Source organism: Clostridium sardiniense, assembly GCF_019753795.1.
Taxonomy (GTDB): domain Bacteria; phylum Bacillota; class Clostridia; order Clostridiales; family Clostridiaceae; genus Clostridium; species Clostridium sardiniense.
In genome coordinates this window covers 57,672-114,926 of record NZ_JAIKTU010000011.1, presented here as the reverse complement: position 1 = coordinate 114,926, position 57,255 = coordinate 57,672, and the positions used below count along the sequence as shown (strand labels likewise).

At 28.3% G+C, this 57,255-nt stretch carries 72 protein-coding genes, 2 tRNA genes and 3 pseudogenes (2 of these 77 running past the window's edge); 68 read left to right on the top strand and 9 right to left on the bottom strand.

Going from position 1 to position 57,255, the window contains the following annotated elements; genetic code table 11:
- On the bottom strand, positions 1–59 hold the beginning of the coding sequence (locus K5V21_RS13995; protein WP_221861797.1) for a type 1 glutamine amidotransferase. The gene continues 673 nt to the left of window position 1, outside the view; 59 of the gene's 732 nt are visible here — the first part of the coding sequence; it begins with the start codon at positions 57–59; the stop codon falls past the left edge of the window.
- A 14-nt stretch (positions 60–73) separates the two neighbouring features.
- Entirely contained in the window at positions 74–1,432 is a 1,359-nt protein-coding gene (locus tag K5V21_RS13990; RefSeq protein ID WP_221861796.1) for a Mur ligase family protein, read from the bottom strand.
- Between the two features lie 267 nt (positions 1,433–1,699).
- Between K5V21_RS13990 and K5V21_RS13985 the strand changes: the two genes are divergently transcribed.
- The 5 genes from K5V21_RS13985 (at position 1,700) to K5V21_RS13965 (ending at position 7,794) form a co-directional block, all read left to right on the top strand.
- The gene (locus K5V21_RS13985; RefSeq protein ID WP_221861795.1) at positions 1,700–3,421 is read left to right on the top strand and encodes a tetratricopeptide repeat protein; all 1,722 of its coding nucleotides are present in this window, start codon (positions 1,700–1,702) and stop codon (positions 3,419–3,421) included.
- A 35-nt stretch (positions 3,422–3,456) separates the two neighbouring features.
- Positions 3,457–4,434, top strand: coding sequence for a type I phosphomannose isomerase catalytic subunit (locus K5V21_RS13980; RefSeq protein WP_221861794.1), 978 nt, complete (start codon positions 3,457–3,459; stop codon positions 4,432–4,434).
- A 149-nt stretch (positions 4,435–4,583) separates the two neighbouring features.
- Positions 4,584–5,444, top strand: a complete 861-nt coding sequence (locus K5V21_RS13975) for an undecaprenyl-diphosphate phosphatase (RefSeq protein ID WP_204595168.1) — start codon at positions 4,584–4,586, stop codon at positions 5,442–5,444.
- 322 nt (positions 5,445–5,766) lie between these two features.
- On the top strand, positions 5,767–6,867 hold the full coding sequence (locus K5V21_RS13970; protein ID WP_221861793.1) for a 6-phosphofructokinase: 1,101 nt from the start codon (positions 5,767–5,769) through the stop codon (positions 6,865–6,867).
- A 147-nt stretch (positions 6,868–7,014) separates the two neighbouring features.
- Positions 7,015–7,794, top strand: a complete 780-nt coding sequence (locus tag K5V21_RS13965) for a serine hydrolase (RefSeq protein WP_221861792.1) — start codon at positions 7,015–7,017, stop codon at positions 7,792–7,794.
- Positions 7,795–7,874: 80 nt separating this feature from the next.
- On the opposite strand, the gene K5V21_RS13960 is transcribed toward K5V21_RS13965, so the two are convergent.
- From K5V21_RS13960 to K5V21_RS13950, 3 genes are all read right to left on the bottom strand, one after another.
- Positions 7,875–8,945, bottom strand: a complete 1,071-nt coding sequence (locus K5V21_RS13960; RefSeq protein WP_221861791.1) for a site-specific integrase — start codon at positions 8,943–8,945, stop codon at positions 7,875–7,877.
- Positions 8,946–9,023: 78 nt separating this feature from the next.
- Positions 9,024–9,488: an ImmA/IrrE family metallo-endopeptidase gene (locus K5V21_RS13955; protein ID WP_221861790.1), complete on the bottom strand. Its 465-nt coding sequence runs from the start codon at positions 9,486–9,488 to the stop codon at positions 9,024–9,026.
- A 17-nt stretch (positions 9,489–9,505) separates the two neighbouring features.
- Entirely contained in the window at positions 9,506–10,039 is a 534-nt protein-coding gene (locus K5V21_RS13950) for a transcriptional regulator (RefSeq protein WP_221861789.1), read from the bottom strand.
- Between the two features lie 163 nt (positions 10,040–10,202).
- On the opposite strand from K5V21_RS13950, the gene K5V21_RS13945 reads away from it, so the two are divergent.
- From K5V21_RS13945 to K5V21_RS13710, 48 genes are all read left to right on the top strand, one after another.
- Positions 10,203–10,421: a DUF739 family protein gene (locus K5V21_RS13945; RefSeq protein ID WP_221861788.1), complete on the top strand. Its 219-nt coding sequence runs from the start codon at positions 10,203–10,205 to the stop codon at positions 10,419–10,421.
- A gap of 36 nt (positions 10,422–10,457) precedes the next feature.
- Positions 10,458–11,228, top strand: coding sequence for a phage antirepressor KilAC domain-containing protein (locus K5V21_RS13940; protein WP_221861787.1), 771 nt, complete (start codon positions 10,458–10,460; stop codon positions 11,226–11,228).
- A gap of 16 nt (positions 11,229–11,244) precedes the next feature.
- On the top strand, positions 11,245–11,586 hold the full coding sequence (locus K5V21_RS13935; RefSeq protein WP_221861786.1) for a hypothetical protein: 342 nt from the start codon (positions 11,245–11,247) through the stop codon (positions 11,584–11,586).
- Between the two features lie 20 nt (positions 11,587–11,606).
- Positions 11,607–11,786: a hypothetical protein gene (locus K5V21_RS13930; protein WP_221861785.1), complete on the top strand. Its 180-nt coding sequence runs from the start codon at positions 11,607–11,609 to the stop codon at positions 11,784–11,786.
- Positions 11,787–11,798: 12 nt separating this feature from the next.
- Positions 11,799–12,158, top strand: coding sequence for a DNA replication initiation control protein YabA (locus K5V21_RS13925; RefSeq protein ID WP_221861784.1), 360 nt, complete (start codon positions 11,799–11,801; stop codon positions 12,156–12,158).
- Positions 12,159–12,160: 2 nt separating this feature from the next.
- Positions 12,161–12,391 carry a hypothetical protein gene (locus K5V21_RS13920; RefSeq protein WP_221861783.1) on the top strand — a complete coding sequence of 77 codons (231 nt, stop codon included), beginning with the start codon at positions 12,161–12,163 and terminating at the stop codon, positions 12,389–12,391.
- A 4-nt stretch (positions 12,392–12,395) separates the two neighbouring features.
- Complete coding sequence (locus K5V21_RS13915) at positions 12,396–12,710, top strand: hypothetical protein (RefSeq protein ID WP_221861782.1); 315 nt, start codon at positions 12,396–12,398, stop codon at positions 12,708–12,710.
- A gap of 12 nt (positions 12,711–12,722) precedes the next feature.
- On the top strand, positions 12,723–13,664 hold the full coding sequence (locus K5V21_RS13910; protein WP_221861781.1) for a hypothetical protein: 942 nt from the start codon (positions 12,723–12,725) through the stop codon (positions 13,662–13,664).
- Between the two features lie 12 nt (positions 13,665–13,676).
- Positions 13,677–14,345: an ERF family protein gene (locus tag K5V21_RS13905; RefSeq protein ID WP_221861780.1), complete on the top strand. Its 669-nt coding sequence runs from the start codon at positions 13,677–13,679 to the stop codon at positions 14,343–14,345.
- A gap of 13 nt (positions 14,346–14,358) precedes the next feature.
- A complete protein-coding gene (locus tag K5V21_RS13900; RefSeq protein WP_221861779.1) occupies positions 14,359–15,243 on the top strand; it encodes a DUF1351 domain-containing protein in 885 nt (294 codons plus the stop codon).
- A 15-nt stretch (positions 15,244–15,258) separates the two neighbouring features.
- Complete coding sequence (locus K5V21_RS13895) at positions 15,259–16,131, top strand: hypothetical protein (protein ID WP_221861778.1); 873 nt, start codon at positions 15,259–15,261, stop codon at positions 16,129–16,131.
- The gene (locus tag K5V21_RS13890) at positions 16,131–16,523 is read left to right on the top strand and encodes a hypothetical protein (protein WP_221861777.1); all 393 of its coding nucleotides are present in this window, start codon (positions 16,131–16,133) and stop codon (positions 16,521–16,523) included. Before K5V21_RS13895 ends, K5V21_RS13890 begins: the two co-directional genes overlap by 1 nt.
- Entirely contained in the window at positions 16,523–16,798 is a 276-nt protein-coding gene (locus K5V21_RS13885) for a hypothetical protein (RefSeq protein WP_221861776.1), read from the top strand. Before K5V21_RS13890 ends, K5V21_RS13885 begins: the two co-directional genes overlap by 1 nt.
- A 1-nt stretch (position 16,799) precedes the next feature.
- Entirely contained in the window at positions 16,800–17,102 is a 303-nt protein-coding gene (locus K5V21_RS13880; RefSeq protein WP_221861775.1) for a hypothetical protein, read from the top strand.
- A 68-nt stretch (positions 17,103–17,170) separates the two neighbouring features.
- Complete coding sequence (locus K5V21_RS13875; RefSeq protein WP_221861774.1) at positions 17,171–17,434, top strand: hypothetical protein; 264 nt, start codon at positions 17,171–17,173, stop codon at positions 17,432–17,434.
- Between the two features lie 81 nt (positions 17,435–17,515).
- Entirely contained in the window at positions 17,516–17,761 is a 246-nt protein-coding gene (locus K5V21_RS13870) for a hypothetical protein (RefSeq protein ID WP_221861773.1), read from the top strand.
- Positions 17,758–18,243 carry a Holliday junction resolvase RecU gene (locus tag K5V21_RS13865; RefSeq protein WP_221861772.1) on the top strand — a complete coding sequence of 162 codons (486 nt, stop codon included), beginning with the start codon at positions 17,758–17,760 and terminating at the stop codon, positions 18,241–18,243. Before K5V21_RS13870 ends, K5V21_RS13865 begins: the two co-directional genes overlap by 4 nt.
- 62 nt (positions 18,244–18,305) lie before the next feature.
- Positions 18,306–18,479 (top strand): hypothetical protein, encoded by a 174-nt coding sequence (locus K5V21_RS13860; protein ID WP_221861771.1) that lies wholly within the window; start codon positions 18,306–18,308, stop codon positions 18,477–18,479.
- Between the two features lie 118 nt (positions 18,480–18,597).
- Complete coding sequence (locus K5V21_RS13855; RefSeq protein ID WP_221861770.1) at positions 18,598–19,125, top strand: coiled-coil domain-containing protein; 528 nt, start codon at positions 18,598–18,600, stop codon at positions 19,123–19,125.
- A 244-nt stretch (positions 19,126–19,369) separates the two neighbouring features.
- Positions 19,370–19,454, top strand: a tRNA-OTHER gene (locus K5V21_RS13850).
- A gap of 152 nt (positions 19,455–19,606) precedes the next feature.
- The gene (gene dcm, locus K5V21_RS13845; protein ID WP_221861769.1) at positions 19,607–20,617 is read left to right on the top strand and encodes a DNA (cytosine-5-)-methyltransferase; all 1,011 of its coding nucleotides are present in this window, start codon (positions 19,607–19,609) and stop codon (positions 20,615–20,617) included.
- A 96-nt stretch (positions 20,618–20,713) separates the two neighbouring features.
- Positions 20,714–20,944: a hypothetical protein gene (locus tag K5V21_RS13840; RefSeq protein ID WP_221861768.1), complete on the top strand. Its 231-nt coding sequence runs from the start codon at positions 20,714–20,716 to the stop codon at positions 20,942–20,944.
- Positions 20,945–21,091: 147 nt separating this feature from the next.
- Complete coding sequence (locus tag K5V21_RS13835; protein ID WP_221861767.1) at positions 21,092–21,385, top strand: hypothetical protein; 294 nt, start codon at positions 21,092–21,094, stop codon at positions 21,383–21,385.
- Entirely contained in the window at positions 21,378–21,809 is a 432-nt protein-coding gene (locus K5V21_RS13830) for a terminase small subunit (RefSeq protein ID WP_221861766.1), read from the top strand. Before K5V21_RS13835 ends, K5V21_RS13830 begins: the two co-directional genes overlap by 8 nt.
- Positions 21,802–23,169, top strand: coding sequence for a terminase large subunit domain-containing protein (locus tag K5V21_RS13825; RefSeq protein ID WP_221861765.1), 1,368 nt, complete (start codon positions 21,802–21,804; stop codon positions 23,167–23,169). Before K5V21_RS13830 ends, K5V21_RS13825 begins: the two co-directional genes overlap by 8 nt.
- Positions 23,170–23,171: 2 nt before the next feature.
- Positions 23,172–23,690 (top strand): NUMOD4 domain-containing protein, encoded by a 519-nt coding sequence (locus K5V21_RS13820; protein ID WP_221861764.1) that lies wholly within the window; start codon positions 23,172–23,174, stop codon positions 23,688–23,690.
- On the top strand, positions 23,687–25,207 hold the full coding sequence (locus tag K5V21_RS13815; RefSeq protein WP_245000731.1) for a capsid protein: 1,521 nt from the start codon (positions 23,687–23,689) through the stop codon (positions 25,205–25,207). The genes K5V21_RS13820 and K5V21_RS13815 overlap by 4 nt, the downstream gene beginning before the upstream one ends.
- Complete coding sequence (locus K5V21_RS13810; protein ID WP_245000730.1) at positions 25,191–26,840, top strand: phage minor capsid protein; 1,650 nt, start codon at positions 25,191–25,193, stop codon at positions 26,838–26,840. Before K5V21_RS13815 ends, K5V21_RS13810 begins: the two co-directional genes overlap by 17 nt.
- Positions 26,841–26,843: 3 nt before the next feature.
- A complete protein-coding gene (locus tag K5V21_RS13805; RefSeq protein ID WP_221861763.1) occupies positions 26,844–27,035 on the top strand; it encodes a hypothetical protein in 192 nt (63 codons plus the stop codon).
- Positions 27,036–27,164: 129 nt separating this feature from the next.
- Positions 27,165–27,548: a hypothetical protein gene (locus K5V21_RS13800; protein ID WP_221861762.1), complete on the top strand. Its 384-nt coding sequence runs from the start codon at positions 27,165–27,167 to the stop codon at positions 27,546–27,548.
- A 131-nt stretch (positions 27,549–27,679) separates the two neighbouring features.
- The gene (locus K5V21_RS13795; RefSeq protein WP_221861761.1) at positions 27,680–28,294 is read left to right on the top strand and encodes a hypothetical protein; all 615 of its coding nucleotides are present in this window, start codon (positions 27,680–27,682) and stop codon (positions 28,292–28,294) included.
- A 23-nt stretch (positions 28,295–28,317) separates the two neighbouring features.
- Positions 28,318–29,223, top strand: a complete 906-nt coding sequence (locus K5V21_RS13790; RefSeq protein ID WP_221861760.1) for a capsid protein — start codon at positions 28,318–28,320, stop codon at positions 29,221–29,223.
- A gap of 14 nt (positions 29,224–29,237) precedes the next feature.
- Positions 29,238–29,507 (top strand): hypothetical protein, encoded by a 270-nt coding sequence (locus K5V21_RS13785; protein WP_221861759.1) that lies wholly within the window; start codon positions 29,238–29,240, stop codon positions 29,505–29,507.
- A 38-nt stretch (positions 29,508–29,545) separates the two neighbouring features.
- Entirely contained in the window at positions 29,546–29,908 is a 363-nt protein-coding gene (locus K5V21_RS13780) for a head-tail connector protein (RefSeq protein ID WP_221861758.1), read from the top strand.
- A 2-nt stretch (positions 29,909–29,910) separates the two neighbouring features.
- Complete coding sequence (locus tag K5V21_RS13775) at positions 29,911–30,237, top strand: hypothetical protein (RefSeq protein ID WP_221861757.1); 327 nt, start codon at positions 29,911–29,913, stop codon at positions 30,235–30,237.
- Entirely contained in the window at positions 30,237–30,620 is a 384-nt protein-coding gene (locus tag K5V21_RS13770; protein WP_221861756.1) for a minor capsid protein, read from the top strand. The genes K5V21_RS13775 and K5V21_RS13770 overlap by 1 nt, the downstream gene beginning before the upstream one ends.
- Entirely contained in the window at positions 30,620–31,006 is a 387-nt protein-coding gene (locus K5V21_RS13765; protein ID WP_221861755.1) for a minor capsid protein, read from the top strand. The genes K5V21_RS13770 and K5V21_RS13765 overlap by 1 nt, the downstream gene beginning before the upstream one ends.
- Before the next feature lie 8 nt (positions 31,007–31,014).
- A complete protein-coding gene (locus tag K5V21_RS13760) occupies positions 31,015–31,482 on the top strand; it encodes a phage tail tube protein (RefSeq protein ID WP_221861754.1) in 468 nt (155 codons plus the stop codon).
- A 12-nt stretch (positions 31,483–31,494) separates the two neighbouring features.
- Positions 31,495–31,869, top strand: coding sequence for a hypothetical protein (locus tag K5V21_RS13755; RefSeq protein WP_221861833.1), 375 nt, complete (start codon positions 31,495–31,497; stop codon positions 31,867–31,869).
- A gap of 13 nt (positions 31,870–31,882) precedes the next feature.
- Positions 31,883–32,191, top strand: coding sequence for a Gp15 family bacteriophage protein (locus K5V21_RS13750; protein WP_245000729.1), 309 nt, complete (start codon positions 31,883–31,885; stop codon positions 32,189–32,191).
- Between the two features lie 40 nt (positions 32,192–32,231).
- Positions 32,232–35,798: a hypothetical protein gene (locus K5V21_RS13745; protein WP_221861753.1), complete on the top strand. Its 3,567-nt coding sequence runs from the start codon at positions 32,232–32,234 to the stop codon at positions 35,796–35,798.
- 17 nt (positions 35,799–35,815) lie between these two features.
- Positions 35,816–36,160: a DUF6711 family protein gene (locus K5V21_RS13740; RefSeq protein ID WP_221861752.1), complete on the top strand. Its 345-nt coding sequence runs from the start codon at positions 35,816–35,818 to the stop codon at positions 36,158–36,160.
- A 16-nt stretch (positions 36,161–36,176) separates the two neighbouring features.
- A complete protein-coding gene (locus K5V21_RS13735) occupies positions 36,177–36,440 on the top strand; it encodes a hypothetical protein (RefSeq protein WP_221861751.1) in 264 nt (87 codons plus the stop codon).
- Between the two features lie 65 nt (positions 36,441–36,505).
- Positions 36,506–36,886: a hypothetical protein gene (locus K5V21_RS13730; protein ID WP_221861750.1), complete on the top strand. Its 381-nt coding sequence runs from the start codon at positions 36,506–36,508 to the stop codon at positions 36,884–36,886.
- Positions 36,887–36,922: 36 nt separating this feature from the next.
- The gene (locus K5V21_RS13725; RefSeq protein ID WP_221861749.1) at positions 36,923–41,884 is read left to right on the top strand and encodes a hypothetical protein; all 4,962 of its coding nucleotides are present in this window, start codon (positions 36,923–36,925) and stop codon (positions 41,882–41,884) included.
- Positions 41,885–41,933: 49 nt separating this feature from the next.
- A complete protein-coding gene (locus tag K5V21_RS13720) occupies positions 41,934–42,149 on the top strand; it encodes a BhlA/UviB family holin-like peptide (RefSeq protein ID WP_221861748.1) in 216 nt (71 codons plus the stop codon).
- Between the two features lie 15 nt (positions 42,150–42,164).
- Positions 42,165–42,656 carry a cobalt ABC transporter permease gene (locus K5V21_RS13715; protein ID WP_221861747.1) on the top strand — a complete coding sequence of 164 codons (492 nt, stop codon included), beginning with the start codon at positions 42,165–42,167 and terminating at the stop codon, positions 42,654–42,656.
- 78 nt (positions 42,657–42,734) lie between these two features.
- Positions 42,735–43,694 carry a GH25 family lysozyme gene (locus tag K5V21_RS13710; protein WP_221861746.1) on the top strand — a complete coding sequence of 320 codons (960 nt, stop codon included), beginning with the start codon at positions 42,735–42,737 and terminating at the stop codon, positions 43,692–43,694.
- A 120-nt stretch (positions 43,695–43,814) separates the two neighbouring features.
- Here K5V21_RS13710 and K5V21_RS13705 read toward each other — a convergent pair whose 3' ends face one another.
- Positions 43,815–44,048: a hypothetical protein gene (locus K5V21_RS13705; RefSeq protein ID WP_221861745.1), complete on the bottom strand. Its 234-nt coding sequence runs from the start codon at positions 44,046–44,048 to the stop codon at positions 43,815–43,817.
- A gap of 1 nt (position 44,049) precedes the next feature.
- Positions 44,050–44,511 (bottom strand): hypothetical protein, encoded by a 462-nt coding sequence (locus K5V21_RS13700; protein WP_221861744.1) that lies wholly within the window; start codon positions 44,509–44,511, stop codon positions 44,050–44,052.
- A gap of 312 nt (positions 44,512–44,823) precedes the next feature.
- On the opposite strand from K5V21_RS13700, the gene K5V21_RS19770 reads away from it, so the two are divergent.
- The 3 genes from K5V21_RS19770 (at position 44,824) to K5V21_RS13685 (ending at position 46,526) form a co-directional block, all read left to right on the top strand.
- Positions 44,824–45,231, top strand: coding sequence for a DUF5658 family protein (locus K5V21_RS19770; protein ID WP_221861827.1), 408 nt, complete (start codon positions 44,824–44,826; stop codon positions 45,229–45,231).
- A 101-nt stretch (positions 45,232–45,332) separates the two neighbouring features.
- On the top strand, positions 45,333–46,040 hold the full coding sequence (locus tag K5V21_RS13690) for a hypothetical protein (RefSeq protein WP_221861743.1): 708 nt from the start codon (positions 45,333–45,335) through the stop codon (positions 46,038–46,040).
- A gap of 156 nt (positions 46,041–46,196) precedes the next feature.
- On the top strand, positions 46,197–46,526 hold the full coding sequence (locus K5V21_RS13685; protein ID WP_221861742.1) for a histidine kinase: 330 nt from the start codon (positions 46,197–46,199) through the stop codon (positions 46,524–46,526).
- Positions 46,527–47,168: 642 nt separating this feature from the next.
- Here the strand turns inward: K5V21_RS13685 and K5V21_RS13680 are convergent.
- The gene (locus K5V21_RS13680; protein WP_221861741.1) at positions 47,169–47,351 is read right to left on the bottom strand and encodes a tyrosine-type recombinase/integrase; all 183 of its coding nucleotides are present in this window, start codon (positions 47,349–47,351) and stop codon (positions 47,169–47,171) included.
- Positions 47,352–47,789: 438 nt separating this feature from the next.
- Between K5V21_RS13680 and fmt the strand changes: the two are divergent.
- The 9 genes and pseudogenes from fmt to K5V21_RS13640 all read left to right on the top strand — a co-directional run bounded on the left by fmt (position 47,790) and on the right by K5V21_RS13640 (position 53,624).
- A pseudogene (fmt, locus tag K5V21_RS13675) lies at positions 47,790–48,744 on the top strand (methionyl-tRNA formyltransferase).
- A gap of 89 nt (positions 48,745–48,833) precedes the next feature.
- A complete protein-coding gene (locus K5V21_RS13670) occupies positions 48,834–49,337 on the top strand; it encodes a GNAT family N-acetyltransferase (RefSeq protein ID WP_221861740.1) in 504 nt (167 codons plus the stop codon).
- A 10-nt stretch (positions 49,338–49,347) separates the two neighbouring features.
- Positions 49,348–49,551: a hypothetical protein gene (locus K5V21_RS13665; RefSeq protein WP_221861739.1), complete on the top strand. Its 204-nt coding sequence runs from the start codon at positions 49,348–49,350 to the stop codon at positions 49,549–49,551.
- Positions 49,552–49,898: 347 nt separating this feature from the next.
- Positions 49,899–49,973: transfer RNA gene (locus K5V21_RS13660), tRNA-Tyr, on the top strand.
- Between the two features lie 379 nt (positions 49,974–50,352).
- Positions 50,353–50,660 (top strand): annotated as a pseudogene (locus tag K5V21_RS13655) (manganese catalase family protein); the annotation flags it as partial.
- 6 nt (positions 50,661–50,666) lie between these two features.
- The gene (locus K5V21_RS19550) at positions 50,667–50,741 is read left to right on the top strand and encodes a terminase small subunit (RefSeq protein WP_307495301.1); all 75 of its coding nucleotides are present in this window, start codon (positions 50,667–50,669) and stop codon (positions 50,739–50,741) included.
- Between the two features lie 192 nt (positions 50,742–50,933).
- Positions 50,934–51,782: an ERF family protein gene (locus tag K5V21_RS13650; protein WP_221861738.1), complete on the top strand. Its 849-nt coding sequence runs from the start codon at positions 50,934–50,936 to the stop codon at positions 51,780–51,782.
- A gap of 12 nt (positions 51,783–51,794) precedes the next feature.
- A complete protein-coding gene (locus tag K5V21_RS13645) occupies positions 51,795–52,691 on the top strand; it encodes a DUF1351 domain-containing protein (protein ID WP_221861737.1) in 897 nt (298 codons plus the stop codon).
- Between the two features lie 261 nt (positions 52,692–52,952).
- Positions 52,953–53,624, top strand: a pseudogene (locus K5V21_RS13640) (manganese catalase family protein).
- Between the two features lie 416 nt (positions 53,625–54,040).
- Here the strand turns inward: K5V21_RS13640 and K5V21_RS13635 are convergent.
- Positions 54,041–54,802 carry a polysaccharide deacetylase family protein gene (locus K5V21_RS13635; protein WP_307495259.1) on the bottom strand — a complete coding sequence of 254 codons (762 nt, stop codon included), beginning with the start codon at positions 54,800–54,802 and terminating at the stop codon, positions 54,041–54,043.
- A gap of 558 nt (positions 54,803–55,360) precedes the next feature.
- Between K5V21_RS13635 and K5V21_RS13630 the strand changes: the two genes are divergently transcribed.
- The 3 genes from K5V21_RS13630 to pyrB all read left to right on the top strand — a co-directional run.
- A complete protein-coding gene (locus K5V21_RS13630) occupies positions 55,361–56,404 on the top strand; it encodes a TDT family transporter (RefSeq protein WP_221861735.1) in 1,044 nt (347 codons plus the stop codon).
- A gap of 244 nt (positions 56,405–56,648) precedes the next feature.
- Complete coding sequence (locus tag K5V21_RS13625; protein ID WP_221861734.1) at positions 56,649–56,843, top strand: hypothetical protein; 195 nt, start codon at positions 56,649–56,651, stop codon at positions 56,841–56,843.
- Positions 56,844–57,064: 221 nt separating this feature from the next.
- Positions 57,065–57,255: the beginning of an aspartate carbamoyltransferase gene (gene pyrB, locus K5V21_RS13620; protein WP_204595181.1), read on the top strand. 733 nt of this gene lie beyond the right edge of the window; only the first 191 of its 924 coding nucleotides appear in the window; it begins with the start codon at positions 57,065–57,067; its stop codon lies beyond the right edge, outside the window.

The window sequence follows — 57,255 nt, the reverse complement described above, 5'->3', positions numbered from 1 at the left end:
CCTACATCACCATAAACATTTAGTAGGTCAGGATAAAGATGACAAATATTTAATTCCATAATATTACCTTCCTTTACCAAAGTTTTTCTATATAGCCTTTTGAGTGAAGGTGTTTTCTATAATTAATCATTGCAGTATAAGTTGCAAGTATATAGATATTTTTATCTTCACATTCTTTAAGTTTATTAGTTAATGCTTCATAATCATCTTCTATTATAAACTTATTAGAATCAAGACCAGCCGTTTTAAGTCTAACTGCCATATCATACATTCTCATACCAGAAATGTATATATCATTTATTGGAAGATTCGGAAGTCTTTCAAATCCAACATCCCAAATCCAAGACACATCTCGTCCATCTGCATAGTTATCGTTTAGCATAAATAAAGCTGAGAATGGCTCTTTATTTAAACATAAAGTATCAATTGCTTGATTATAACCTGCTGGATTTTTTACAAGTATTATTTTAACATTTTTATCATCAATTTTAATAACTTCTTGTCTACCAAAACTTGAATCTTGTTTTCCTAAAGATTTTGCAATTACTTCATCTGATACACCAAGTTCTTTTGTTATTGAATAAGCACAAAGTCCGTTATATATATTATAAGCTCCAGATTGACTTATTGTAATTGGAGTTCCATTAATAACAACTCTTGAGTATTCAGGTGTAACTTCAATTATTTCATCAACTGCATATTTTAAAGGAGCTCTTTTGTATCCACAGCTAGGACAATAAAAATCTCCTAAATGATTATATGTAATGAAATTATAACTGTATGGAGATTTACAGAATTTACAGAACTTAGAATCTGCATTTACATCAAGCTTTGTATCTTCTTGAACTGGAACATTAAATCCATAAAACTCTGTAGGATTTTTAATTTCTAGATTACCAAGTAATGATTCATCTCCATTTAAAATAAGCTTTGTTTTAGGAGCTTTAACTACTCCTTCAAGTATCTTTGTAAGTGTTGTATATACTTCGCCATATCTGTCGAGTTGGTCTCTAAATAGATTAGTTACAGTTAAAAGTTCTGGACTTATGTATTCAGTGATGAATTTAACATTAGCTTCATCAACTTCTATAACTGCATATTTAGAAGTGTTTTTATCTCCAAATTTAAAGTTATCAATGAAACATGACACAATACCAGGGAAAAGGTTTGCCCCTGTATTATTTGTTATTACTTTAAATCCATTTTCTTTAAGTATGTTTGTAATCATACTTGTAGTTGTTGTTTTACCATTTGTACCAGTGATAAGAATAACTTTATATCCCTTAGAAACAGTCTTTAAAATATTTCTATCTAATTTTAAAGCAATTCTTCCTGGGAAAGTACTACCACCTTTTAAAAAGTTTTTTGATATGAAAAGCACTATTTTACTAGAAATAATACTTATAAATGATTTTATATTAATAGTATTCACCACCCTATAGTTAATAAGTATCGACAGTTATCACATAAATAATAACTAGTATAACATAAAATTATATTACATAGAAATACTTTTAAATACAATAAAATTAATATTAATATAAGGAAATAGTCATAGAAAAATACAAAAATAAACTGGCTTTGCAAATAGAGTTATATGTAGTTTTATGTAGATTCTTTTATTGGTTTTTGATAAAATGTAAAATATATGAATAAACAATTAAAAAGAAATTAACATTCTAAACTCTTGGGGGTATTTATGAAAGCGTTTAACGATAATTTAAAAGAAAATAAAATTCGGAGTAATAGAAAACAAAATATACAGAGTATCCTAACTCTTATTGGAAGTTTAGTATTTGCATTGCTGATGGCTTTAGGATGTAAGGGGTTTTTTGGGGCTGAAGAAGAACTTATATTAGATAAAGAGGATGGAATATATTATTCAGGAAAGTACGATGAAGCATTAAAAGAGTACGAAAAAAAGCAGAAGAGGGAAAAGTGGCCTATTTGGATAATAAAGGAAGCAGAAATATATTCATTAAAAGAAGAGCGTGCACAGTCTAATTCTTTATTAGATAAAGCATATAGAGATAGAAATAAACTAGAAAAGGACAAGGGGATTGATAAATATAAGGAAGAGGACAAGGTTCTTGGAAATTATATCACCTTTACCTATCTTATGAATGGAGATGCTGAAAAGGCAAGACAGTATGGAGAAGATTTTTTAATGAAAGAACAAAATAATAATCCGTTAAGAGAAACTATGACTGTTGTGTATTTAGCTCAAAATAATAAAGACAAAGCAAAAGAAATGGTAAATGGATATAAAGCAGATGATTCCTTTGAATTAGCTAAAAAAGCTGATTTAAATATGATAGTTAATAATTATGAAGAAGGATATAAAAACTTACAAGAATCCTATAATCTTAATAAAAATGATATTAAGATTTTAGATGTTATAGAAAACAATGTATATGGAAATAGAGAGGGCGCAATTGAGTATTTAGAAGAGTTATATAAAGAAAATTCATCTAATACTATAACTAAATTAGCATTAGCAAAAACCTATTCTATAGAAGAAAAAAATTTAAATAAGAGTTTGGAAATTTTAGATACTTTAAGTGATGAAGAGAAAGATTCTTTACTTTATAACTGCATTCAATTAGAAATAAATAAAAAACAAGTTAAAGATTGCACTGAAATAATAGATAAAATAATAACTAAATATGAAGATACTTATGGAGCAAATTATATAGCCGGTATGTATTATCTAGAAAATAAAGATTATAAAAAGGCTAGTGATTATGCAATAAAAAGTTCTTTTATAAATAAAGAATATAGTAATATATATGGTTTATTACTTTCTAATTTGATGCAAAATGAGGGAGATGAAAATATCACAAAGGCTTACTTAAGAAGAGGGCTATATTATTCTCCGTCAAACTGTTTAATAATAGAAAATGTGGCTAATTTTTATGAAAAGGTTGAGCAAAAAATAGATTTAGCGTATGATTATTATAGGTTAGTTTCATATGTAGACGTAGGGAGAATAGAAAATTATTATCATATAGCTAGTATAGACATAATAAAAAATGAGTTAGATAAAGCAATAGATAGCTTAGAAACGGCTGTTAAAATAAATAAATCTAATGATAAATACTTTGCAACACTTGGATATCTTTACTTTAAAGAAGGGGATATTGATAAAGGGATTGAAAATACTAGAAAAGCATATGAGATAAATGAAAGAAATATAGAAGCTTTGAATAATGCTGCAATTTACTATGCTGTATATGAGGACAACATAGAAAGAGCTTATAAAAATATAGCTACAGCTAATGAATTAGTATCAGAATCTGATGATTTTATCAAGAAAGAAATTATAGATAAAAACTATAATAAGTTTAAAATAGGGTATGAGCAATTTGAAGATGACAGATATAGAAAGATAGATTCATCTCAAGTTGAATTAATATATTAAAAAGCACCAATATAGAAAGAAGGAGATTAATTACTATGTATCCAATTAGATTTGAAAACTTATACTATGACAAAATATGGGGAGGCAGAGATCTAGAAAACTTCAGAGATAATATGCCAGATGGATTAATAGGAGAAACTTGGGATATTGCATGTCATAGAAATGGTACTGGAGTTGTTGAAAATGGAGAATTTAAGGGAATGAAGTTTGATGAGCTTATAGAAGAACTAGGTCATAAACTAGTAGGTGATAAGATCGCAACAAATAACTTCCCATTATTAATAAAACTTATAAATGCAAACGATAAGTTATCAGTTCAAGTTCATCCAGGAGATGAATATGCAAGAGTGGCTGATAATGATCTTGGAAAGACTGAAGCTTGGTATGTTGTTGATGCAAAAGAAGGAGCTTCACTTATAGTTGGAACAAAGAATTGTGATAAGAAGACTTTTGAAGAAGCTATTAAAAAAGGAGATTTAACTCCATATTTAAATCAGATACCTGTAAAAAGAGGGGATATGTTCTATGTAAAAAGTGGATTAGTTCATGCGATCTGTGAAGGTGTTGTAATTGCAGAAATACAACAAAATAGTGATACTACTTATAGAGTATATGATTATGGAAGAGGAAGAGAAATACATGTAGAAAAAGCACTAGATGTTATTGATTTCTCATTAAAGGGAGAAAATATAAAGGGAATTACAATTCATGAAGATGGATATGATAAAACAGTTCTTTGCATTGGAGAGTATTTTGCAATAGAAAAATATGAAATAAAAGAAAGTGCAAAAGAAGAAAGTGATAGAGATAGATTCTATCTATTTACTTGTGTTGAAGGAAATGGAGAAATAGTTTGGGATAAGGGATCATTAGAAGTTAAGATGGGAGACAGTATACTTATTCCAGCATACCTTGGAGCGTATGAGCTTAAGGGAGAATTTACACTTCTTAAGAGTTTTGTACCAGATGTTGAAGAAGAAAAGAAAAAGATATTAGCTCCAGTTTTAAAATAGTATATAAATAATATATAAGGAGACTTTATTTTACTAAAGTCTCCTTATTTTCTTAAATTTTACTTAATTAATTGGATAATGTAGACAAGGTGTCACAATATACTTATAATTAAAAAGTCAATAATATTTTTGAAAGTGAGTGAGAATTAGTGGGAATAGATTTACTATTAATACTTAAAGCAATAATTATTGCTATAGTAGAAGGTCTTACAGAATTTGTTCCGGTATCATCGACAGGGCATATGATACTAGTAGGAAATCTAATTGATTTTACTGGTGAATTTGCAAATATGTTTGAAGTTGTTATACAACTTGGAGCAATTTTAGCGGTCGTTGTATTATTCTGGAAAAAAATTAGTACAAGTGTAGTAGAATTCTTTAAATTTATATTTACAAAGGGAAGAGAAGGAGAAACTGGTTTCAGATTCGGGATTAATGTAATAGTTGGTTCCATACCAGCACTTATAGTTGGTCTAGCTCTTCATGATAAAATTAAGTCCTTATTTACACCAAGGGCTGTTATATATGGATTTATAGTTGGTGGTATTCTATTAATAGTTATAGAGAATACTTATAGAAAAAGAAGACCTAAGGCAAATGATATAGACAAGATTACAGCTAAAGAAGCATTAATAGTTGGTGTGGCTCAATGTTTTGCTATGTGGCCTGGAATGTCAAGAAGTGCTTCTACTATAATGGGTGGTTGGATAGCAGGTCTTTCAACTCCAATTGCAGCAGAATTTTCATTCTTCTTAGCAATACCAGCTATGGTTGGTTCAAGTGGTCTCGATATGTTGAAATTTGACTATTCACAAATGGATTCAACAAAATGGATAGCATTAGCAGTTGGATTTGTGGTAGCATTTATAGTTTCATTAATAGTAATGGATAAGTTTATAAGTTACTTAAAGAAGAAACCAATGAGAGTATTTGCAGTATACAGAATAATAGTAGGTGTAATACTTGCTGTATTAGTATTTGCAGGTTTTATGACTTTACCACCTTTATAGGTTAAAGAGTTTAGCTAATAAATATTAGCTAAACTCTTTTTTATAGACATAATAAATTAAAATAAATAATATATTTATACGAAGTAAGCTTAAAATACAATTTATTAATAATATGGTAAAATATGCTTTATAAAATTGATAACTTATGGTAATATAAAAAAAGAAATAGTTTACTTTTAATGTTAATATTGAAAACAATTGTATCTAGTGTTGTACAAAGGTTAGGAGAGAAAAAGATTAAATTTTTTTGTTTGAAGTTGTCAGAAAATAAAGAAAATTTAATTAAGAATGTCTATAAAATGGGTAGAGGGGGATTTGTGAAATGACAAAAGGAGTTAAAAAAATAGCTTTATTAACTGGAGGAGGAGATTGCCCTGGTTTAAATGCTGTAATTAGAGCAGTAACTAGAACTGCAATTTTAAATTATGGTTATGAAGTTATAGGTTATAAATTTGGTTATCGTGGGCTATATAACAATGATTTCATACCATTAACATTAGAGTCAGTATCTGGAATACTTCATAGAGGAGGTACAATATTATATAGTTCAAATAAGGATAATCTTTTTGATTATAGTATTGAAGAAGATGGAGTAACTGTAAAGAAAGATGTCTCAGATGTAGCAGTTGAGAATCTTAAAAAAGAAGGAGTAGATGTATTAGTAGTTATAGGAGGGGATGGTACATTAACTTCAGCTAGAGATTTTTCGCGAAAAGGTATAAAAGTTATAGGTGTTCCAAAGACTATAGACAATGATTTAGCATCGACTGATGTTACATTTGGATTTAATACTGCAATAGATGTAGCAACAGATGCTTTAGATAGACTTCATACAACAGCAGAATCACATCATAGAATTATGCTTTGTGAAGTTATGGGAAGAGGAGCTGGCTGGATTGCATTAGAATCTGGAATAGCAGGTTCAGCTGATGTAATTTTATTACCAGAGATTCCATATGATATTAATAAGATAGTAGACAAAATTAATGAAAGAAAAGCAGAAGGTAAACTATTCACAATCATAGTAGTTGCTGAAGGTGCAAAAGCAAAGGATGGAGAAGTTGTAGTTTCTAAGATTGTAGCTGATAGTCCAGATCCTATAAGGCTTGGTGGAATTGGAAATAAATTAGCTGATGATTTAGAAAAGATAATAAAAGATCATGAAGTAAGGTGTACTGTTCTTGGGCATATTCAAAGAGGGGGCAATACTTCAACTTTTGATAGAATTTTATCAACAAGATATGGAGTAGCCGCAGTTGAAATGATTAATGAAGGCTTATTTGGTAATATGGTATGCTTAAAAGGGGATGAAATAACTTACGATAGCTTAGAAAATGTAATAGGTCAAAAAACTAAACAAGTTGATCCAAGTTGTGAATTAGTTACAATTGCTAAAAAAATAGGAATCTCATTTGGAGATTAGTTAAAAGATATTTAAAGGATTTAGCATGTTGCTAAATCCTTTAATTCTAATATTGATATAATTATAGATGGTTCAAAAATATATGGTAATATGTTATAATTTTATTAACAATTGGGACAGATTTAAATTTTAAAGCTGGAGGGTATTATGAAAGAGATTAAAAAATATTTAGAATCAAGAATTGGTACTTATAGTTTCTTCTTTGAAGATTTAGAAAGTGGATTTGTTTACGGTTACAATGAAAACGTTCAGATGGTTTCAGCTGGATGTATGAAGTTACCTATAGCAGTTTCTTTAATAAAAGATGTTGAAAGAGGAAGTACATCTTTTATGGATAAAATAAAGATAGAAGGCTCAGATAAAGTTTATGGAACAGGTATAATTCATGAATTTAACTCTAGAGATTATACTGTATTTGAACTTTTAGTTGCTATGCTTATTCAAAGTGATAATACAGCAGCAAACAAAATTATTGATATTGTTGGAATAGATCAAATAAATAAAGATATCAAAGAAATGGGTTTGAAAAATACCGTCCTAAATAGAAAAACAACTGATGAAAGAAAGGGAAAATCAGATATAGAAAATTTAACATCAGCTAGAGATTTATCAAAGATGTGGAAGCATTTATACGAAGGAACTTTTCTAAGTAAGGAAAATAGTACAATGTTAATAGATATTCTAAGGAGACAGCAGATCAAGAATAAATTAGCACTTTATATACCAGATGATTTAAAATATGAAATTTCAAGTAAGACTGGAGATAAAACCGGAGTCGAAAATGATACAGCACTAATTCAGCTTTCAAAAGGAACATTTGCATTTACAGTTCTTTCTATGTCAATTCCAAATAGTGTTTATGGAACTGTAACATTAGCTAAATGTGGTAAGATGATGTGGGATAATGTGATGAATAATTGGAATTAGGCTCTGAAACCTAGTGTTTAAGCCATTCTTAAATTTAAAAAACAGCCAAAAAGGCGATTCGTCAAAAATTCGTCAAAAATTTAAAATAAATTAGATATTAATTCAGCTGCTTTATTATACATTTCGTCTGTTACATGTGAGTACACTCTCATAGTTTGTTCTACATCATGACCAAGTATATGAGCAGCTGTTTTAAAGTCTAATCCATTTGCTATAAGTTTTGTTGCATAAGTATGTCTAAGCTCATGTATACATGTATCAAATTTTTTACGTAATTGTTTATCTAAGTTTGTTCTCATACTATCAGAACTTTTTGCAGTTATTAATCTCTGATCTATATTTAAAGGTCGAGATTTTTTTATTTTCAATAATATCTTTTTAGTACTGGGAGGCAAAGGTACCATTCTATTAGAATTTTTACTCTTTACATCAGTGAATCCGAAACAACCATCCTTTTTCTTTTGCCACTGTTTAGTTATAGATATAGAATTATTTTTAAAATCTATATCATTCCAAGTTAATCCCATAATTTCTCCAACTCTAAGTCCACAAGTTAAAGCTAATGATACAACAATTTGATAATCACTATCTTTTTTTAGATAGTAATCCATTATAGTACTTTCTTCTACAATACCTAAGGCTCTTCGTTTATTAGGTTCTTTATTAATAGGAATATCTAAATTAGACATATCTCTTACTGGAAGGTTATATTGCTTTTTAGCAAAGTTAAGCATGCATTTAAATATGGTTAATCTTCTATTTAATGTTGCATTTGATACCCTAGATATTAATTTATTAACGCATTTCTGAACATCTATTAATTGTAGATCAGTTACTTTTATATCATCTATAGGAAAGTTACGTAAACTTTCTTTATAATTTTTATACGTGTTTAAAGCTCTATGCAAATAAACATGGTTTAAATATTCTTCTTTAAGTTCTCCGATAGTTAAATCCTCGAACCCGTCATATATCTCATATTTAGAAGTCTCTTTTAAAGTATCAATTAATCCATCAGCATATTTTTTTGCAGCTCTTTTAGTTTCAAATCCTTGCTTAGATTTCTGCTTCCATTTACCTAATTTATCTTTATACGAAACTATAACTTGGATTCCTTTATCCTTATTTCTGTATGTTATATTATAATCCATTTATATCAACTCCTTTAGAATGTATGTTCTAATTAATTTAAATAATAAACAGTTGCATAAAGTAACAACTGCTTATTATCAAAAAGCTTTACCTATGTATAATTTAGGTGTGAAATAAATTATATAGTTGTCTATCTGATACATTGTTCCATATTTTTGAGAATAGTAATTTATAGCCTCATCTAAGTATTGTTCTGTTACATTTAAATATTCAGCTATTTCAAATCTACTTCTACAACCATATTCAAAAGCATTTATTATACCTACTATTCCTATATTTTTATCATATCCCCATCTTCTAGCGATGAGCTCTTGTTTTCTATTTTTAATTTTATTTTGATTAGTTATATTCCCATAATTTAATTTATAATGTCCAATTTCTTCAGCTAAGATACAATATTTATCTTTTGTGCTCACTCTATCATTTATAAAAATTATATTATTGATGCACTTCCCACATGGATTATTAGTACCTAAATCCATTTCTATGACTTTTATTCCTTGTGAATGTGCTTCGTTTAATAATCCCTCATAATTTGTCATATACAGATCCTTTTAAATTATTTATTCTTATTTAAGTATTCAGCTATTCTTTCATCCATAATCTTTTTTTCATCGTCTGATAAGTTATCATCATGACAAGCTACAAGATAAGGAATAGAATTCTCTGAATTATTTTGAGCACATAAATTGTTATTTGATAATGCGTATTTAGGGTTATCAAGTAAATCTTTTGTATAAGCAATAACTTTTTTTCTACCTATATCATTTAAATTTCTTAAATCATCTATATGTTGTTGTTCTTCTTTTGATAAATCATAATTAGAAATATTGTTAGTTATTTCTGCTTTTTCCATTGGAACATCGTAACCCATTAACCAAGTTTCATTTAGGTTTAAAGCCATTCCTAGCATAGAGAGTTTTTCTTGTCCTGGTTTGACTTTACCAGATAAATATTGACTTATATCTGATTTGTTTATTTTAACATTATATTTCTTACAAAAAGGTTTTAACATTTCTAGTAAATCGACTTGTCTTAAATTACGTTCCTTCATTACTCTTTTTAATCTAATAGAAGTATTTTCAAGTTCCATATAATCATTCCTTTCATATTTATAGAATAGTGCATTTTGAACAAAAGTTCAATAGATTAAACAAAAAAGTTAAAAAAATTGAACAAAAGTATTGACAGTTAAATATTGGGGTGGTAACATAAAGTTGTTCAAAGGATTGAACTTAGAAATTGGAGGTGAAAACATGGCTTTTAATTATAGTAAATTAAAAGGAAAAATAATAGAGAAGTTTGGAACACAAAATTGTTTTGCAAAGTGTTTAGGAGTTTCGGAGAGGACATTGTCTTTGAAATTAAATAGCAGAAGATTCTTTTCACAACGTGAGATAATTAAAATATCTGAATTATTGGATATAGATTCAGATGAGATACAATTATATTTTTTTGAGAAAAAAGTTCAATGAATTGAACTTTAAAGTGGAATTAGGAGGCTATAAAGAATGAATAATTTAATGATTTTTGAAAATAAACCAGTTGAAGTATTTGAATTAGATGGACAAGTTTTATTTAATCCTAAACATGTAGCTGAATGTCTAGAAATAAAAAATGTGAATGACAATATAAGAGCTATGAATGAAAAACAAGTGATCAAGCTTACTAATTCTAAAATCGGTAAATCCGACTTTAGAAAATTACACAACACAGGAGAAAACTTTTTAACAGAAAGTGGAGTTTACAAATTAATTTTTAAATCTAAAAAGAAAGAAGCTGAAAAGTTTCAAGATTGGGTAACTGATGTAGTATTACCAAGTATAAGAAAGTATGGAACATATATGACTGATAATACTTTAGAAAAAGCATTAACAAGTCCTGATTTCTTGATTAAACTAGCAACTAATTTAAAAGAAGAACAAACAAAGAGAATATTACTTGAAGAAGAAAAGGAACGTAATGCTCCAAAAGTTATTTTTGCAAATGCAGTTAGTACAAGCCATACTTCAATACTTGTTGGAGAATTAGCAAAGCTAATAAAACAAAACGGAGTAGATATAGGGGAAAGACGATTATTTAATTGGCTTAGAGATAATGGATATCTTATAAAGCGAAAAGGAACTGATTATAATATGCCAACGCAAAAGAGTTTAGAACTTAAGGTGATTGAAACTAAAGAAAGAACAATAAATAATCCTGATGGAAGTATTAGAATTACCAAAACTCCAAAAGTTACTGGCAAAGGTCAACAATATTTTATAAATAAGTTTTTAAATTAAAGGAGGACAAGCAGTTATGGGAAAAGACATAGAACCTTTATGGAATAAGAAGGACGTAGCTGAATTTTTAGATGTAAGTGTATCAGCAATAAATAAGTGGCTTGAGAATGGAGCTATAAAATCATGTCCTAAAGCTCCAGGAGGAGTTAGGTTTAATCCTAGCTATATACGATCACTTGGAGAAATGGGATTTAAAAATAATGTATCGTCTCCAGAGATATTTAGATTGAAAAAAAAATATGAGAAAGAAATTAGATTAAGAGAGGAGAAGATAGTGAAATTAGAAAAGATGATTAGAAATTTTCATATAGAAAGTACTAAAGCTATGAACACTTTGTTAGATATAGATGCAATTTAATGAATTAAGGAGGTATGAGGATGTTATCTTATCACGGGAGGTTAATATTAAGTGTTTTAGTTATGGCAGGATTAACTTTTAGTTCAGCATTAGGAATTTATGAGTTTAATCATGCTAAGAGCAGCAAGAGGAGATTAACATATGGATTATTAAGTGTATTTAGCTTAATAAGTATGATTTTAGTATCAAATTTAATTTAGGAGGAATGAAAGATGAATAATATCAAGCTTATCAATATTAAGGATGTAATTGAAGAAAATGCGAAATTAAGAATTGAAAATGACATGTTAAGAAAGCACGTTTATGACTCTAAAAGTTGGCTTTCATTAAGGGAAGGAATAATAATACCTGAGTTATTAAGAGGTGGTATACCTAAACATTTAGCGGGTTATGTAACAACAGCAATAGGGAATATAGTTAAAGAATATTTAGATGTAAGTAGATTGGTTGAAATAAATGCAATAAACTATGAAAAAGCTAAAAATATTACATTAGATATTGTACAAGTTCTAGGAAAGTATGAACATGAAAAATCTATTAATTTAAATAAAAGAAAGAATAGGGGGTTCTAGGAATGTATAAGGTAGAGTTTACGAATATAGGACATAGAAATACTAATTTTACAAAAGAATTAGAAGAAATAACATGGGATAGCATGGTGGATTGTGTAGCAAAATATTGCACAAGTAGTGCTTTTTCAATATGGTTTAGTGAACACGAAAATAATGAAAATGAAGTAAAGGGAAGTGTGTGTGCAGGATTTCATACTATAGGACAATTTAGAATAACTAAAAAGGAGGAATGATCTAATGATAGCAGCAGGAATAAGTTTTATTGGTACAAGCCAAGAACTTAAAGAAAAAATTGATTTGCTAAGAGCAGTAGGACAATATTCAGATGAAGCAGTTATCTTATATTTTGAAACTAATGATGCAGAGTGCGCAATAAGAAAAGTAGAAGAAATGTATAAAGAATACAAAGAAAAAGGTCATTATGCAACCGTCCAAAGTATGCAAAATGACCGTGATGAAATTACTTTTAATGATATTTTACCATCAAGTGTAGATTTAGACAATGGAGAAATTTATGACAAATTAAATGGAGAAACGATAAGAACATTATAGGAGGATATAGGAATGAATAAAAAACATATAAATGCACAATTATGTAAGGTGTTTAATCAATTTTTAGAAAGCATAGAAAATGAGGAAATTAAGGATCTATTAAGAAAAGGAACTATAATAACTGGCGGTTCAATAGTTAGTTTACTACAAGGTGAGACTCCACATGATTATGATTTGTATTTTAAAGATTTTAAGACTTGTTATAAAGTAGCTGAATACTTTGTAAATAAATTTAATGATGATAAGAAAGAGAAGAAAGCAGTATTAAAGATACAGACTTCTAAAGAGTTAATTGAAGGTGTTGAAAAGTGGATAGTCTTTGATGATGCATTAAAAGAAATTGCAGATAATAAAGAACCTAGGATAAAGATATTTATCCAAAGTGAAGGTGTAGCAGGAAATGAAGAGGTTGAAGATGATGAAATGCAAACTAATATAACACCACAAACTGATATGAACGAGTGCGAAGAAACTCCTAAATATAAGCCTAAATTTTTAACATCAAATGCTATTTCACTAACTGAAAAAATTCAATTAGTAATTAGATTCTATGGGGATCCGGGTAAAATACATGATAATTATGATTTTGTTCATTGTACAAATTATTGGACAAGTTGGGATAGAAAAGTGTTGCTTAAATTAGAAGCTGTGGAAGCTATTATAAATAAAGAATTGATATATGTAGGTAGTAAATACCCATTATGTTCAATTGTAAGAACTAGAAAGTTTATTAATAGAGGCTGGACTATAAATGCAGGACAATATTTAAAAATGTGTATGCAACTAAATGAATTAGATTTAAAAAATGTACAAGTGTTAGAGGATCAATTGGTAGGTGTAGATAGTACTTATTTTAAGATGTTAATTAATGCATTAGAGGAAAAACAAAAATCTGATAATGATTTTAAGGTTAGTTCATCCTATGTAGCAACTATAGTAGATAAGATATTTTAGGAGGAGATGGAGATGGTAGTAGAAGCGAAGAAGTTAAATATATTTCAAAAGATACAGAAGGCTAGGGTAGAACTTCAAAAAAGAGATTTAAAGAAGACAGGGCATAATAAACATGCTAATTATAAATATTTTGAACTTGGAGATTTCTTACCTGAAATTAATGATATATGTTGTGAATTAGGATTATATACAGAATTTGAATATAAGGAAAAGGAAGCAAAACTTTACGTTATAGATACAGATAATTTGGATATCAAGAGAGAATGGAGTACACCAATAGAAGTAGCACAATTAAGAGGATGTAGTGCTATTCAAAATATAGGTGGTACACAAAGTTATGCAAGAAGATATTTATATATGATGGCTTTTGAGATTGCAGAAACTGACACTATAGATGGTGGAGAAGTTGATGAGGAAGCAGCATTTGCTAATCAAAAAATAAGTAAAGCTCATATATTCACAATAAATAAATTAATAGCTGAGACTAATACAGATATTAATAAATTTTTAGCATGGAGTAATGTATCTAAAATTGAGGATATAACAAATGAAATGTTTAATGAATGTATTAAAAGTCTTAATGATAAGAAGAAAAAATTAGAGCAAGAAAAGAGCTTAAAACAACAGCAAGAAGAACACCAAAAGGAACTAGAAAAACAAAAAGAAGATTTTGAGTTTTAGGAGGATTTAGAGAATGAGAGAAATAGAAGTTAAAAAGCAGTTACCGGTTATAAGTATGAACTTTGAAGAGGTGAAAGTATCATTACAAGATACTATGAGCAAATATGAGGGCATAGTTGTAACAGAAGAAGGGTTGAAGGATTGTAAAGCAACTCAAAAGGACTTAGCAGGACTTAGAAATAAAATAGATACTTACAGAAAAGATGTTAAGAAAGAAATGGAGTTACCTATTAAAGAGTTTGAAGGTAAGTGTAAAGAATTAATTAGTCTTATATCAGATGTAGAAAAGCCGATAAAAGAAGGAATAAAAATCTATGATGATAAGCGTAGAGAAGAAAAAAGAAATAAAGCTTTAGAGTATATAAAAGAAAGTATAAAAGCTCACAACTTAACTCAAAAGTATGCAGATAGATTAGATGTAAAAGATAAGTATTTAACTCTTAGTGGAAGCTTAAAGAGTATTAGAGAAGATATAGAAATGAGAGCAGTAATGCTAGAAAAAGAGCAAGAAGATGAAATACAAAGACAAGAAATGCTTAAGGTATCAATTCAAAATGCTATAGATAATGCTAATGAAGGCATAAATACAAAATTAAAATACGAGGACTTTACAAAGTATATAGAGTTTGGATGGCTTTTAGATAGGATATTAAAAGAAGTTAATGATAAGGCAACTATGATAAAAGAAGTTGAAAAACCAAAGGAAGAAGTACAAGCTCCTATAGAAAAAGTAGAAGAAATTAAACAAGTACCAGTAAAAGAAATAAAGAAAGATGAAGAAAAATATTTTGTAGATATTCATGTAGAACACAGTTTTGAAGGTATTCAAATATTAAGTAAATTCTTAAAAGATAATGGATATAAATATGAGGTCCATAATAAAGGAAAAGTTAAGTAAGAAAAGGTGATTAATTTGGATAAGTCTTCAAAGGGATTTATAAAACTAGACAGAGCCATCTTTGAACATTGGATATTTCAAGATGCAGAAAAATTTAGAGCATTTGTGGACCTTATCCAATTAATGAGGTGGAAAGATGAGAAGCTTGTAATAGGTAATAAAGTTGTAGATATTCCTAGAGGAAGTTATTACACTTCTGAGTTAAAGCTTGCTGAAAGATGGGGTTGGAGTAGGAACAAAACAAGGGACTACCTTAAGTTATTAGAAAGTGAAGGCATGATAATTAAAAAAGGTACAGCAAAAGGAACAACTCTAAGCCTTGAAAACTATGACTTTTACCAAGGTGAGGGTACAACAAAAAGTACATTAAAAAAGCAGCAGGATATATATCAAGATGTACAACAAAAAAACCATCAAGAAATACATCAAGAAAACATTGAAGAATACACAGAAAAAGATACAACAAAAAGAACAACTTCAAGCCTTGGAAACAGTAGCTTTTATCAAGATGAGGGTGCAACAAAAGGTATATCAGAAAAACAACAACAGGTACAGCAGGAGGTACAACAGAAGGTACAACAAAAAAACATCAAAAGGTACACAAAAGAAGAAGTTAAAGAAATTAAAGAATATAAAGAAGTTAAAGAAGGAGAAGAAGTTAAAGATAATATACCAGAACTTGAACCTATTTTCTTTCCAACTCAATCATGTCAAAAGATTTATAAGTTGTTAGGAGAAAATGGCTATAGATTCTTTATGAATACAGATATAAAAGAAGATGATAATACTATATCAATAAAAACTAAGAGCAACGTAGACAAAACTATAATAGCTCAATATATACCTAGAATAGATTGGCAGTTGAATAAAATAATAGAGGTGACTTAATGAGAATATGTGAGATAGAAGAGTGTGGATCATCTCATTTAGTGGAATTACACCATATAGTATTTAGAGGACAAGCACCAGCTTTAATTAATTGCAAACATAATTTAATTCCATTATGTTATGAACACCATAGAGGAACTTATGGAGTGCATGGAAGTAAAGGGCATGAGCTTGATATGAAATTAAAGTATGAGTTTCAAGAAAAGTTAAGAATGGTATTTGGAGAAGATATTTATTATACAGTTGATGAAATAAGCAATAGGCTAGATATAAAATATAAAGAAACAAATAGACTTGTAAAGACATTGTTACCTAAGGAAGGTAAATATAAGGGGGAAGACATTATAAGGTCATGTATGGGAGGAAAATTAGTTTTAGGAGGAATAAATTAATGAAGTTAGATTTAGGAGACTACAGAATAGAAAGTGATGAAAAACAATTTATAGTTCAAGCTAAAAGTATTATCAGAGAAAGTAAACTTACAAAAGAGGAGAATGTAGGTAAAGAAGTTTTTAAAATAGTTGCATATCTGCCAACTTTACCAAAGTGTTTAAAATTTATAGCTAATAAGGTGGTTTTAGATAATGATGATATAAATACTATAAAAGATAAGTTAGACAGCTTACACAAAGAAATTTCAAAGCTAAATCAAGCGTTAGAGGTTTAGTATGGATTATAAAGAAGAATATGACCAAGATGTTATTTTATATAACAACATATGGAATAGATACAAGAGTTTAAATGAAAATGATATTTCAGGAGCCTTTAACTTAATGAAGGATAGTTTAATAGTTTCAGAGCGTTGGAGTGTTATAAGAGAAGATTATAAGAAGATATTGAAACGTGGAGAAAGGGCAGCAGAAAAAGAAAGAATAAATGATATGTGTAAGAAATTAGATGATATTCATGCAGATACTAAAGCAATGTGGAAAGATGCAGTTTATAGATTTAAAAATAGGGAGGATTACTAAAATGAAGAAACTAAAGATAGGGGAAGAGTTTGAAGTTAAAGAAGAAGGTTATTTACAAAGTGTAATTGATGAAAAAAATTACTCCATTAAAGGTCGGAGATAAAGGAATAATGACTAAGAGTGGGATTAGATATTTAAGTGGAGAAGCTAAAGATAGTATAGTTTATAATATCGTAGATAGACCATCTTATGATACAGAAAATATTGCTAAAAGGATATTACAAAATCTTAAATATGATGTATTCAGATTTGAAGATTTATTATATGACGAAGAGATAAAGGATGAAGAAGTTATAAATTCTATATTAGAAGAGCTTGAAGAATTTATTTAAATAACTAAATATGAGAGTGAATTGAGTTATAGCTATACTCTTTCATTCTCATATGATAATCAAATGATAGAAGGTGAGCTTATGAAGTTGAAAGAGGGACAGGATGTAAAGTTAGTCCATAGAGATTACCACTATAGAGCTAAAGAGTATTATGGGAAAGTAAATAAAATATATAAAAGATACATTTTACTAGATTTAAATAACTATAAGACTTGTGTTTTATTAGCGGATATAATTGATCCAGTTCAAAATATTCTTAAAATTAAGAAAAAGAAGAAGTGGATAAATGTAACTAAAGAAATGTTAGAAGCAGGTGTAGTAAGTTGAAGAATGAAGGGAAGAGATTCGAGGAAGATTTTAAGAAGTCAGTTCCAGAAAAGTATTTTATATATAGATTCAAAGATGGTACAGCTAACTTTAAAGGAACTAAAAATGAAAATGTAAGATTTCAAGCACATAATATTTGTGATTTTCAAGTAGTTACAGAAAATAAAGTTTTTCTATTAGAGCTTAAGAGCTATAACGGTGTAAGTATTCCTTTAAGCGGAATAAGAAAGACACAACTAGAAGAAATGTTAAAGGCAAGTAACTATAAAAACATAGAACCATATTTTATGTTTAATTTCAGACCTTTACAGAAGGTTTATGCGGTTAAGGTAGAAAATGTACAAGCATTCATAGAAAAGGCAGAGAGGAAGAGTATACCAGTTAGATGGTGTATAGAAAATGGAATAGAGATTGATGGGATTAAAAAGAAGGTTAGATTTAAATATAATCTGGAGAGCTTTTTTAGAAATATATATTCTTAATAGATTTACTTGTAAATGATAATTAAACAATAAAAATAAATCCAGAAATGAGGTATATAGAAATGAGTAAGTTAAATATAAGATTAAATTATAAAAATGCATGTATATTAAAACATGCATTAAGAAATCAAGTAGAATTAACAAAGATATTTTTAGAAGGTCCAGGAGTAGTGGATTTCTCAAAAGAAGATCTAGATAAGATGGAAAAAGAACTAAAAGAAGAAAAAGAGCTTTAGCATCTATGGGAGAAGCAATGATTAATGCTACGGAATGTCATGGGCGTAGTTGGTATAAATCAAATACACAATAGTGAGATAGTCCGCAATATGAGGAAAATGTAAAGGGGAGTTTGAAATGGAAAGAGAAGAAGAGCTTCTTAAAGATACAGAAGAAAAGCTTGAGAATTATTTTAAAAGAGAAAATATATTAAAAACATTAGACAAAAGAATCGAGAGTTTAAAAGAAAGAATAAATAAGATAAACAATGACTTAAGAGAAGTAAATATTAGTATTCCAGAAGAAAGCAGAGCTATTACTTATGAGGAAAGAGTACAAACATCAGGTACAGGAATAAGTTATGCTGAAAGTTCTGTTATGAATATAACATCAAGAATGCAAAAGATATTAGAGAAAAGTAAGTTAGAATTAATTGATCTTGAAGAAAAAAGATTTAATATAGAAACAGATAATGAAGTTATAGAAGATAATATTAAAGAGTTAAAAAATGAATATATAGATATAATAAGGTTAATATATGGAAAAGGAGAGACAGAGGAATTTGTTGCTCAAAAGTTAAACATAGATAGAAGTAATGTAAATAGAAGAAAGATATCAATATTGAGAAATGTAGAACATTGGTTTTATTGGTTTAATAAAAAATAGCGCACGAAAATCGCACAAAGGTTGCACAACATTATTTACAAAAAGCAGTATACTAAGTATATGGACAGGATGAAATTTCTTGTGCGTCCTCCTGATTAATAGATAAGCAGGGGTAAAACCCTGCAACATGGAAAGTCACTAGATAGGAGTGCTTAAAGAAGGTTCGAATCCTTTGCTTTCCTGCATGACCTCTCATAAATTCTCAATACCCAAAATTAAGGTAGGATTAAGTTCCTACCAATATGTCGATGTAGCGTAATGGTAGAGCACTAGGGACGCGTCGTAAAAAAGACTAGAGGGAGTTGGTTCAATTCCAACCATCGGCACCATTAATAAAGACTAATAGTAGGGATTACAACGTGCTATTAGCGTAAGTTTACTAAAGAACCTAGTGTAAAAGCTGGGTTCTTTTTTAATTATTGTTACGGTTAAGGTGTGTAGATAAATTAACTCAAATAATAATTAAAGGAGAAAATAAAAGATGAAAGTTTTAAGTTTATTTAGTGGAATAGGAGCATTTGAGAGGGCGATATCTAATAAAAATATTGAACATGAAATAGTAAATTATTGTGAAAAAGATAAGTATGCAAGTTATGCATATAGCATATTACATAATATTTCAGAAGAAAAGAATCTAGGTGATATCGTAGAAGCTAAAGGGGAATATGCAGACCTTATTACCTATGGATTTCCTTGTGTAGATATTAGTTTAGCAGGAAGTTGCAAAGGGATAATAAAAGGTAAGACTAAAAGTGGTTTACTATTTGAAGCATTAAGAATAATAGAAGAAAGTAAACCAAAGGTTGCTATTGCTGAGAATGTAAAAAATTTAGTCAGTAAGATGTTTATAGATGATTTTAATAACCTAATAGAGGAATTAGATAGATTAGGATATAACTCTTATTGGAAAGTATTAAATGGAATAAATTATAATTCAGCGCATTCAAGAGAAAGAATTTTTATTGTTAGTATAAGAAAAGATGTAGATAAAGGAAATTTTAAATTTAAAGATGGTACTGACAACCTAGTAACTTTACAGAGTATAACTGAAAAATCAATACAAGAAAAATATTATTGTAAAGATAATGAGTATATTAAAGAGTTTACAGATAATATTCATAAAAGAATAAATAACTTTAAGGAGCCTAGTAAATATGGACTTATTAAGGTTGGAGATATAAATAATCCAAAATTAAGGCAGATGAATAAGAGAGTCTTTTCAGAACTTGGGGCAAGTCCAACATTAGTTACTGGATCAGATAGCATTCCTAAAATAGTTCAATGTAGAGTTAGAAGATTAACTCCACTTGAATGTTGGCGCTTAGTTGGGTTTAATGATTCTGATTATTGGAAGGTTAGAAAAGCTTTAGAGAGTAAGTTCTATTACGGTAAAGACATTACAGATACACAAATGTATAAAATGGCTGGTAATAGTATTGTAATACAAGTTGCAGAATATATAATTGATGGTTTAAGAGATGTTATTTACTAGAAAAATACATTATTAAAATATTTTAATAGATTAGAAGGAATATGTATATTTTGGTCGAATAATATAATTACAACATTATGGAAGAGGTGAATTATTATGAGAGAAAGTATGGAAGTTAAATCAAATCCTATACAAAGAAATAAAAGAGATGTTGCAACTGAGTTAACTAAATTATATGTCGCAACATCAAATAGATCGGATTTTGAAATAGAAGAAATACAGCAAGCATATATAAGATTTTATGCAACTGTATCTTCAGTTGAGAATGTAGAAGGTGGATATGGAGTAAAGTCTAAGTTTGCATCCTTAATTCCTGAAATATTATAATTTATTATATGAAATAAAAACATTCATAGAAATATGAATGTTTTTTATTTTTTAGGAAGATCATAGTAATAAAAATATAAAGTATTACCAAATAGTTTAATTAAGAGTTATTTTAGTAGATACTCCATTATTTAAAGGTGGGAGATAATGAATATACAAGGAAAGATAAATAAATTAATAAAAGGATTAAATATTTATGGATATATATACTTAGTAAATAAAGAACAATTTATAAGTAATAAAACAGGAAATATATGTACTGTATATAAGTTATTTCACTTAATAGATGTTGAAGAGTATAACGAAATGTATCCGGAAAACAAAAAAGATCCTAATAAGTATTCTAAAGTTAAAGTAGAAATATTAAGTACTTTTAAACAACAAGAAATACTTTTAAAATTAGTTGAGTTATATAAAGAAGTAGGTGGAGCAGATGGATAATAAGAAGCTTACACCAAAACAAAAAGCTTTTGCAGATTACTATATAGAAACTGGTAATGCAACAGAAGCAGCAAGAAGAGCGGGATATAGTAAGAAAACAGCAGCAGTAATAGGAACAGAGAACCTAATAAAACCTAATATAAAACAATATATAGATGAACGCCTAAAGGAAATAGAAGATAAGAGGATAGCAAAAGGTGAAGAAGTTCTCCAATACCTCACAAAGGTTATGAGGGGAGAAGAAAAAGACCAGTTTGGATTAGATGCATCACTTCAAGATAGGACTAAAGCAGCAGAACTATTAGGTAAAAGATATAGATTATTTGTTGATAAGGTTGAGAGAGATACAAACTTAAATGTTAACTCAACAGATAAATTAGATTCCATACTAGGACAGCTAAGGGAAAGAAATAGAGATGAGTGATGAATATAAATTATCTGATAAGTATTTAGATTTTTTAGAATATAGATCACCAGTAGAAGCACTAGAAGGAACAACAGCAGCAGGAAAAACTACAGTAGGAATACTTAAATTTATGTTGATGGTTGCAGAGTCTAATAAGAAAATGCATGTTATAGCAGCTAAAACAACTGGTGTTGCTGAAAAGAATATAATACAAAAAGAGTATGGAATCACTGATGTATTTGGTGATTTAGTCAGATATAATGGTAATGGAGATAAAGATAACAAAATACCTCATATAAGATACAAAACTAATAATGGAGAAAAAGTAATATACATACTAGGTTATGATAACGTAGATAAATGGAAAATGGCTTTAGGCTCTCAATTTGGATGTGTACTTATAGATGAGGTTAACACAGCAAGTATTGATTTTGTAAGAGAAATATGTACTAGAAATGATTATCTTATGATGACACTTAATCCAGATGATCCTAATTTACCTATATATGATGAATTTATTAATTGTTGTAGACCATTAGAAAAATATAAGAAAGATGTTCCGAAAGAAATATTAGAACAACTAAATAGTGAAGAGAAGAAGAACTGGTGTTACTGGTTCTTTTCTTTTTATGATAATGCAAGTTTATCTGATGAAGATATAGAAAAGAAAAAGACAAGTGCTCCTAAAGGTACAAAGCTTTATAAGAATAAGATATTAGGTTTAAGAGGAAGAGCAACAGGGCTTATATTCTCTAACTTTGAAAGAAAGAACAATGTTATATCTAAAGGTTATGTTGTTAAACAAATAAAAGATAATAAATTAAAATTTGTTCAGTTTACAGCAGGACTTGATACGGCGTATAGCCAAAACAGTCCAGATACTATAGCAATGACATTCTTAGGCATTACAGATAAGAAAGAGTTAGTAATGTTAAATGAAGAGGTATATAACAATAAAGATTTAGAAATACCTTTAGCACCTAGTGATATAGCTCCTAAGTTCTTTAGATTTTTAGAAAAGAATAGAAAAGAATGGGGATTTGCTAGAGATGTATTTATAGATTGTGCAGACCAAGCAACAATAACAGAGCTTAATAAGTTTAAAAGAACTAATGCTTGTATGTATAACTTTATTAACTCTTATAAGAAGGTAACTATATTAGATAGAATACATTTAATGCTAGGTTGGATAAATGTTAATAGCAAAGTATTTTATTATGTTATAGACACTTGTAAAGAACATATAAGAGAGTTGGAGTGCTATTCATGGAAAGAAGATAAGTATGAGCCAGAAGATGCAAATGACCATACAATTAACTCTGTACAATATGCATGGATACCATTTAGAAAGAGGATAGGAGATTATAAGGAGGAATAGAAGTGTGTGAGATTTGGAGAGATATACCTGAGTATGATGGTTACTATCAAGCAAGTACATTAGGAAATATAAGAAGTACTAATTACAGAAGAACAGGAATTGTTAAGAATTTAAAATTAAAAAAAGATAGGGATGGCTATTTGAATGTGAATTTATGTTACAGAGGTAAAAGAAAAACCGAAAAGGTTCACAGACTTATAGCTATTACTTTTTTAAAAAGGAATCAGGGAAAAGATATTGTTAATCATATTGATGAAAATAAATCAAATAATAATATATCTAATCTAGAATGGTGTGATGCAAAATATAATTTGAATTATAAAAACTTAAGAAAAATAAGTGCTAAGAAAAATCAAAAAGCAGTAGTGAAATTAGATAGAAATGGTAATGTACTAAATGAATATTCTAGTATAAAAGAGGCTCGTGAAAAAACTAAGGCTAATAATATATCTGAATGTTGTAATGGAATTTATTTAACAAGTGGTGGATTTATATGGGTATTTAAGGAGGATATTGCATGAGTCTATTAGGAGGATTTAAAAATATGTTAACACAAGCAGCAATTAAATATTTAAATGTTCAACCAGCATTAACGAATCCTATAACTATACAAGAAGCTTATACTTATGAAACTAATTTAATTAGAAATAAGCTTTGGTATAGGGGTGAACCATATGAGTTGGACCAGTTCTTTAAGAATGTATCTAGTGATCCAGTAAATAAAGCTAGGTTTTGGAGCGCTGTTCCAAGTGAAGATTTAAGTATAAGAAAAATACATAGTGGGTTACCTGCAATGATAGCTGATAAGTTAAGTGATATAGTAGTAGCTGATTTAGATAGTATAGAAGTTGCTAAAGAAAGTGATAATGATATTTGGGAAGAGATAAGAAAAGATAATAAGTTTGATGATATGCTAGGTGATATAATTGCTACAGCTTTAGTTAGTGGTGATGGAGCTTTAAAATTAGCTATAGATACTGATGTATCTCATTATCCTATAATAGAGTTTTTTGATGGTGATAAAGTAGAGTATGTAACTAAAAGAGGAAGGCTACAAGAAATAAAATTCTATACATTCTATGTTAAAAATAATAAGCAATATAAATTGGCTGAAACTTATGGTAAAGGATATATTAATTATAATTTGTATGATAGTAATGGTGATGAAGTTCCTTTAAATACACTAGATGAAACTAGAGAGCTTGTGGATGTAACATATAAAGATGATTTTATAATGGCAGTTCCATTAATGTTCTTTAAATCTCCTAAGTTTGATGGAAGAGGTAAAAGTATATTTGATAATAAATCAGATTCATTTGATGCATTAGACGAAGTTATATCTCAATGGATAGATGCTATTCGTGATGGAAGGGTGCAAAAGTATATTCCTGAAGATTTAGTACCCAAAGACCCAAGGACAGGAAATTTAATGAAACCTAATCCTTTTGATAACAGATTCTTAAAGGTAGGTTCTAGTCTTGCAGAAGATGCAAAGCATGAGATAGATATGAAACAAGCTAATATAAACTATGAAGCTTATGTTGAGAGTTATTCTAATGCTATTGATATGTGTCTACAAGGTATAATAAGTCCTAGTACATTAGGAATAGACCTTAAGAAAACAGATAATGCAGAAGCCCAAAGGGAAAAGGAAAAGACTACTCTATATACTAGAGGAAAGATAGTTGATGTATTAACGGAGATTATACCGCAGTTAGTTAATATAATTTTAAAAACTAATGATGTATTAAGTAAAAAGAGTGCTGGAGAATATGAAGTAAGTATTGTCTTTGGGGAATATGCAAGTCCTAGCTTTGATGCAGTAGTAGAAACTGTGGGAAAAGCTAAAAGTTTTGGAGTAATGTCTATAGAGCAATGTGTAGAGGAAATGTATGGAGATACATGGACAGATGAAGAAAAGGAAGAGGAAATTAAAAGAATAAAGGAACAGAATGGCTATCTTGAAGCTGATGAACCAAAGGCAGTAGATGATGATGATTTAAATTCAGAGGTTGATGAAGATGGACAAGAAGAATAATCCATCAAAGTTAAGTGAAGTACTTGAAGGTATAACAAAGAAAAAAATATTAGAGGATCATAAAAATGAAAGAGATAAGTCTTATGACATAAGAAAGATATTTGAGGAAATAGAACTTGCTTTAATATCTTCTATGCATAGGGCTTTTTATTTTCATCAAAAACAGCAGCAAGATGAAGGATTTAATTGGGAACAATGGCAACGTACTAAACTTAGAGAGCTGGAGAAGTATAGAAAAAGAAATAAAAAGATAGTTGAAAGTTATAATAAGCCTATTCAAGAAGCAATAGATAGAGAATTAGAAGATAAGTTTATTAGTGGTCAACAGTACGTAGAAGATTCAGTTGATAAAGTTAAGATGCAATTTCCAGAGGATATAAAAGAAACTCAAACAGTTAAAGGATATATAGCAAATAAGTTAGGGAAAGAGAGTACACCGCCTAAAGAAACTAATTTCTTTGGAGTAAATGAAAAGAAACTTAATGCACTACAAGAAGTTGTAACAAAGGATTTAAATAAGGCTCAATATTCTGTTCTTAGAAAGATGGATGATGTTTATAGACAAACTATATTTAAGACTCATATGTACTTACAGAGTGGGACTAAGACTGTAAATCAAGCTATAGACATGGCCACTAAGGATTTTCTTGATAAAGGTATAAATAGTATAGTTTATAAAGATGGCAAACAAGTTAATATTGCTAGTTATGCAGAAATGTGCTTAAGAACAGCAAGTCAAAGAGCAACATTCTTAGGTGAAGGTAAGAAACGTGATGAGTATGGAATACATTTAATAGTAGTAAGTGCTCACGCTAATACTTGTAAGATGTGTGAACCATGGCAAGGTAAAATACTTATTGATGATGTATTTAGTCATGGAACTAAAGAAGATGGAGAATATCCACTACTTAGTAAGGCTATAACAGAAGGTTTATTACATCCTAACTGTAGGCATACATTAATAACATACTTTCCTGGCATAACAAGACTTCCAGTAGTTCCAGATGGTAAGGAAGCTATAAAACTTTATGAGAAGGAACAGAAACAAAGATATTATGAAAGACAACTTAGGAAGTGGAAAAGGTTTGAGGCTGGTACTTGTGATGAAGAAAGCAAAGAAATAGCACATAATAAAGTAAAAGAACTGCAAAATGTATTAAGAAAGCATATAGAAGATAATAAGCGGCTTAGAAGAAATTACAATAGAGAAGATGCAAGAGCAGGATTAGATATTGAAGATAAGAATATAAAAGCAGAAGTATTGAAGCAAAAAGCTTTGAATGCTAAAATTAAAGAAACTAGAGAATATATAAAAACTATACAGCCTTTAAAAATAGAAGTTGGAAAACAAGGGAAACATATTCTAGGACATAATAACTATATTGAAGGTAGAAGTTATTTAACTATATCTTTAGATGAAGCTCAAGAACTTATCAATAAGTGTGCTGGTACTGGTGAGATAAAAACTAATTTAAAAGGTGAATGGGATAAAAAAGAAACTATTAGTGATAATAAAGAAATTGGTATTAATCTTAATGCATCAACTGGTAAGAAAACTGCAACAAGTAAGTTTAAAATACATTATTCAAAGAAGGGAACACATATTGTGCCAACATTAAAAGGAGGAAGCTAATAGATGAGATTATGGGAGTATGTAGGAAAGAACATAAAAGTTACTTGCATAGATAATCAAATAATAAAAGGGAAATGTGATGAATATACTCAAGCGTTAGATAATGAGCCTGAGATAGATAGTATTTCAATAGCTAAAGAAGGTTATGGAATAGAGGTATATGAAAATGAAATAAAATCTATAGAAGTAATATAGAGCACTTACTTATATGAAAAAGTAGGTGTTTTTATTAGCTTAAAATAATTAATAAAATATTAGGAAAAACTTGAAATAATTTAAAATAAATGGTAATATATGAATATAAATACATTTAGGGAGGTTTTTATGAGAAGTAGAAAAAAGCTAAATAAGGTGATAATAGCATCCGTTTTATCACTAATGATGGTATTTGGAATAGGAAGTACTGCTTTAGCAGCAAGTGCGACATATAGTTTAACGCCAGGACAATCTAGAGATTTTAAAATTGAAAAGAAAAATTATAGTGACCAAACAATCAAAACTAGTATTACAAACCTAACTCCATCAAATTCTAAATATAATATTAAATTATATAAAGATGGAACTGAAATTAAAAGTAAAGACTATTCTGGTAGTAATACTTTTTCCTATGATGTTTATGATGCTGGAAGTTATAAAATTAAAATCACAAGTAATAATCTATCAGAGAATATGTACTTTGATACAACACCTAAGCTAATAGATAGGTAAAATAATCTAAATAGGAAATGAAAATAAAAAGTCTTAGAAAGATCTAAGGCTTTTTATTTTGCCCAAAACTTGCTTAAGGCGTTAAAAGATGCATGGAATTAACAGCCGACAGGCTATAAATGGAGGTATTTATGTTTATAGTAAATTGTAATTTAAGAAAAAGATTAGGAATCTATTTAGCTGCTGATGATGGAGCAGGAAGTGGTGGAGAAGGTTCAGAAACTAATTCAACTGATGGTACAGGTGGAGAAGGTGAGGGAGCAGAAGAAACTACACCAGAAGAAAACACTTTTACTCAAGCTGATGTAGATAAGCTAATAAAAGATAGAGTTGCAAGAGAAAAGAAAGGTCAACTCTCAAAAGATGAGATTAAAGCGTATCAAGATTGGAAGGAAAGCCAAAAGACAGATGAAGAAAAGAAAAATGAAGCTTTAACTAATGCGGAAAAGGCTAAACAAGATGCAGAAGAAAGAGCGTTAAATGCAGAAACTAAAGTAACTTGCTTATCTAAAGGTGTTATAGCAAGTTCAGTTGATGATGTTGTTATATTAGCTAAAGCTATGGTTAATGATGAACTTACAATAGAACAGGCTATTGATAAGGTGTTAGAGAAATATCCAAGCTTTAAAGGTGAACAACAAAAGAATAATGAAGATGAAAGCAAAGGATTTAAAATTGGTGCTGGTACTGAAAAACAAAAAGGAAATGTTGATGATGTATTAGCAAGAGCCTTTGGAAATAAATAATTTTAAATTTAGGAGATGATTAAATGGCAGTATACAGTTATGCTGAACAATTCGAAAGACAATTACAACAAAAATATGCAAGGGAATTAACTTCATATGCATTAGAGCAATCTAACCCACAAGTTAAATTTATGAATGCTCAAACTATTAAGCTACCTAATATTACAGTAAGTGGCTATAAGGATCATAATAGAAGTGCTATGGGATTTAATACAGGTTCAATGTCAAATGATTGGGAACCAAAGAAACTATCTCATGATAGAGATATTGAATTTGCAATAGATCCAATGGATGTTGACGAAACAAACTTAACATTAGAGATGGCTAATATTCAAAATGTTTTTGAAACAGAACAGGCAATACCAGAGAAAGATAGTTATAGATATTCTAAGCTTTATGCAGAAGCTAAGGCATATAAATCAAATGGTGCTGTTATAGATAATACAGCTTTAACTACAGCAAATGTATTAGATTGGTTTGATACTCAAATGGAAAAGATGGATGATGAAGGTGTTCCAAGTGAAGGTAGAATACTTTATGTTACACCAGCTATTAACAAATTACTAAAAAATGCAGAAGGATTAACAAGAAATATTGATGTTAATAAAAATAATGGAAATATAGATAGAAGAGTATATTCATTAGATGATGTTACTATTACTAAGGTTCCAAGTTCAAGAATGAAAACAAAGTATGACTTTACAAATGGATGTGTTCCTGCAAGTGATGCTAAGCAAATAAATATAATACTTATACATCCATCATGCCAAGTAACAAGAAGTAAATATTCTTATATTAAAGTATTTACTCCAGGTACAGATAGTAGAACAGCAGATAAGTATGTATTCCAAAATAGAAGTTACGGAGATACATTCCTAATAAAAAATAAAGCTTGTGGTATTGCTATTAATGCAGAATCAGAAGCCTAGGAAGGAGCATATAAATGAAGGCAAGTAAAGAAAATAAAGTTTATACTATAGCAGAATCTGAAAAAGATTTATATAAACAACAAGGCTATGACATATTAAATGATGAAGATGAAGTTATAGAGCGTGGATTAGGAAAGTCTGTTTCATATGAAGAGTATAGAAAGTTAAAAGATGAGTTAGATCCATTAAAAGATGAACTGATTGATTTAAGACAAGAAAACGAAAAATTAAAAGAAGAAAATAAAAAGCTTAAAGCTGAAAATAAAGAGTTAAAGAAGTCTTAGAATTTAGGACTTCTTTTTCTTTATAAGGATGTGAGAATATGTCTTATGTAGATAGTTCATATTACAAGGATGAATTTAAAGGTAAAATTCTTAATGATGATACTTTAGAAAATAAATTAGAAAGAGCATCAGATCAGGTTGATACTCTAACCTATAACAGAATAATAGGAATAGAATTTAAAAACTTATCTCCATTTCAACAAGATAAAATTAAGAAAGCAATATGCTTACAAGCAGAGTTTATAGAGCAATATGGTGAATTTATTAATATGCCTTTAAGTGGATATTCAGTTGGTAGTACATCTGTTAGTTTTAACGGAAGTATTGTGAATGGAATAACTACTACTAAAGAAGTTATTAATTATATATCTCAAACAGGTTTAAATAGTAGGAGGTTATAGTTATGGGAGTTAAATTACCATTTCCTAAATGGATTCTAAATACTCCAGTACAGATATATCAAACATTTATTAATGAAGATGGAGAGCCTGTAGAAGATTTAATTTATGATGGACTATGCAATTACAATGAAAAAAGTAGGCAAACACTTGATGCGGAGCGTAGACTTGTAACCTTAAGTGGCACTGTGATAGTTGAAGGTGATATTAATCCAGATAAGTTAATAGAAGGATATATTAAGATTGGAGAACTTAAAAAGGATATTTATAAATCTTCAAGGCCAAGAAATCCAGATGGTTCAGTCTTTTCTACTGAATTGGAGTTGATATAATGAAAGCCAAAGTAAAAATTAATTTAGATAATACTAAGATAAAGGCTTTAGCAGAAGCTCAAAAAAAGGCTTTAGAAATGACTACAGAATCTGTTTTAAGTGATATAAAAACAAGTGCCGTAGTTCCTAAAGATACAGGAGAGCTTGAACGAAGTAGTTTTGTAGATTTATCACAAGTTGATAAAGGTAAAACATCTATAATATTTGATACACCTTATGCAAGAAGATTATATTACCATCCAGAATATAATTTTAGACAGGATAAAAATCCAAATGCACAAGGCAGATGGATGCAGTCTTATGTTGATGGAGATAATAAAGAATTTGTAATAGATACTTATTCTAAATTCTTAAAAATGTTTAGCAAAGGATTGATTAAATAATGTTGCTAAGTGAAGTAAGAGAATATTTAAAAACAAAGATAGAATGCCCTCAATGGTACATAGGTAAAATAGATGGAACTAAGGAACAGTGTATAGGAATATACAGTATTCAAGGTGCTAAAAGCAATATAGCCTTAGGTGGATTAGTAAATACAAGCTATTCTACTAAGGCTATTTCTATATTAGTCCATTGGGGTAAAAATGCTAATACAGCAGAACAAAAAGCACAAGAAGTATATAATAGTTTATTTGGTCAAAATGCAGTTATAGGCAATAAAAGAATTATTAAATTTGATATGAGAACATCAGAGTCTATAGGCGTTGGTACAGATAAGAATGGTATATATGAATATGTGATAGAGGTAAATATAATACATGAAAGGTAGGTAATAATATGGCAGGATTTACAGGAGTATTTCCAGTATATAATTTAGATTTTAAAATTGGTACAAAAGGTCTAGCAAGTACAGATAAAGACATGGTTACAATTTCTGATATGGAGAACTTTGGTATAAAAATAGATGGTAAAGTTGAAGATTGGACACCTATGACAACAAATGGATGGGCAAGAAGTTTAATGACAGGTAAGAGTTTCTCTATATCTTTAAAAGGAAAAAGAAGTGTAGGAGATCTAGGTAATGATTATGTTGCTGCAACTGCATGGAAAGATGGGCTTGAATGTAGCACAAAAGGTTCTATAGGTTTTCCTGATGGTTCAAAGCTTGCGTTTAATTGTGTAATAAATGTAACTAATGTAGGTGGAGATGATAGTACAAAGGTTGCACCACTTGAATTTGATTTGAAAGGTGATGGTAAACCGGAGTTCATTCCAGCAACAGTGTCACCAAGTGTAGGAAGTTAGGAGGAGTAAGTTATGGCAAAAGTATATAACATAATGGATAAGTTGGTTAATGATAAACCAATTTTAGAAATAGACGAAGATCATAAGTATAAAATAAATAATAGTAAAAATAATGCTATATATATTCAATCTTTGGTTAAACAGAATAAAAATAAGAAATCAAAGAATAAAGATGAAGAAATTAATGAAATAGAGATGTTAGAAAAGATAATAAAAGCATCTTTAGGAGTGGAAGCATTTGAATATATAGAAAGCCTAGAATTAAGTTTTGAATGTTACAATACTATAATTAATGCAATAATGGCTGCAATATCTAATTTAGAATTAGAAGAAATTGAGGAAATCAGTAAAAAGGAAGTAGAGCGATTTCAACAAGAAGAAAAATAGTCAATGGTATGATTTGTATGAAGATTGGGAACTTATAGATGCTTCATTTACAGCTCAATACGGGATAAGACTTAGAAATGAATCTGATATGTGTTGGGATGAGTTTTGTACCCTACTTAGTGGAATAATGCCTAAAACTCCACTAGGTCAAATTGTTTCTATAAGAAGTGAAGAAGATGAAAATATATTGAAGAGTTTTACTAAGGAGCAACATAAAATTAGAGATGATTGGAGAAATAGGCAATTAGAAGAAATGACAGATGAAGAAAAAGAACAGCAGATAAAAGAAATACAAGAATTATTTAAACAAGCATTTAGTTAAACTAGATGCTTGTTTTTATTATGAAAGGTAGGTGAAATTATTGGCAGGTGATGATTCAGTAGGAAAGATTACTTTAGACTTAGAACTCGGTGGAGATACAGAAAAGCAAATTGAAGAAATATCTCAAAAGATAGGTAATCAGATAAGTAAAAGTTTAGAAGGAATAACAAGCAAAATTGATTTTAGTAGTTTAACTAATTCAATGACAGAAGCAATTAAAACATCATTAAACTCTATAGATAATACTATAAAAAGCAGTATTCAAAAGAATAAAGAATTAGTATTAAAGTCTATACAAGAAATGAAGGCAAGTGCTTTAGAAGCAATAAAAAGTATAATGAATAATGCTAAAAAGATTAGAGTACCAATAAACTTTAATCCTGTACAGAATATAAATCCTACTTCTACTAGAACGAGTTCTCCACCTACTACTAGAGGTCCACCACAACCGAAAGTAAACTCAAGTGTAAATCTGGAAAGTGTAAGAGCACAAATAGAAAATCTAACAAATAGTCTAGAGATAACTAATAGAAGAATAGAGCAACAACAAGAGAAGTTAGCAGGATTAAGACAAACTTATAATAGTACATTTAATCAAGCTAGAAAAAATAGAATACAAGAGCAAATATTAAAAACAGAAACAGCTATAAATAAGTTAACAGCTCAAAGTGATAAAACAGGATTTAAACTTGCTGATTTAGATGCAGAATTTGAGAGATTAAGTAGTGCGGCTCAAAGGTCTAGCAACGGAGTAAATTCAGCTAATAACAGTATTAAAAGAACTGCTAGTGTTGCAAAGAGTGCAAGTAGAAGTCTGAAAAGTGCTAATAATAATACAAGAAGATATAGAGAGAATATGAATGGTGCTAGAAGTGCTACAGGAATGTTTATTGATAGCATGTTTAAATGGGGGATAGTGTTTCCTATTGTTATGAAAGGTATATCAGCAGTCGCAGGATATATAGGAAATGCATTAATGACAAATGCACAATTTGCAAATAGTTTACAACAAATTAGAAGTAATTTAATAGTTGCTTTTATGCCAATTTATCAAGCTGTTCTACCTGCCCTTAATGCTTTGATGAGTGCTTTAGCAAATGTTACAGCATATATAGCAGCTTTTGTAAGTGCTTTATTTGGTAAAACATATCAAGCTAGTTTTGGGGCTGCGAAAAGTATGAATGCTTCTATAGCATCAATGCAAAATATGGAGAAGCAAGGTAAAAAGACTTCAGGAGCAGTAGATAAGATAGGAGATTCAGCAGAAAAGACTAAGAAAAAGATAAAAGGTGCTTTAGCTGGATTTGATGAAATTAATAAATTAAGTTTACCAAAAGATACTGATAAGAATAAGAAACCTAAAACACCAAAAGATGGTGGAGGAATAGATCCTATTCCTATGGTTGCTCCTAATGTAGATTTAAGTCCTGCAAGTGCTGCTATGAAAAAAATAAATGATATGGTAGCAAAATTAAAGGGTATAATATCAAAAGTATTTCAACCTTTTAAAGTAGCATGGGCAAGAGAAGGAGCTGCAACTATTGAAAGTATAAAATATGCACTACATGGGATATGGTATCTTATAAAAAGTATAGGTAAGAGTTTTCTTGAAGTATGGACCAATGGAACTGGAGAACGAATACTCGTTGTTATTCTTCAAATATTACAGAACATATTTAATATTATAGGAGATATTGCTACAACTTTTGCTAATGCTTGGAATGCTGGGGGTGTAGGAACACATATAGTTCAAACTTTAGCAGATGCCTTTATAAATGTACTAACTCTTATAAAGCACATGGGAGATTCACTTAGAGATGTATGGGGAGAAGTTGGACCAGGAGTAGCAAAAACATTTATGAAAGTTTTAGATGCAATATCTGGAGTACTTAAAAATACTACAAAGAATTTGTTATATGTTTGGGATAATGGTGGAAGTCATTTATTTAAAGGATTTGTAAGGTTAGGAGCTAAGATATTTGAATTAGCTGGATATATTTATACAGATTTTGTTGCTCCTTTTGTTATGTGGTTTGATGATAGTATAGCACCAGTTATCGCAAAAGTGGCAGATGTAGTTGGAACTGTTTTAGATGCATTTAGCAGTCTTATAGATTGGTTAATGGGTGAAGGAAAACCAGCTTTAGATTCAATGATAACAACAGTTACTTTATTTTTTGCAGCTTGGGAAACAATGAAACTAATGTCATTCATCCAACAAGCTGGCGGTGTGATAGGTGCTGTTGGAAGTATATCTAAAGTTTTAAAAGAATGTACTTTGTTGAAATTAGCAGATAAACTAGAGACTATCCAACTTACTGCTATGTATGCAGGAGAGTTTCTAGCATCAATAGGAAGGGGTGCATTAGAATTAGCAGGACAAGCAAAGCAATTTGCAATAAATATAGGAATGAAGATAGCAGATAAAGCTGAAACATTAGCATTGATAGGTCTATATGCGGGAGATTTCATAGTTGCATTAGCGACTGGAACACTTGAATTAATTAAGCAAGCTGGACAATTTGTAATAAATACAGGACTTAAAATAGCAGATACTACAGCTCAAATAGCAATGACTGCTGCAACAGTAGCATGGAATTCAGTTTGTGTTATAGCAACAGGAGTTACAACTGCTTTAGGGGTTGCGATAGCATTTCTAACATCACCTATAGGAATAGCTATTGTGGCTATAGGTGCAATAATAGCTATTGGAGTTGCATTATATAAAAATTGGGATGTTATTAAAGTAAAGGCACAGGTTATATGGGCTAAAATAAAAGCTATTTTTTATGCTTTTAAAGTTTGGTTACAATCAGTATTCCAAAGAGATTGGAGTAAATCATTTGGAGCTTTGGGAAATTTACTTAATGCCTTTCTAAGAAATGTAAGTAATATATTCGGTGGTATAAGAAGAGTATTTGGAGGAATTATAGATTTTATTGCAGGAGTATTTACTGGTAATTGGTCTAGGGCATGGAATGGGGTTAGAAATATATTTGGAGGGATATTTGATACTCTTGGTGGAATAGCAAAAGCACCTTTAAATGCAGTTATAGGACTTATCAATATGTGTATTGATGGATTGAATACTATTAGTTTTGATGCTCCTTCATGGATTCCAGGCGTTGGAGGAAAACATTTTGGAGTAAATATACCTAAAATGACTTACTTGGCTAAAGGTGGTGTAGTTGATAGACCTACGCAAGCTGTAGTTGGTGAAGCAGGTACAGAAGCTGTTGTGCCTTTAGAAAACAATACACAAGGATTAGATTTACTTGCTAATAAACTTACTGAAAGAATAAATAATATATTATTAACTTCTAGTAGTTTATTGCAGCAACCTGATTTAACAATGCTCGGACAAAATTCTAATATGGATAATAAAAATATTAATGATTCTAATTATTTAGATAAATTAAAGGAAGCTATTATTGAAGCTATAAAGGAAAGTAAAGACAATAAAGGAGCAGGAATCAGCAACAGCACAGATTCTAAAGAATTTGGAGATATAATTCTAAGAATAAATGATACTGATTTTGGAAAGATTGCTATAAGTGCTATAAATAAAGTTCATAGACAATCAGGAGAATTGTTACTAGAAATATAGAAAGGAGTAGTAAAAGATTGAGCCTAATAGTTAATGGAGTAGAAGTTACTGCCCCTAAAAGTTTTAAAGTAAACATAATGGATTTGGATGGGGAAAATACTAATAGAAATGCAAGAGGTGTAATGCTTAGAGATAGAATAAGAGTTACTAGAAAATTAGAATGTGAATGGGGCCCATTAACATCTGATGAGATAAAAACAATATTAAATGTAATAAGTAATGTATATTTTTCGGTTTCTTATCCAGATCCAATGGAGGGACAAACTTCAAAAACATTTTATACAGGTGATAGATCTGTACCATCATTTAATTTTAAAAATAATATGTGGTTAGGTCTATCTTTTAATTTAATAGAAAAATAGAAAGAGGGAATTTAAAATGGCAGATGAAATAAAAGTAACAAGTACAGTAAGCGAAACTACAAACTTAAATGGAGCTGTAGAGATAGAAACAAATGGAATGAAACAACAAATTATGAATATGAATTGTAGTTTAGTAGAAAATGGAGTTGCCAATATACAAACTTATGTAATTGATATGAATTTATTTAAAGCTAATTCAGCTTTAGTTGCAGCAGAAGTACAAAAATTTAGAACAAAAGCAAATGAGGTAGCAAAAGGATTAAATTGTTTTGTATTTTAGTTTAAGAGTTTACATTATGTAGACTCTTTTTATATTAAATAAATTAAAGAAAGAAGGATTTGAATATGACAAAGTTAAAAAATAAAGAGATATTAGAAAAAGTAGGTATGCTAGGAGAAATTAGTGGTAAGAGTTTACCTGTAAAGGTATCTTATGCAATAGGTAAAAATATTGGAAAGATAGAAAGTGAATTAAAACACTACAATAAAGAAAGAGAAAAGATAGTAGATAAATATTGCGAGAAAGATGAAGAAGGTAATTTTAAAATAGAAGATGGCAACTATGCTATTAAAGATGATGAAAAAGAAAATTGGAATAAGGATATGAAGGATTTACAAGATATTGAGGTTGAAATTGATGCACATAAGTTTAATCTTGATTTGTTAAGCGGGTATGATATGACTGCAAGTGAAATGATCTGTATAGATTTTATGCTAGAAGAATAATTAAAATATTAATCTTTAAAGGAAGGAGGTTAATATTTGTTTAAGGTATCAGATGAATATAAAAAAGAAATAAATAAACTTGGTGGAAGAGGTTTTGTAAGTAAAGTATTAATAAGAGATAAAACATATAATGATGATTTAATAATAGATATGAGCCTAGAGGAAAGTGTTAATCCGGGAGATAACTTTTCACTAGGTTCTGTTGTTTCTAATAGTTTTAATATAAATCTATTTAATTTAGATGAATATGAAATATTTGATAATGCTACTGTTAAGCCATATATAGGCTTGAAAATAGATCAGGCTATAGAATATATACCATTAGGAATCTATACAGTCTCTAATGTAACAAATAAAAATAAAAAAGTTAAATTAGAGTGTGTAGATAATATGATTAAGCTAGAAGGAACTTATTTTTCTGATTTAAGTTATCCAGCTAATATTAATGCTGTATTAAAAGAGATATGTTCCAAAGTTAAAATAACTTGTAATTCTACTTTACCTAATTACTCTATAGAAGAAATAAAAGGATATAGTTTAAGACAAGCTGTAGGAATTATAGCAACTCTTTGTGGGTGTTTTGCTAAATTTAATAGAATTGGTGAGTTAGAAATAAGCACTTATAAAAATGAAGGCTTAAAAATAACTCCAGATATATTCTTTACTTTTGAAAATAATGACAAAGAGTATACTATAGAAAAGATAACAGCTAAAAGAGGAGAAAAAACTTTTAGTAAAGGCGTAGATATAGGAAGAGAAATACAAATTGATAATCCAGTAATTACTGAGGAATTTTTAAATGATCTTTATACTAAGTATAAAGGGTTTTCTTATATGCCTTATAGTTTAAAGTGGCAAGGTAATCCAGCAGTACAGGCAGGAGATAGAGTTACTATAGTTGATTTAGACGGTAAAGTTTATAATACGCTAATAATGGAACAGAAGCTTACTTATAAGGGATCAATATCAAGTGAAATAAAAGCAACAGGAAAAACAAAGGCTGAAAGTAAGTTTGATAGAAAAGGTTCTATAACACAGGCTATGGAAAACTATGCTATAGAACAGGCTACTATAAAGAAAGCATTAATTGATAAAGCAGATATGAATGAGTTAAATGCTTTAAATGGTAAAATACAAATTTTATATACTGAAGATTTAACAGGGATTAGAGCAGATATAAAAACTATAAAGACTAAAGATTTAACAGCTTTAGAATCTAAATTAACTCATGCTCTTATTGGAAAGGCAGATGTAAATGAGCTTAATGTAGCAGTAGAAAGAGTTGGAATTTTAGAAGGTAAAACACTTAGTGTAGAAAATCAGCTTGCTGGAAATCTTACAGCAAAGAATTTTCATACAAATGCAATAACTGCTGGGAGTGGAATAATAGCAGATGGTGCCATTGGTTCAGCTCAAATAAGTTCACTTGATGTAAATAAACTTAGAGCAGGAGATATAAGTACAAGTAAATTTAGAATAATTAGTGCTAATGGATCTATTCAAATTGTGGGCAATCAACTATTAGTTAATAGAGATAATATTAATAGAGTTATTTTAGGAGAATATAGAAAACAAGATAATATAACAGATTATGGATTACTAATAAGGGGAAAAGATGGTAAGACTATAATGTTTGACTCTGAAGGAGTTCATAATGCTGGTATTACAAATGGTTCTATAGATAATAATAAAGTAGCTGATAATGCTAATATAGCTGGTAATAAATTAGATATAAATAGTGTTATAAGAGAAGTAAATAATAATGGTACTGAAACTATTAAAGGTACTAAGGTTACTGTAGGGGATAGAACTTTAGATGTAGAACTATCTACACAGAAAAATATTATTACAGAGCATGGTAAGGAGTTATCAACTCAAAAAGCTTCAATACAAGCATTGGATAATGTTATTAATTTAAAAGTAGATAATCAGACATTTACACAGGCTACAACTACTATAAACAGTAATATCAATAATGCTTTAAATAGTGCTAAAGAATTTACTACAGCTCAAATAAGAACAACTAATAGCAATTTAAGTAAAGCTACAAGTGAAATAAATATACTAAAAGAGCAAATAAATACTAAAGTAGGAGAAGTTGATATAGATAAAAGTATTAAAGCTATTGAAATAGGTGGAAGAAATTTAGTATTAAATTCAAATTTACTTAAGTTTGATGCTAATAATATAGGATTAGGCATTTCTACATTACAAAGCGATGGTACAGGAAAGTTTTATAGAGCTATTCCAGCCAGTGGAAAAGCAGTTTCTTTATATTATTTTTGTACTGGAAATAGGATGAGTGAACAATTAATAACTGACAGAAAAACTTTATATTCTATGTCTTTAGATGTTAGAGTTCCTAAAAATTCAGTTATAACTAGATTTAATTTTGAAAATGAAAAATGGGAAAAGGTCACTTTATTAAAAGATAAATGGACTAGAATTAAGTTAGAAGGGTTTACGTTACCTAGTACAACTAATAAAGCTTTAATAATCGCTTTAGATACTAGTATAGATGTTTATTTGGATTATAGAAATTTAAAAATAGAAAAAGGTACTAAGTGTTCAGAATATACACAAGCACCAGAGGATACAGATAAATTAATAATAGATAATATTAAAGTAGTTACAGATAAAATTAATGATGTATCTACTAAACTAACTCAAACTAAGGATAGCTTACAAGCGAGTGTAAATAGCTTAAATAGTACAACACAAACTATAACAACTAATCTAACTAATACTACTAATAGCTTAACTAATAAAATAAATACCGCTAAAACAGATGCTATAAATAGTGCAAATAACTATACAAATACTGCTAAGCAACAAGCTATAGTAGGTGCTAGAAATATTCCTGATACAAGAAGCACTAATGAGAGTCCACAATGGTATATGCAACACTATTCTAGACAATTTATAACAGAATTTAAGTATTCAAACACTGTCGGTATATCAGCAAGTGGAAATCCATATGGAACGCTTGAAACAAAAGTTCCATGGAATGATGCTAGTGGTGGGTATCCAGTGCAAACTTTTAGAAGCAATAGTACAGCAACGTATCAAAGGCATGGTACAAGTAATACTGCTTGGAGTTCGTGGGAGCAAATAGAAGATACACAAGGTTCTCAAAATAAAGCTAATTCTGCTTTAAATAATGCAAAGACTTATACTAATGCACAGATAACAACAGTAAATACAAGAGTTAGCAATGCAGAAAGCAGTATAAATATTTTGAAGGGGCAAATATCTACTAAGGTGAGCCAAAGTGATATAGATAGAACAGTTAATAATATAGAGTTTGGAGGGAGAAATTTAATCCCTAATTCATATATAAATGCTGAAACAAGTGCCTATGGTTCATTTGGAAGAACATTAACTATACATCTTGAAGAAGATAAAACTTATTGTTTTTCAATTATGGGGCATATAGACAAAGTTGCTTCAGATAATGGTAAATCTTTAACTTGTTTTATTTATGAAGATACTTGGAGTTATGGAAGTGTTTCAATAAATATATTTTCTGTAAATTCAAATGAAACTAAATATGCTTTATTTATTCCTAAAAAAACTGGAGTATATAAATTTGCTGCATATATGTATCCTAGTGGTGGGAATAGAGAAGGTAAAGTTGCATTGGAATGGGCAAAGTTTGAAAAGGGTACTAAGCCTACCGATTGGACTCCAGCTCCTGAAGATGCTAATAAAGAAATTAAAGATAATATAACAACAGTAACAGAAAAAATAAATACAGTAGAAAGTACTTTTACACAAAAAACAAATAATATAAATGCTACAGTTAGTAGTGTACAAAGTATATTAAAAACTAAAGCAGATGGAAGTACAGTAAGTTCTATGCAAAGTCAATTATCTAGTTTAAATATTGGATTAAATGGTATAAAAACAGAAGTAAATAAAAAGACAGATAAAGGATCTATAATATCTGAAATTAATCAATCAGCAGAAAGTGTAAAAATTAATGCTAGTAAAATAGAACTCAATGGTGTAACAACTTTTTCTAATGCTACAGGATTAAAAGCAATAGAAATACAAAATAATTCAATAGATTTATACAACTTTAACAATAATGGAGAACTTATAGGATCATTAACCTCAGTAGTTAAAACAAAAGATAATTCTAAGCCAGGTATTGAGCTTGTAAATTATAAAAATAGCTTTTTAGATATCGGATATTTTGATGGCTATTTAGATAGCGGAGCTAGTAGGCTTAAATCATATATTATCTTTGATAAATATAAAGTACGTGGAGAAGTATGTCCAATTGCTATTTATGAAGATGTTTGCTTGCATGGACGACAAATATTCCTTGATGATAACAAAGGAAATAGTTTTTTTGAAAGCACTACTAAAAAATTTATATTAAAAGCAAAGCATGGGGTTGAAATTGAAGATACTGATACTGGAAATGTTACAGCGCTTTTAGGTTCAGATAGAGCTGCATTTTCTAAATGGAATCAAAAGTATTATTATGCTGAATTCTTTCCAGGCGGATTTAGTCTTTCAAGTGGCAATGGAGAATCATATCTTTGGGCAAAAGCAGGTTCTTCGGATATATGGACTAAAGTAGGAGTAAACATGAGAATACAGGGAGATTTAAGTGTAAGAGGTTCTAAGAATAGAATAGTAGATACTATATATGGAGATTTAACACTAAATGCGGTAGAATCTACAGAATGTTGGTTTACAGATATGGCTATAGAGCAAAATAGGACAGACAATAACGGTGATTGCATTATTTGGTTTGATAATAAGTTTTTATCAACTGTAAATACAAAACATAGATATAAAATAGATGCAACTCCAATAGGAGAGTTTGCTAGTAATGGTAAATTAACATATGTAAGAGTTGTAGAAAAAACAGAGAAATATTTTAAAGTTAGAGGAACACCAAATACGTTATTCGACTGGACCATAACAGCAAAACAAAAAGGATATGAAAGAGATAGGTTAGAAGTAATGGAAAAGGCTAGTTAATTCTAGTCTTTTTTAGTTATAAAAATTTAAACAGAAAGAAAGTGCATAAATGGAAAAAGAATTACTAACACAGATAATAGGACAAGGAGCATTTGCAGCTCTTTTTGTATGGCTATTATGGGATACAAGAAAAGAAGCAAGAGAAAGAGAGAATAAGCTTCAAGAAATAATTAATAAATTCGCAGATAAATTTAACATTGTAGAAGATATAAAAGAAGATGTAGATACAATTAAAGAGCATCTTTTTAATAATAAAAATGAATAGAAAGAAGGAATTAACATGGATAAAATATTAGACCCAATATTAAGTGCTGTAGCGATAGGAGTTGTAGGGATTCTAGTAGCTATTATAAAAAGCGTTGGAGATGTATCAACAGAGTATATAGCAAAGAAAAAGGATGTTGTAGAGCAAAGGTTACAACTAGATAAGCATGTAGAAGAAATAGAAACTGCTAAGCAAGTATGGAATATAGTAGAAGAAAAATATAGAATTACAGATAATATTAAAGAGTTAGTTAAATCTAAATCTGATATGTTCGATAAATTACTTCTTGAAAAGATACCATATTTAACAGAAGAGCAGGTAAAAATGCTACGCCAAGCTATAGCTGGCGAAGTTAATAAAGGTAAAGAAATGTTAAACAATGATAATTTAAGAAAACAAGCAGAAGAAATAATAAATAAAAATACTACTTTAGAGCAAGAAAATGCAGAACTTAAAAATAAATTAAATCGAATATCACAAGTTGTACCAGTAGAGCAAGGACAATAATCTTTGCTCTTTTAGTTTACAAAATTATAGTTAAAACAATTATTTAAATATATAAGAATACGAAAGAAGGAATGTTAAATGTTAAAAGGAATCGATATATCAATGCATAATGGGACAGTGGACTTTAATAAGGTTAAACAAGGTGGGATAGAAGTTGTTATTATTAAGACAACTGAAGGAGTAGAATATATAGATCCGCTATTTCAAGAACACTATAATGGAGTTAAAAATACAGGGTTAGAAATTGGATTTTATCACTTTATGTCAGAGAATACAAGCCCTAGTCAACAAGCTGTAGACTTTTGGAATGCTATAAAAGGAAAAAAGTTTAATATACTACCTTGTTTAGATATAGAAACTAATAAGAAGGGAAGAACTAGAACTCAAATTTCAGATAGATGTATAGAGTTCCTTAATAAGTTTAAAGATTTAAGTGGATTAAATTGTATGATTTATACAGGTGGATATTTTGGAAGAGATAACTTAGATAGTAGGGTTAAAAAATATCCTGGTTGGATAGCTCATTATGGAGTAAATAAACCAATGGAAAATGGCTTTAGGGTTATAGGACATCAATATACAGAAAATGGGACAACTGAAGGAGTTAAAGGCAAAGTCGATTTAAATAACTTTACAAAAGAAATATTTATTAATTCTGCGACAAAACCAGTTCAAAAACCTTCTACATCAGATAAAAAAGAATTATGGGAATTAAGTATAAATGGAGAAGAGGTGAAAAATCTTCAAACTGAATTAAATAGACAATTTGATTCAGGATTAAAAGTTGATGGATATTTTGGTGAAAGTACATTAAATGCTTGTGTTATTGTAGGACAAGGAGCTAGAGGGAATATTACTAGACTTATACAGGAAAGATTATTAAACAGAGGATATACATCTTTAAATAATCATGGTGGTGCAGATGGAAGTTTTGGAGCAGGGACAACACAAGCTATAAAAAATCTGCAAAGAAATAAAGGATTAAGTGTAGATGGTATAGTTGGAAGAGATACTTGGAAATCATTATATATTAAATAATTGATTTTAATAAGGAATTTATTAAAATATATATACCAGGATAAAATAAAAAAATAATAATTTAAAAGTTAAAGAATAGAAGAAAACAAAAACCTCATTCAACAAAGAATGAGGTTTTTATTAATTCTTATTTTGCTTATTCTGTTTTGATATTATTGAAAATAAGCAAATTATTAATATAGACGAAAATCTTGACCAAGTTCCTGCCCTTGAATTATTAATTCCACCTTCTATAGGATTGGCTTGGAATATAATCCAGGGAATTATAATTGCGATAATTATAGCTGTTATCCAATAAATATATTTATTTTTCAAGATGATTTGTAGATATTTATTTTGCATTAATTTATTCATATTACCACCATGTATCAAAAGTTATACTAAGAACAGGATATCCAGATGGTTTTCCTTTCATGCTTAGTTTTATTCCTCTAGCACCTTTGTATAAAATATTATTTTTGATGTTATTTAGAGTAGAAGCTCTTCTATTAACTGCTTCATCTACCATAGCAAAAGTAAGACCTGTAAAAAATCCTAATTGTGCATTTTTAACACCTATAAGTGCAGAGACTATATAATCAGCTGTACTACTTCCTGAAGTGAATTTTTTACCATAATATTTTTCTAATTCATATTTTGATAAATAAAGTATTTTTGATGTTTGAGGTCTAAGGGCTCCACCACCACCTGTAATATGTGCTCTTGGTGTTATTGTATGTACTGGATTTATTTCACTAGCGAATGATGAAATTGGAGTAAATAGAACTGATGAAACTATAAGAGTTGAAGTGAATAGACTTATTTTTGATAATTTCATAATTAATCCCCCTTTTTATTGATATATGCTAATTGTAGCATTTGTGGGATATTTATACATTACAAAATGGTGAAAATAATATTAAAATAAAAAGTTGAGTATAGGAGGGGATTATAGTTGTAGATGCATTGGCGGAATAATAGGTGCAGTTGTTGGACTTACTAACAAGAAAGGTTATGTTAAATGTTTAAATTGTGGTCGTGAATGAAAAATATAGATAGTACTACTATAATTAAAGTGATTTTATATAAATAATATCAAACTTATTGTGGTTTATTTAAGAAGAAAAAATCAAAGAAAAGTGAATAATATATAATATTTAAGACAACACTCCTTATAAAGGAGTGTTGTCTTATTTTTTTATTTTTATTTATAAAGGGGTATTCATATACAAACATAAAAAAGAAGTTACAATTATTATATATTTTAAATATAAGTGACATAATACTTACTTTAATTTTATTAAAAACAGGCTTGTTTAAAGAAGTTAATGGAATTATGGTTAATATAGTAGAAAATCCTTTAATAAGTATTTTTATTAAGGTAGGTTTAGTCGGATTACTTATATATTACTTAATTAAAAGAATGACTAATGCAACAAATAAGCAGTTATTAATATCTAATTTTATATTGAATGGAGCATTAGGTATTTACTGTATAATTAATTTAATGCATATATCATATATATTTTTATATCTAATAATATTAAATATAATTTAAGGTGCTATTATAGGGCATCTTTTTTGTTTTAATAAACTGTTTACATAATAGAAATATAATTCATGGTAAAATATTCTTATAACTACTAAGGAGGAATAATAATGGCGAAAGAAAAGAAATCAATTTTTAAAAAGTGGTGGTTTTGGCTTATAGTAATAATTATTATAATAGGGGCTATAGGTTCAGGGGGGAAATCTGATAAAAGCACTTCATCAAAATCAGATAGTAATGTTAGTAAAAACGAAGTAAATACTTCTAATAATAAAAAAGAAGAGCCTAAAAATGAGAAGACTGAAGGTAGAGATAATTCAACTGCAAAAGAAACTACTTTATCAACAGGAACGTTTGATGTTGGAAGTGATATACCAGAAGGTAGATATGTTTGTAAATCTCTAGATGGGTCAGGAAATTTTGTAGTTAATAAAGGTGGAGTACCTGTAGTTAATGATATATTAGATCCTACTGGAAAAGATGGAGTTAAGACAGTAACTTGTGATTTAACTAAAGGAGAATCTATTCAAATAAGCAGTATAAATAAAGTAAGATTTACTCCGGCACAAACAAAAGTAAGTGATAAATTAACTACTGGAACATGGAAAGTTGGAATTGATATAAAACCAGGGAAATATGTTGCAACTGCTAAGAGTGGGTCAGGAAATTTTGTTGTTTATAATAATGGAGTACCAACAGTAAATGAAATTTTAGATGCTAGTGGAGAAAATGGAGTTAAGACAGTAACTTGTAAGTTAAAAGATGGAGAAACAATTGATATAGCAAGTTTAAATGAAGTATATTTCGAAAGTAAATAAGAAATAAAAAGACTAGGTTAACTCCTAGTCTTTTTATTTTAGTGAGATTAAATGGTATTTTTAATGCATTTGCATTTTAATTATTGACATAAATTGAGATATTATACATTAGTATAATTAAATAATATATTATAAATATTATACGAGGTGGTTCAAGTGAGTAATAATGAAAGACTCTTAACTGTTAAAGATTTAGCTTCAAGATGGCAAAAGACTGAATTAACAATAAGGAGATATGTAAGTGAAGGGGTATTAACTCCTTGCAAGGGAGTTCCAGGAGTTATGTTTGCACCTTCATACATAAGAGAGCTTGAGGGCGTAAAATTAGATAAAATGTCTCCTACAGAAAGAAAAAGGTTAGAGGATAGAATAATAAAATTAGAAAAGATAATACAGTTACAATCTGAAAAGCTAAGCGAAATTATAAACTTGGGTGCCAGAAGTATGGAGTTATTAATAGATGTAAACAAAAAAGACTATATATAACATATAGTCTTTTAATAGATTATCATAAACATTTATTAAATTCGTCAAAAATTCGTCAAAAATATATTATAAAACTATGCAAATAAAGATATTTTATATATCTTATATAGTTCTACTAAAGCATTGAAATAACTAAGTTTTATAAGATTATATAAATTTTTATTACTCACAAAGTTGTTATGTGGGATAATGTGATGAATAATTGGAATTAACCTCTGAATATCAGTGTTTAAGCCATTCTTAAATTTGAAAAACAGCTAAAAAGGCGATTTATCAAAAATTCGGTAAAAATTTAAAATAAATTAGATATTAATTCAGCTGCTTTATTATACATTTAATCTGTTATATGTGAATATACTCTCAAGTTTGTTCTACATCGTGACTAAGTATATGGGCAGCTGTTTTAAAGTCTAATCCATTTGCTATAAGTTTTGTTGCGTAAGTATATATACATGTATTAAATTTTTACGTAATTGTTTATCTAAGTTTGTTCTCATACTTATCAGGTCTACATATATCAGAAATTTTTTCAGTTATTAATCTCTGATCTATATTTAAAGGTCGAGATTTTTTTATTTTCAATAATATCTTTTTAGTACTAGGAGGTAACGGAACTCTTCTATTAAAATTTTACTCTTTACATCAGTGAATCCAAAAACAATCATCCTTTCTCTTTTTCCATTGCTTAGTTATAGGTATAGAATTATTTTTAAAATCTATATCATTCCAAGTTAATCCCATAATTTTGCCAACTCTAAGACCACAAGTTAAAGCTAATGATACAATAATTTGATAATAACTATCTTTTTTTAGATAGTAATACATTATAGTTTTTTCTAAAATACATAAGGCTTTTCTTTTATTAGGTTGCTTATTAATAAGAATACTGTTAAATGGTGTATAGAAAATGGAATATAGATTGATGGAATTAAAAAGAAAGTTAGATTCAAATATAGTCTTAAGAATTTTTTCGAAGATATATTCTTAATACATTTACTCGTAAATGATTATTAAATTAAAACAAAAAAGAAAGAGCACCATAAAAATCAAATATTAAAAGAGAGGTGATATAAATATAGCCTACTAAATTAAAAAGTTAGCAATATAAGGATTAAGCGAATTAGTTAAGAAAAATTGATCTTTGAAAATTGAATAGTATAGTATTTACTAAATACGTTATAATTAACATATAGTGGTAGAATGTTGTACAACTAATGAATAACTACAAAATATATTTTGTAGTATTAAATGGAGGTGTTAATAGTGAAAATAGTTTTTATGGGAACTCCTGATTTTGCAGTTCCCTCATTGAAGAAAATGATAGAGAAATATAATGTAAGTGCAATTGTAACACAACCTGATAAACCAAGTGGAAGAGGGAAAAAGGTAGTAACTTCGCCAATCAAAAAGGTAGGACTATCGAATGAAATTCAAATTTTTTAGCCCGAAAAAATAAGAACAGATTCTGTAATTATTGATAAATTAAAAGAAATAAATCCTGATTTTATTATTGTTGTAGCATATGGTCAAATCTTAACTAAGCAAATACTTGACATACCAAAACTTGGATGTATTTGTTTACATGCATCTCGCCTTCCAATGTATAGGGGGGCAGCACCAATAAATTGGAGTTTAATAAATGGTGAAACAAAAACTGGAAATACAACTATACTAATGGATACTGGTATAGATACAGGTGATATGCTTATGAGAAGTGAGTTTAACATATCTGAATCTATGACAGCAGGAGAATTGTACAATTTATTAAAAATAAACGGTGCTGAACTGTTAGAGGAAACAATAAATGGAATTGCCACAGGTAAAATTTGTGGGATAAAACAACCCAGTGATGGAAGTTCTTATGTACAGATGTTAAACAAGCAAATGGCAAAGATTAATTGGAATGATAGTAGTATTAAAATACATAATTTAATAAGAGGATTGAGTTCTTAGCCATATAAAAATATAAACTCATGGCCAACTTCTCATACTTATTATAAAGATATTCCAATTAAAATATTCAAATCCAAGTCATTAGAGGCAAATATTATTAAACCACATGGTTATATTATAGATGCAAATAATGAAGGAATTTGAGTCGCCACCAGTAATGGTATTTTGATTATAGAAATATTACAGTTTCCAGGGGGGGAAACCTCTTGAGGTAAAAGAATTTTTAAAAGGAAATAAAATAGAAAAAGGCATTGTATTATTATAATCACAATTTATTAATAGTCTATTATAGGACTAGAATAGGACTAGAATATTATGATTATTGGTTCATAATATATAAGGAGAATTTGGTATATGAAATATATAATAAAAGAATCAGAAAATATAATTTTGAGAAAGACTAAAGTTGAAGATTTAGAATTTGTTATTAATGCAGAACAACAGAAAGAAAATGCTCAATATATAGGTCAATGGACAAAAGATCAACACATTAATTCATTAGTTAATAAAGACATTTTACATATAATTATTGAAGAATCTGCTACACAGAAACCTATTGGATATTTAATTATATCAGGAATTGAAAATAAAAATAATAGTATAGAATTTAGACGGTTTGTAATATGTGAAAAAGGTAAAGGGTTTGGCAAAGAAACATTAAAATTAGTAAAAAGTCTAGCCTTTAATGATTTAAAGGCTAATAGAGTATGGTTAGATGTAAGAGTAAAAAATATTAGAGCGCAAAACATTTATAAATCGGAAGGATTTAAAGAAGATGGAGTTTTAAGAGAATGTATTTTTTATAATAATAAATATGAGTCATTAATAGTAATGTCAATTTTAAAAAATGAGTATTAATATTTATAATATGTTATTACGGACTATTATAAATAAGGAAAAAGAGATAAGAAAATTATCAATAGAGTTAAATAATAAGAGAACTCTTAATGATCAAATAGATAGTACAGTAAAAAGAATGAACGATAATGAGAGAAAACTAATAGAGTTTAAATATACTAATAGAAATATATATTTTGGAATCAAGCAGAATCCATTTTATGATTTAATGTAGATTACGTTAGAAAAGAAATAAGGTAGGATGCAATAAATAAATTAGGTAAACTATATTTATAGACAGGTGTAAACGAGAAAGGTTGGAAATATAAAAATCCCCCAGTTTATACCCAATTTACACTCAACTAATACCAAAAAGTTTATGTTAGTATATATATGTATGGATATTAAATGTCATTAGTATTCATCCTATTATTGATAAAAATAGGGATAAAAAAATTAATTTATGGGAAATAATAAAATGTAGAAATAAATAAGGCCAAACTTATAATTGTTTATTAGTTTTTATATAATTTCTCAGACCACTATGTATGATTTAATAGTAGGTGTAAGAGCCTACTTCTTGGAGATATAACTCAAGTGGCAGAGTGAATAGGTTATAAATCCTATTGGGTGTGAGTTCAAATCTCGCTATCTTCATCAATATATTTTAGTTACTATATGCTATTATAGAGTTTAATACAGTTCTGTAACGCGTATAGCAAGATAGAGACTAACAATAGGGATTACATGTGCTATTAGTTTAAGTCTATAAAGAAAAGAACCTAGTAATTGATTTAGTAGGTTCTTTTTGTTATGAATAAATCTATATTTACATATGTATAAATGAATTGTATCAACAATTAAGGTTATTACTCTGTTCTATAAAAGGCAGAAAATATTAAAAGTACTTGTATAAATATAAGTGCTTTTTTATTTTATATAATTAGGAATTATGAAACACTTAACAAAATTATTTAAATTGAATAATATATTTTTCTAGCTATTTAATGTTCTAAAAAGATAAAGTATGTATGATGTATTAAATAATTTAGGTACTGAAAAAATGGCTCATGTAGAAATGACTGGTACTATAATTTATCAATTAATGGATAATGCGTCAGTTAAAGAGTTAAAAAAGGCTGGACTTGGTGGGCATTATACAGATCATGGTAAAGAACTATATTATTCTGATGCTCAAGGAAATCCATGGACAGCAACTTATATTCAAACAAAAGATGATGCTATAGCTGATTTACATGAGGATATGGATTTAGAAAAAAATCTAGAGCAACTTATGAATGGCTTATAAGTTTAACTGATGATGAGGAGGTAAAAGATGTATTAGAAAATATTGAACTTACTGATAAGAAAAGGCGCTTTTGCATTTATTATATAAATTATTTTAATGCTGCTAAGGCATATTAGAAAGCATATGAGTGTAGTTATGAATAATCATTATCTAATGGATATAGGATAATGGAGAATAATAGTATAAAAAAGCTTAAGTAACATAAAATCAATAGAGTAATGTTAATTAAATTTGCAAATAATAATTTATATAAAGCAAAACTTATTGGTAAATCATTATTTGCAAATTTTTAATATAGGAGGATTATTATGAATGATTTTATTGAAATAAAAAAAGAAATTGAAGAAATTAATAAAGCAATAAGAGAATTAGGAATTAATATTAAAAATATAAGGTTAAATCAAGATGATGAGATAGATATAATAGATGCAAGCAATAGCTTTGATAAAGTATCAGATTTATTTGATAATATAAATATTGATGTTAATAATTTACTAGATAATTTGAAGTCAAATGAATTTAATATATATCAAAAAATTCAACAAGCTAGAGTTGAACTGCAAAATAGAGAACTTAAGAAAACAGGATATAATAAATTCGCAAACTATAAATATTTTGAATTAGGAGATTTCTTACCTCATATAAATGATGTTTGTTTAAAGATTGGATTATATACAGAGTTTAAATTTACATCACAACAAGCTTGGTTATATATTAGAGATATTGATAACCCAGATATATTTAGAGAATGGTCAACACCTGTGGAGATTGCAACTTTAAAAGGGTGTAGTGCAATACAAAATATAGGAGGTACTCAAAGTTTTTCAAGAAGATACTTATATATGATGGCTTTTGAGATAGCTGAAACAGATGTTATAGATGGAGGAGCTGTTGATGCAGATGCAGAAGCAGGAAAACAAAAAATAAATAGAGCAAGTGTAATGACTATAAATAATTTAATAGATGAAACTGGAGTAGATAAAAGAAAATTTTTATCATGGGCTGGTGTAAATAAAGTTGAAGATATACCTAATTCAGCTTTAAATATATGTATTCAGATGCTTAATAAAAAGAAAAAAGATATTGAAACAAAGAAACAACACGAAGAGTATCAAGAAGAAGCGGAAAAACATACAGAAGAAGATTTTGAATTTTAGGAGGAAAATCCTATGAAAGAAATAGAAGTAGAGAAGCAATTACCAGTTATATTAATGAATTTTGATGAAGTTAAATTATCATTAAATGATACGATGAATAAATATAAAGGCATGGTAGTTACAGAAGAAAGTTTAAAAAAGTGTAAAACAACTCAAAAGGATCTAGCTAAACTTAGAAATAATATAGATAGTTATAGAAAAAATGTAAAAAGGGAAATGGAAAAACCAATAAGAGAATTTGAATCTCAATGTAGAGATCTTATAAAATTAATCTCAGAAGTAGAGAAGCCAATAAAGGATGGAATTAAAATATATGATGATAAACGGAGAGAAGAAAAAAGACTTAAAGCTATTGAATACATAAAGGAAAGTATAAGAAATCATAAATTAAAAGAAGAGTATGCATCTAAATTAACTATAAAGGATCAATATTTAAATCTTAGTGGAACATTAAAGAGTATAAAAGAAGATATTGAAATGAGAGCTGCAATATTAGAAAAACAGCAAGAAGATGATATGGAGAAAAGATTAATATTTGAAGTGTCAATAAGAAATGCAATAAATTCAGTTAATAGAGATATAAAAACTAAACTTACTATGGATGATTTTACATATTATATAGAATTAGGATGGCCCTTAGATAAAATATTAAAAGAGATAAATGATAGAGCAGAAACAATATTAAAAGCAGAAAAAACAGTACAGTATATGGAAAAAAATGTACAAGCAAAAAATAATGAAAATGAGAGTGGAAAAATAGATAATGATATAAAATTATCCCAAGATAATGTTAAGTATTTTGTAAACATAGATGTTATACATAATTATGAAATGATAAAATCCTTAAGTAAGTATCTGAAAGAAAATGGGTATAAGTATAACGTAAAAGAAAAGAGAGTTATAAAATAGAGATATTTATATAGAATAAATTTAGCTTATTTAACTTTTAGAGTACTTTAAAAATTATTATAAACTACTAATTTTATAAAATTAGTAGTTTATGAAAATAAGGATAATTATCTTTAAAAAGAATACTGTGAAGGGATAAATTATTATATGAAAGATATAACTAAATTTTATTCATATAAATAAAATTCATATTTACGAATATAATTAAATTTAATGAAGAAAATAATTAGTGACTCAGTAAAAGTTTAAGAGGTATTTATTTTGTTCAAACATGAAAAATAATTATTACACGAAGTAAAAGTAGAAAAACCAAATCCGCAATATGCGGTATTAATGCAAGAACAACTAGGGGGAGGAAATGGTGAATTAAAAGCAGCAATGCAATATATATCTCAAAGTTTTAGGATAAAAGATCCTGAAATAAAAGATTTATTTTTAGATATAGGTGCAGAAAAATTAAGCCATATGGAAATGGTAGTTCAAACAATTAATTTATTAAACGGACATGAAGTAGATTATAATAAAACTGAGGTTGGAGAAATAGAAACACATGTACTTACTGGATTATCTCCAGTATTAATAAATTCTTCAGGTGCTCCATGGACTGCTGATTATGTTACAGTTACAGGTGATTTAGTTGCTGATTTGTTATCGAATATTGATTCAGAACAAAGAGCAAAAGTTGTTTATGAATATTTATATAGACAAATAGATGATAAATATGTTAAAGAAACTATTGATTTTTTACTAAATAGAGAAGAAGCTCATAATACACTATTTAGAGAAGCGTTAAATAAAGTACAAAAAACAGGATCAAATAAAGATTTTGGTGTAACTGAAGATTCAAAACTTTACTTTGATTTATCTACGCCAGGGCCAGAGCACAAGCATCCAGAACCTACACCACCATCTTTTGATAATCCTAGAAGATAGTTTTTGTAGATTAAAAAGATAGTTATTTTAAAGAAATTAACTAAAAAAGAAGTAAATATTTGTACAATGTGGATATAAATAAAAAAGACTAGAATTAATTCTAGTCTTTTTTATGAGATTAAATGTTATTTTAATGAAGTTGAATTTTAATTATTAATTTATACATTTCTCACCTGATAAATATTATCTTTAATTCATTTTTTTCATTAATTTAATTAATATATATATATATATATATATGATAACAGATATTGATTGATAATATATTGAGAAAAGGTTGATTGAATTAACATATAGATAAAAATAAGCTAGTATATAAATTATACTATTGATTATATTAGTAAATAATAAAATTTAAGAGGCAGTTGGGTCTTATATTAGTGAAATTTAAAATTAGAAACCGTATAATAGAAGTCTTATTTTATTGTTTTGAATTCAAAACCTTTATCTTTAAAATATTTAATTATCTGAGGTAAAGCTTTCACAGTTTCATCTTTCCCATATGCATCATGCATTAGAACCACAATATTGTCTGCGTCTTCACCAAGCTTCTTAACGGTCTTTTTTAGGTAGATAACTAATTCTTGTGCATTTTTCTTTTTCCCTTCTGCATCACCATTTAAAGCATTCCAATCAATATTTTGAATTTCAAGCTCATTCAGCTTATTTTTTAATGCTTCCTTTCCATTCCATGTACGATATCCACCTGGTAATCTAATAATTCTAGTAAAGAAATCCTTGCCCAAAATACTTTGCATTAACTTTTCATTTTTATGTAAATCATCAATAACATGATCTACATTTATGGTCCTACTTGGATAAAGGTAATGGTAGTTATGACTATATGTATGATTTCCTATGGCATGTCCGTTGATAGCAATTTCTTTTAATAATTCTTTAGCTTTATCATTAGCATTTAATGATACTCCAGTTACAAAGAATGTTGCTTTAATATTGTGTTTATCTAGAACTTTAAGTAAAGCTGGAGTATTTGTTGTTGATGGACCGTCATCAAAGGTCAAATAAACTATTTTTTTTCTATCATTTCTAACGGGATATTGTTTGTAGCCTTTATATAAATCATTCATAAATTTAGATACGATTAATGCATCATCTGCATTAGGATCATCCTTTAATTGTAAGTAATAAGAAGTACCCAAGTCATTTTCAGATGCCACAACTTCTGTGTTATTAGAATTAGGTTTTATTATTGTAAATAATGAGATACATATTATTAATATAATTGTAAAAGGAATTAGGATTATTTTTTTCGGTTTGGTGAATTTCGGTTTCCTATTATCTGAATTCATATTAAGTCCTCCTTACTTATATAAGTAAATCAATACCTTTAGTATATTACTCAATAAGATTTTTATTCTTTAATTATATAAGAATAGATAATATAATGAATTAATATAAAAATTTAATAGTATGGCAAGAAATATATAAAAGTTACACAGCTTAATTCCGTCATATATAAGAGTTTACATTAATAGTAAATTTTAAAAAAGCTTAACAACATATTTTAATATGTTGTTAAGCTTTTTTTATCTATATAAAATTAGTATTAATAAATTGATAAGAGTAATGAATTTAAATTTTGCGGGTATATTATAAGAATATAGAAAAAGTTATATATAACTAAATGCATATAATATATATAAAAAAATACTCTTTCACTTATCTATTTTTATTATATATAATTAATCATGTAAATAATATACGGAGGAATCAATATGAATCAAAAGAAGAGTTTAATAAGTAAATTAGAGAATTATCCAATAGGCATATGTGGAACTTCTCTTGGTTTAATAACAGTAAGTACAGCATGGCAAATAAATGGAATAAATTTTTTAAAGCCATTAGCAATAATATTTACAATTTTAGCATTATCATTAATGCTTATAAGAATAGTAGTATTTCCTAAAAAAATTATACAAGAGATAAAACATCCAGTTTTAGGAAGCTTTTATCCAACAATAGATATGGGATTAATGTTAATAGCAGCATACTTTTTAAATGTTGCACCAAGATTTGCAAAAGGGTTATGGCTTGCATGTATAATTGTACATTTTATATTATTCATAGTTTTCTTTGCATTTAGAATAAAAGGTTTTAAGCTTGAACATATGGTTCCAAGTTGGTTCGTAGTTTGGGTTGGAGTAGTTGTTGCTTGCGTTACAAGTACAGGAATGGGATATGATAAATTAGCACAATGGTTATTTTATTTTGGATTTATTATATATATAATAACTTGGCCAATAATGTTATATAGAGTATTTAATCATAAAGCTATAGAAGAGCATCATCTACCTACAATAGGAATAATGGCAGCTCCAGCTAGCCTTTGTTTAGTTGGATATATTACTGCCTTTAAAACTTTAAACCCTATAATTTTAGGAGTATTAATAGTTATTTCAATAATAAATTTATTATTAGTTTATACATATATAGTAGGTTTTATAAAAAAGGGGTTTGCACCAATATATGCATCACTTACATTCCCGCTTGCAATTAGTATTATGGCTGCTTATAAAGTAAGTGAATATTTAATGAATGTAGGAGGAGTAGGTGGCGGAGTTTTTAAAGTATTAGGAGATATTGAAATATTTATAGGAACAGGAGTAATCTTCTATGTAGTATTTAACTTCTTATTGTTATTTGTAAAAGCTATAAGTCCAAGAGCAGAAGAAACTTTAGAATTAGAAGAATCTTTACTTGGAAAAACTACTAAAGAAGAAACTTTACCAGATAATACAGTAGAAGAATTATTAAAATAATATCAGCTAACTAATCTTTAATAAAATAAAGATTAAGATAAATTTATAATTAACAGTATCAAAACAAAACATTAACTTAAAAAACATCAATTTAAACAAACATTAACTTAAACAAAATAATAATTTAAAGAAAACCCCTAGAGTTTAAATTCTAGGGGTTTTCTTTTTTATTTAAAAATAATTCTAAAGAGGTTACATAATGAATATATTATGAATAAGTATTTGAGAGGTGGTGACTACTATATTGTATGGAATAAAAGAGAAGATAAATTCTGCAATTATAAATAAGAGAAATATAGATAAGATAGAGATTTCTATATCTAAAGAGGAAAAAGAAATAATAGAAAAACTTGCAAAGTTACATAAACTTAATACTAAGGACTTTATAAGATGGGTAGTATTGAATAAATTTCTAAATGATTTTATAAAAATAAATTAAAAATATTGACAGTTAATGTTTAACATGGTATTCTACAGAAAAGATAACCTTTAATTTGATCCAGAGAGATCAGTAAGGAAGTAATAGTAATGCAATTGTATCGTAGAATAACTGCGTCTTCCTTATGTCTTGTGAGGAAGACTTTTTTTATATACTTATACAATTGTAAGAAAATATTTCCCTTTTAATTTAACACAGAGAGGTTAAGAAGGAGTGAAATTATGTTAAAAGATAAACATTTAATCGATCCTATGGATTTTACTATAGGACAACTAGAAGAAATTTTCAAATTAGCACATCAAATTATTGAAAATCCAAAGGAATATTCTCATATATGTGATGGGAAAATCCTAGCGACTCTATTTTATGAACCTAGTACAAGAACAAGATTTAGCTTTGAAGCAGCTATGAT

What these genes read in the sequence shown, in the direction of transcription:
- K5V21_RS13985 (WP_221861795.1), top strand. Translation starts at nt 1,700, where the DNA reads ATGAAAGCGTTTAACGATAATTTAAAAGAAAATAAAATTCGGAGTAAT.
- K5V21_RS13980 (WP_221861794.1), top strand. Translation starts at nt 3,457, where the DNA reads ATGTATCCAATTAGATTTGAAAACTTATACTATGACAAAATATGGGGA.
- K5V21_RS13970 (WP_221861793.1), top strand. Translation starts at nt 5,767, where the DNA reads ATGACAAAAGGAGTTAAAAAAATAGCTTTATTAACTGGAGGAGGAGAT.
- K5V21_RS13965 (WP_221861792.1), top strand. Translation starts at nt 7,015, where the DNA reads ATGAAAGAGATTAAAAAATATTTAGAATCAAGAATTGGTACTTATAGT.
- K5V21_RS13960 (WP_221861791.1), bottom strand. Translation starts at nt 8,945, where the DNA reads ATGGATTATAATATAACATACAGAAATAAGGATAAAGGAATCCAAGTT.
- K5V21_RS13955 (WP_221861790.1), bottom strand. Translation starts at nt 9,488, where the DNA reads ATGACAAATTATGAGGGATTATTAAACGAAGCACATTCACAAGGAATA.
- K5V21_RS13950 (WP_221861789.1), bottom strand. Translation starts at nt 10,039, where the DNA reads ATGGAACTTGAAAATACTTCTATTAGATTAAAAAGAGTAATGAAGGAA.
- K5V21_RS13945 (WP_221861788.1), top strand. Translation starts at nt 10,203, where the DNA reads ATGGCTTTTAATTATAGTAAATTAAAAGGAAAAATAATAGAGAAGTTT.
- K5V21_RS13940 (WP_221861787.1), top strand. Translation starts at nt 10,458, where the DNA reads ATGAATAATTTAATGATTTTTGAAAATAAACCAGTTGAAGTATTTGAA.
- K5V21_RS13935 (WP_221861786.1), top strand. Translation starts at nt 11,245, where the DNA reads ATGGGAAAAGACATAGAACCTTTATGGAATAAGAAGGACGTAGCTGAA.
- K5V21_RS13930 (WP_221861785.1), top strand. Translation starts at nt 11,607, where the DNA reads ATGTTATCTTATCACGGGAGGTTAATATTAAGTGTTTTAGTTATGGCA.
- K5V21_RS13925 (WP_221861784.1), top strand. Translation starts at nt 11,799, where the DNA reads ATGAATAATATCAAGCTTATCAATATTAAGGATGTAATTGAAGAAAAT.
- K5V21_RS13920 (WP_221861783.1), top strand. Translation starts at nt 12,161, where the DNA reads ATGTATAAGGTAGAGTTTACGAATATAGGACATAGAAATACTAATTTT.
- K5V21_RS13915 (WP_221861782.1), top strand. Translation starts at nt 12,396, where the DNA reads ATGATAGCAGCAGGAATAAGTTTTATTGGTACAAGCCAAGAACTTAAA.
- K5V21_RS13910 (WP_221861781.1), top strand. Translation starts at nt 12,723, where the DNA reads ATGAATAAAAAACATATAAATGCACAATTATGTAAGGTGTTTAATCAA.
- K5V21_RS13905 (WP_221861780.1), top strand. Translation starts at nt 13,677, where the DNA reads ATGGTAGTAGAAGCGAAGAAGTTAAATATATTTCAAAAGATACAGAAG.
- K5V21_RS13900 (WP_221861779.1), top strand. Translation starts at nt 14,359, where the DNA reads ATGAGAGAAATAGAAGTTAAAAAGCAGTTACCGGTTATAAGTATGAAC.
- K5V21_RS13890 (WP_221861777.1), top strand. Translation starts at nt 16,131, where the DNA reads ATGAGAATATGTGAGATAGAAGAGTGTGGATCATCTCATTTAGTGGAA.
- K5V21_RS13885 (WP_221861776.1), top strand. Translation starts at nt 16,523, where the DNA reads ATGAAGTTAGATTTAGGAGACTACAGAATAGAAAGTGATGAAAAACAA.
- K5V21_RS13880 (WP_221861775.1), top strand. Translation starts at nt 16,800, where the DNA reads ATGGATTATAAAGAAGAATATGACCAAGATGTTATTTTATATAACAAC.
- K5V21_RS13875 (WP_221861774.1), top strand. Translation starts at nt 17,171, where the DNA reads ATGAAAAAAATTACTCCATTAAAGGTCGGAGATAAAGGAATAATGACT.
- K5V21_RS13870 (WP_221861773.1), top strand. Translation starts at nt 17,516, where the DNA reads ATGAAGTTGAAAGAGGGACAGGATGTAAAGTTAGTCCATAGAGATTAC.
- K5V21_RS13860 (WP_221861771.1), top strand. Translation starts at nt 18,306, where the DNA reads ATGAGTAAGTTAAATATAAGATTAAATTATAAAAATGCATGTATATTA.
- K5V21_RS13855 (WP_221861770.1), top strand. Translation starts at nt 18,598, where the DNA reads ATGGAAAGAGAAGAAGAGCTTCTTAAAGATACAGAAGAAAAGCTTGAG.
- dcm (WP_221861769.1), top strand. Translation starts at nt 19,607, where the DNA reads ATGAAAGTTTTAAGTTTATTTAGTGGAATAGGAGCATTTGAGAGGGCG.
- K5V21_RS13840 (WP_221861768.1), top strand. Translation starts at nt 20,714, where the DNA reads ATGAGAGAAAGTATGGAAGTTAAATCAAATCCTATACAAAGAAATAAA.
- K5V21_RS13835 (WP_221861767.1), top strand. Translation starts at nt 21,092, where the DNA reads ATGAATATACAAGGAAAGATAAATAAATTAATAAAAGGATTAAATATT.
- K5V21_RS13830 (WP_221861766.1), top strand. Translation starts at nt 21,378, where the DNA reads ATGGATAATAAGAAGCTTACACCAAAACAAAAAGCTTTTGCAGATTAC.
- K5V21_RS13825 (WP_221861765.1), top strand. Translation starts at nt 21,802, where the DNA reads ATGAGTGATGAATATAAATTATCTGATAAGTATTTAGATTTTTTAGAA.
- K5V21_RS13815 (WP_245000731.1), top strand. Translation starts at nt 23,687, where the DNA reads ATGAGTCTATTAGGAGGATTTAAAAATATGTTAACACAAGCAGCAATT.
- K5V21_RS13810 (WP_245000730.1), top strand. Translation starts at nt 25,191, where the DNA reads ATGGACAAGAAGAATAATCCATCAAAGTTAAGTGAAGTACTTGAAGGT.
- K5V21_RS13805 (WP_221861763.1), top strand. Translation starts at nt 26,844, where the DNA reads ATGAGATTATGGGAGTATGTAGGAAAGAACATAAAAGTTACTTGCATA.
- K5V21_RS13800 (WP_221861762.1), top strand. Translation starts at nt 27,165, where the DNA reads ATGAGAAGTAGAAAAAAGCTAAATAAGGTGATAATAGCATCCGTTTTA.
- K5V21_RS13795 (WP_221861761.1), top strand. Translation starts at nt 27,680, where the DNA reads ATGTTTATAGTAAATTGTAATTTAAGAAAAAGATTAGGAATCTATTTA.
- K5V21_RS13790 (WP_221861760.1), top strand. Translation starts at nt 28,318, where the DNA reads ATGGCAGTATACAGTTATGCTGAACAATTCGAAAGACAATTACAACAA.
- K5V21_RS13785 (WP_221861759.1), top strand. Translation starts at nt 29,238, where the DNA reads ATGAAGGCAAGTAAAGAAAATAAAGTTTATACTATAGCAGAATCTGAA.
- K5V21_RS13780 (WP_221861758.1), top strand. Translation starts at nt 29,546, where the DNA reads ATGTCTTATGTAGATAGTTCATATTACAAGGATGAATTTAAAGGTAAA.
- K5V21_RS13775 (WP_221861757.1), top strand. Translation starts at nt 29,911, where the DNA reads ATGGGAGTTAAATTACCATTTCCTAAATGGATTCTAAATACTCCAGTA.
- K5V21_RS13770 (WP_221861756.1), top strand. Translation starts at nt 30,237, where the DNA reads ATGAAAGCCAAAGTAAAAATTAATTTAGATAATACTAAGATAAAGGCT.
- K5V21_RS13765 (WP_221861755.1), top strand. Translation starts at nt 30,620, where the DNA reads ATGTTGCTAAGTGAAGTAAGAGAATATTTAAAAACAAAGATAGAATGC.
- K5V21_RS13760 (WP_221861754.1), top strand. Translation starts at nt 31,015, where the DNA reads ATGGCAGGATTTACAGGAGTATTTCCAGTATATAATTTAGATTTTAAA.
- K5V21_RS13755 (WP_221861833.1), top strand. Translation starts at nt 31,495, where the DNA reads ATGGCAAAAGTATATAACATAATGGATAAGTTGGTTAATGATAAACCA.
- K5V21_RS13735 (WP_221861751.1), top strand. Translation starts at nt 36,177, where the DNA reads ATGGCAGATGAAATAAAAGTAACAAGTACAGTAAGCGAAACTACAAAC.
- K5V21_RS13730 (WP_221861750.1), top strand. Translation starts at nt 36,506, where the DNA reads ATGACAAAGTTAAAAAATAAAGAGATATTAGAAAAAGTAGGTATGCTA.
- K5V21_RS13720 (WP_221861748.1), top strand. Translation starts at nt 41,934, where the DNA reads ATGGAAAAAGAATTACTAACACAGATAATAGGACAAGGAGCATTTGCA.
- K5V21_RS13715 (WP_221861747.1), top strand. Translation starts at nt 42,165, where the DNA reads ATGGATAAAATATTAGACCCAATATTAAGTGCTGTAGCGATAGGAGTT.
- K5V21_RS13710 (WP_221861746.1), top strand. Translation starts at nt 42,735, where the DNA reads ATGTTAAAAGGAATCGATATATCAATGCATAATGGGACAGTGGACTTT.
- K5V21_RS13705 (WP_221861745.1), bottom strand. Translation starts at nt 44,048, where the DNA reads ATGAATAAATTAATGCAAAATAAATATCTACAAATCATCTTGAAAAAT.
- K5V21_RS13700 (WP_221861744.1), bottom strand. Translation starts at nt 44,511, where the DNA reads ATGAAATTATCAAAAATAAGTCTATTCACTTCAACTCTTATAGTTTCA.
- K5V21_RS13690 (WP_221861743.1), top strand. Translation starts at nt 45,333, where the DNA reads ATGGCGAAAGAAAAGAAATCAATTTTTAAAAAGTGGTGGTTTTGGCTT.
- K5V21_RS13680 (WP_221861741.1), bottom strand. Translation starts at nt 47,351, where the DNA reads ATGTATTACTATCTAAAAAAAGATAGTTATTATCAAATTATTGTATCA.
- K5V21_RS13670 (WP_221861740.1), top strand. Translation starts at nt 48,834, where the DNA reads ATGAAATATATAATAAAAGAATCAGAAAATATAATTTTGAGAAAGACT.
- K5V21_RS13665 (WP_221861739.1), top strand. Translation starts at nt 49,348, where the DNA reads ATGTTATTACGGACTATTATAAATAAGGAAAAAGAGATAAGAAAATTA.
- K5V21_RS13650 (WP_221861738.1), top strand. Translation starts at nt 50,934, where the DNA reads ATGAATGATTTTATTGAAATAAAAAAAGAAATTGAAGAAATTAATAAA.
- K5V21_RS13645 (WP_221861737.1), top strand. Translation starts at nt 51,795, where the DNA reads ATGAAAGAAATAGAAGTAGAGAAGCAATTACCAGTTATATTAATGAAT.
- K5V21_RS13630 (WP_221861735.1), top strand. Translation starts at nt 55,361, where the DNA reads ATGAATCAAAAGAAGAGTTTAATAAGTAAATTAGAGAATTATCCAATA.